Consider the following 57,671-nt stretch of genomic DNA (forward strand, 5'->3'; position numbering starts at 1 on the left):
GTCAGCAGCAAGGAGTCTTTGCCCAGCACCGGCTCGCGGTAACGAAACTCGCTCGCATAATCCACCTCGACCCGCACCCGGGCAAGGCGCTCGATCATAAACTTGGCGACGAGACCAGCGTGCCATGCCGTGCCACAAGCGGTGATGTAAATGCGCTCAACGCGCCGCAGATCGGCGTCACCGAGGCGGAGATCCTCTAAATCAACGCGGCCAGCCTCGTGATCGATCCGCCCACGCAACACATCCACCAGCGCACGCGGCTGCTCGTGGATCTCTTTCTCCATAAAATGCTTATAGTCGCCACGGGCGGCGGCAATGGGATCCCAGGGAACCGTCACGGTCGGACGGGTCACCTGGCTCCCATCTAACCGACTAAGCGCAATGCCCTCGCGACTGACCACGGCCAGGTCGCGATCTTCAAGAAAGATCAGGTCACGGGTATAGTCAAGAATCGCCGGGACATCAGAAGCCACAAAATGCTCACCCTGGGCCGAACCGAGCACAACCCCGCCAGCATTGCCCAGACGCGCAGCAACAAAACGATCCGGCTCGTGCTTGCAGAAGGCCACGACGGCATTGCCACCACGCAGTTCAAGCATCGTCTGGCGGAGGGCCGGGGCAAGCGAGCCTTCGCGTTGATAGTGATACGCGAGCAGATGGGCAATGACCTCGGTATCGGTCTGCGACTGGAAATGTACGCCCTGTTCGAGTAAGCGCGACTTGAGTTCGAGATAATTTTCGACGATGCCATTCTGGATGACAACAATTGAGCCACTGGCATCACGATGGGGATGGGCATTCGTCTCGGTTACACCGCCGTGGGTGGCCCAGCGCGTATGGCCCAAGCCAATGGTACCGACGGCTGGCTCGTGGGCGACACGGGCAACCAAATTGCTGAGCTTGCCCACACTGCGACGCAATTGCAGCCCGGCTTCGGCATCATAAATCGCGATGCCTGCCGAGTCATACCCTCTATATTCAAGCCGCTGCAAGCCACCAATGATAACTTCTGTTGCCGAACGTGAACCGATGTAGCCGACAATACCACACATACGTCGTTCTCCTCGCATCTCGCTTGTGCTGGCGCAAATAGGCAACGGCGCTGGCCGTATTTGCAGCAGCACAAGCGGTTTTTTAGGGCAACGGCCCTACAGCCGAACAAGCAGACCAAGGCCCACAAAGACCAGGATTGTCACGACCACAATGACCACCGCCGCAAGGCGTGAGCCACGACGACCCTGCGCAGAAGGCACCGGAGCCCCTGCAAGGGCATAGTTGCCTAGCATAACACTGATCAGCCCAAAGGCGACCAGCGCCAGGAACGGGATCTTGATAAAAGAGAGTGGCCCGGTCAAAAGAGGGGTCAAGTAATCAATACCACATGGAACAAGACCGGCACAAGCCGTTGGCGGAATAATCTGGATCACTTGCAGGTAATGGTAGAGCGACAAGACGATGCCTGACAGCGAGAACGGCAACCCATACCAGGCAAGCCCCCGATCATCACGCAGGATGCCCACCAGCAAGACAACCGCAAGGGGATACATCAAAATGCGTTGATACCAGCAGAGTTCACAAGGTATCCAGCGTAACACTTCACTGAAATAGAGGCTGCCGCACGTCGCAATCATTGCACTTAGCAGGGCAATATGACGGGTTGCTGCCGTAAGCGCTTCTAACAAACTGCCCTGTTCATCCGCTGATTCACGTGATGTCGCGGCAGCATCCTGTGCCACTTGCGCCATATTGACTCCCTTCTTGCTTCTGATACCCTGTATTAGAGCAAACTTTCCGTTTATACTTAATTAAGAGCGGACATGATTGACCTAGCTATAAGGATTGTATCATGTCTCACGTAAAACCTGGTTACAATACCCTGGACGCCATGATGACACCATTAACACCTTCACTCGAAGATGGATGGTCTGAAGAAAAGACAGATGAAGGCCAGTGGGATGATGCACAGGCCCGTTTTCTAGCCGCTGCGGGCGTTGTCTTGACCTCATCGCTCGACTACGAGCAAGTGCTGAGCCGGATCGCCCATCTTGCCGTCCCCTTGCTTGCCGACTGGTGCGCGGTCGCGCTCGCCGAACCATCCTCGGTTCCTCGACGCCTCGCCCTCGTCTGCGCCAGCCCAGATCAGCAGACGCTCGCCGATACCATCAGTTGTTATCAATTGCCTGCCAATGCCCCCTGGCTCTTTCCCCGTGTCATTTCGACCGGGCAACCCGAACTGATTGAGGACTTTGGCACCCATTTTTTTAGCCAGCATACATTTGATGCTGACTATCTTGAATTGATCCGACAACTCAAGCCGTGCGCCTCATTCACCGTTCCACTCAATGTCCGTGGTCAAACCAGGGGAGCAATCACGTTTACGATGGCCGAGTCGCGACGGAAGTTCACCCCCGCGCTCCAGGCTCTGGCAACGGAATTGACCCGACGTGCTGCGGTCGTTGTCGACAACGCGATCCTCTATCGTGATACCCAGCGACGCCTCGCCGAATTGGGAACGATCCAGCGCGTGGCCCAGGCGATTACCACGTCTGTCCGACTTGATCAGATCTGTGAAACGGTCGTCAACCAGATTAGCCAGGTCTTTGGCTATACCTTTGTCAGCATCTATTTGCGTGAAGGTGAGGAGTTGCACCTGCAGACATGGATCGGGTACGAGCATGTCCTCCCGGTGATCCATCTCAACGAGGGCGTGATCGGACGCACCGTCCGCCATGGCAAGGCCTATTTTGTGCGTGATGCTTCGACCGATCCGGATTTTTTGCATGCCGTACCCGGGATAACCCAGGGTATCTTTGTCCCGATTCGTTATGGACATCAGCCGGTCGCAGGCATTATTAGCATCGAATCATCAGGGGAACCGGCGCTCTCGGATGATGACCTCAAGTTACTCACCATGCTGGCCGATCAGATCAGTGTCGCCCTCGTGAATGCCCGCCTCTTTGCCCGCGTTGAGGATGCCGCCCTGCGCTTTCGCTCACTGGTCGAGACGGCTGGCAGCGTCATTGTCTGTCTTGACCCCGTGTTACGGGTGACCGAGTTTAATCGCGAGGCTGAACGGGTCTTTGGGATGGCCCGTGAAGCGGCGCTCGGACGCGATTATTTGCGGACGTTTGTCGCCCCTGGTGATCGTGTCGCGTTTGCCGAACTTGCGCGTACCACCACCACCGGCACGCAGCCGTTCTCGCTTGAAACAACGATCGCTCTGGCCGATGATAGTGAGCGCACCTTCTTCTGGTCGCTGACCTGGCGGCAAAATGTGCTGGGCAAGCCGATTGAGTTGCTGGTGGTTGGGCAAGATATTACCGCCCGTCGGCACGCCGAAGAAGCTCGCCTCGCGGTCGAACGCAAGATGTTTGAGGCCCAACGCCTCGAGAGCCTCGGCGTGATGGCCGGCGGCATTGCCCATGATTTCAACAACCTGCTCGCGGCGATCCTTGGCAATGCGAGTCTGCTGCTCCTCGATCTCCCTCAAGAGAGCGAGATCTACCAGAGTGCCCGCGAGATTGAACTCGTGAGCCGTCGTGCGGCCGATCTGGTTGGTCAAATGCTGGCCTATGCTGGACGCGGGCATTTCGATGTGCAACCACTTGATCTCAATGCGCTTGTCGCTGAGATGATCGGTCTCCTGCGCATTTCAGTCAACAAGAATGCGGTCTTGCACCAGGAACTGACCCCCGATCTGCCCCTTATCGCGGCCGATGTCGCGCAGATCCGCCAGGTGGTGATGAATCTGATTGTCAATGCCGCCGAATCCCTCGCCGAGATCCGCGGCACGGTGACAATTAGTACCTTCCTGCGGGAATTGACGTTGGTCGATCTTGCAACATTGCATACGTCCCCAGAGGTAACCCCGGGGACGTATGTTTGTCTGATGGTCACCGATACAGGGATTGGCATGGAAGCAGCGACATTATCACGCATTTTTGATCCGTTTTTTACAACGAAGTTTGCTGGGCGAGGCCTCGGCTTAGCTGCGGTGATGGGCATTGTGCGCGGGCACCGGGGTGCGTTGACGGTGAAGAGCACGCCAGGCAAGGGGAGTAGCTTTACCGTCCTGCTGCCTGTCGATCAGGCGGGGACGACCTTCCTCAAGACGCTCTCTAGACCATCAGGGCCAAACAAGCCGCCAACACCACCGCCTGATCGCCCGCTGATTCTGGTGATTGACGATGAACGTGATGTGCGCAGCATCGTGATCCGGATTCTCGAGCGGGGTGGCTATCGGACGCTCAGCGCCAACGATGGGATCCAGGGGCTCGCGATTTGCGATCACTTGCCTCAACCGCTGGGCGCTGTCCTGCTCGATCTCACCATGCCCCAGATGAGTGGGAAAGAGGTCTTTTACCAGTTACGTCAGCGCTGGCCCACGTTACCAGTGGTGTTAATGAGTGGCTACACCACCGAAGAGATGACCAGCCATTTTCACGATGATAGCCCGATCGCTTTTCTCCAAAAACCCTTCACCGCTGAACGGCTGTTGAACCTGCTGCATCAGGTGCTACAACCGACGGAATAATGGGAAGGATCAGATGTGAGCGATCATGGTATACTTGAAAGGTTCAATTGTGTGCATCTATAAGTCTCTGGAGGAGCCGTATGTCCGTTCCGTTTTTGAACGAGGCCGAAGCGCTGCATGATGAACTGGTTGCTATTCGACGCGACCTGCATATGCATCCCGAGTTGGGCTTTCAAGAATTTCGTACTGCCAAGATCGTCGCCGCAAAGCTTGATGAACTGGGCTACGAAGTCCAGACAGGCGTTGGTCAGACGGGGGTTGTTGGCATCCTGCAGGGCGATCTGCCAGGCGAACGCACCGTGCTCCTACGTTTTGATATGGACGCCTTGCCCATCGATGAGGCGAATGATGTACCCTATCGTTCGCAAACACCGGGCGTGATGCACGCATGCGGTCACGACGCCCACGTCGCTGTTGGCATTGGGGTCGCCACGCTCTTTGCCCGCCACCGCGACCAGTTGCCGGGCACGATCAAGCTGATGTTCCAGCCCGCCGAAGAAGGCCTGGGCGGCGCCGTAGCGATGATTGACGACGGGTTGCTCGAAAGTCCAGTACCCGATATCGCCCTTGGCCTGCATGTTTCGTCAGGCCATCCGCTTGGCACTGCGGTCGTCCGCGACGGTGCGTTGATGGCTGCCTCTGATCCCTTACGGATCATTGTCCACGGCAAAGGCGGTCACGGAGCCCAACCGCATCAGACGGTTGACGCGGTGCTCGTCGGGGCCCAGATCGTGGTCGCCCTCCAGACGATTGTCGCCCGCAATCTCAACCCCGAAGAGACGGGGGTCGTGACCATCGGGGCCTTTCAAGCCGGCGAGGCCGGCAATGTCATCGCCGAAAGCGCCGAATTGCGCGGAACGATCCGGAGCTTCAACCCCGCGATCCGCGAATTGCTGCACCGCCGTGTCCGCGAGGTCGCCGAAGGCATTGCGCAGACGCTGGGGGCGACCGCTGACGTGCAAATCCGCTTTGGGGTCGATGCCACCGTCAATGCGCCTGCGCCAACCGCAGTCACCTATCAATCAGCCGCCGCTGTGCTCGGCGAAGAGAAGATCAATACGACCTTCCGCACCACCGGGGGCGAAGATTTCTCAGCCGTCCTGGCAAAAGTTCCGGGCTGCTACTTTTTCCTGGGGTCGAGCAGCAACGAAGCAACTTCTTTCCCCCATCACAATCCTCGCTTTGATGTTGATGAAGCCTGCCTTCCTCAAGGCGTGGCGATTCTCTGCGACACAGCGTTGCGTTGCCTCAACGGCGAAGGGTAAAAGGTGGCCTGCGGCCCCCGAGAAGCTTGCTTGCGCTGAAAAAAAGCCAGGATAGCTGGCTTTTTTCCAGCGCAAGCAACCGTGGTTGGCGGCAACGCCCTGAAGAAAGGAAGACTATTTTGGCAAAAATTGGCCTCTCTGCTGCCCTTGAGCAGTTTCACCCAACTGAGTTGATCGAGCATTGCAAACTCGCCGAGAATTATGGGTTCGAAGGGGTGATGGCGGCTGATCATTTTCAACCCTGGGTGCCGGCCCAGGGCCATAATGCCTATGCCTATAGTTGGATGGGAGCCCTTGGCATGGTCACCAAGGGCGACTTTGGCCCCGGTGTGACCTGCCCGAGTTTTCGTACCCACCCGGCGGTCATTGCCAATGCCGCCGCGACCCTCGCCGCGATGTTCCCCGGTCGCTTCTGGCTTGGCCTCGGAAGTGGCGAGTTGCTCAACGAAAATGTTGTTGGCGGTGAGTGGCCCGAGCCGCTGATCCGCTTTGAGATGCTGCAAGAAGCAACCGAGTTGATGCAAAAATTGCTGAGCGGCAAGTCGATCCGTTATCGCGGGCGCTATTTCCAGATGAATAAGGTGCAGCTCTGGACGCTGCCTGAACAACCGGTGCCAATCTATGTCGCCGCGACTGGCCCTCAGACACTCAAGTGGGCCGGCAAGACCTGTGATGGCCTGATTACGCCTGGGGCTAGCCACGATAAGCTACGTGGCATTATCGAGAATTTTGACGCAGGCGCGAAAGAGGCAGGGAAAGACCCCACCAAGATGCCCAAGCTCTTGCAACTGCACGTCTCGTGGGCCGAGACCGACGAAGAGGCGATGCAATCAGCGATGGTTGAATGGCCGAATGGTGGTATGAATTTCCCCAAACAGGATGTCCGTAGTCCGGAAGATTTTGCGGCTATGGCTCGTCTCGTGCGCCCTGAAAACTTCAAAGGACGGGTGCTCATCTCGTCCAACCTTGACGAGCATCGTGCCCACCTGCAAGGTTTGCTCGATCTCGGCTTTGATAAGATCTATGTCCACAACGTCGGACGCAACCAGGAGGCCTGGATTCGCGCCTTCGGCGAGGATGTCTTGCCAAAACTGACGTAGAGGGTCGGCAAACGACAGGAAGGTTTCCTTGTGGGGCAAGCCAGCGACGCTGGTTTGCCCCACAAACGATAAGACCTGCCAGCGTCGCTGGCTGGGCAAGAGAAAAACTATGCAACGGATGTTGATTGCCAACCGCGGTGAAATTGCTGTGCGCATTCTGCGGGCCTGTCGTGAGTTGGGCATTAGTCCGGTGGCGGTCTATTCAGAGGCTGATGCGAGCGCAATGCATGTGCGCCTTGCCGATGCCGCCGTCTGCCTTGGACCACCTGCCGCGACCCAGAGCTATCTGCGTGGCGAGGCAATCCTTGCGGCGGCCCACGCAACCGGGGCCGAGGCGATCCATCCCGGCTATGGCTTTCTTGCCGAGAATGCGGCGTTTGCCCGAATGTGCCGCGAGGCGGGCATGATCTTTGTTGGCCCGCCTCCCGAGGCGATCGAGGCGATGGGGGGCAAGATTGGGGCCCGTCACCTCGCCACGGCCGCTGGTGTGCCGGTCGTTCCAGGCTACGATGGGCCAGATCAGTCTGATGAACGCTTGATGATCGAAGCCGCACGCATTGGCACGCCGCTGCTCATCAAGGCGAGTGCCGGTGGCGGCGGCAAGGGCATGCGCGTCGTCACTGATCTCGCCGGCTTCACCGACGCGCTCGCCGGCGCTCGCCGCGAGGCGCGCGCGGCTTTTGGCGATGATGCCGTGCTGCTCGAACGCCTCATCGTGCGCCCACGCCACATCGAGATCCAGGTGCTCGCCGATGCCTATGGCACGGTGCTGCACCTCGGCGAGCGCGAATGCTCGATCCAGCGCCGCCATCAGAAGATCCTTGAAGAAGCCCCGTCGCCTGCTCTGAGTCCTGCCCTGCGCGCAACGATGGGCGAGGCAGCAGTGCGCGTCGCACGGGCCGCCGGGTATGTCAATGCCGGCACCGTCGAGTTCGTGCTTGATCCCGAGGGCCATTTCTATTTTCTCGAGATGAATACGCGCTTGCAGGTTGAACACCCTGTGACTGAACTGGTGACCGGGCTCGATCTGGTGCGTTGGCAGATTGCTATCGCCAAGGGCGAACCGCTCACCCTGACCCAGAGCGACATCGCGATGCGCGGCCACGCGATCGAGGTGCGCCTTTATGCCGAAGATCCGGTCTCGTATTTGCCCGCCATTGGACAACTGGCGCTCTTTGCGCCACCAACTGGCCCGGGCATCCGCGTCGACGCCGGCTTGAGCAGCGGCGATGAGGTGACGGTGCATTACGACCCGATGATCGCCAAGTTGATCGTCGCGGGCGAAGACCGCACCGCAGCCGTCGAGCGCCTCCGTGCGGCCCTGGAGGCAACGGTTGTGCTCGGTCTGACGACCAATCTAGCGTTGCTCCGTGCCCTCGCTGCGCACCCCGCCTATCGGGCAGGCGCAACCCACACCGGCTTTCTGAGCGATTATCCTCTGGATCTCGAACAGCCTGCCGAGGCGCCGTTGGAAGTAATCCTGGCCGGGGCAATCCTTGCACAGCATCCTTCGCAGCCCACCTCGGCAACGCCGCTCCGCCACGATCCTTTTGCGCTGCACTGGCGCATGGGCAATACCGGTGTGCCGGTGCGCTTTCGCAGCGGCGACCACGACCTGGTTGCGTATACGCAGCACCGTGGCAATGACTGGACAATCGATGTCCAAGGAACAAGCCACCCGGTACGCCGCGTGATGCAGGGCGCAACGGAATGCGCACTCGAATTCGGAGGGCGACTCGAGCGCTTTCTGTTTGCGCACGACCGCAGTGGCGACCTCTTGATCGGCTGGCGCGGCAACGGCTACCGGCTCACCCAACCTGCGCCCCTCAGTGCTGACAGCGCGACGCGACCGGGGGGAGGCCACGATGCGGCCGGACTCACCGCACCAATGCCCGGTACGCTGATCAAACTGCTCGTCAGCGAAGGCGAAGCGATCGAAGAGGGGCAACCCCTGATGATCCTCGAAGCGATGAAAATGGAACACACGGTGGTCGCCCCCTATAGCGGGGTCGTGCGCCGCCTGCCCTTTGCGCAAGGGGCGAGCGTCACTGGCGGGGTCAACTTGATCGAGCTTGAGGCTGAAGAGGGAGCATTGGCGATCTTTCCCAATAGCCGATAGGAAATAGATCTTGACAAGCAAAGTTACCCGCTTATTACCCTGCTGTGACCCCATTACGAACGCGAGCAACGTATACTCATCGTCAAGTAGATAGAGCACTAACAGCGCCGTTAGCTCCCCGAGGCAGGGGCGTGGGCCTCTGCCTCATCCAGGCACAACCTCCCCACTCCCCTTCAGCGCCTCACCACGAACCCAACCCCGCACACCAGAGTGGAGAGACGACCATGAACACAGCAGCACTCCCCGAGGATCTTGTCCGTCGTGCGCGATCCGCCGACCCCGAAGCTCTGTCAACCATTTACGAACGCTTTGCCCCCGGGATCTATCGCTATGTTTACTATCGCATTGGTGACGCCGAAGTCGCCCGCGACATCCAGTCCGATGTCTTTTTACGCATGCTCGAAAGCATCGAGCGCTACGAAGACCGGGGGTGGTCAATCGGATCATGGCTCTACAGCATTGCGCACGCCCGCACCGTTGACACCCTGCGGCGCAACAAACGGCGCAGGCAAACCCCACTCAGCGAATGGTGCGCGATCAGCGAAGGCCCCGAGACAAAGCTTACCGACCGGATCAATGAAGCAGCCCTCCAAGAAGCACTCGTTCACCTCAGCGAAGCCCAGCGCCAGGTCATCTTACTCCGCCATAGCTACGGCCTCTCGCTCGAAGAGACCGCCAACCAGCTAGGGCGGAGCATTGGCGCGGTCAAATCATTGCAACACCGAGCCCACGAACGCCTGGCCCGCCTCGTCCGCACCAGCCTTGGTGACGATGAGGCCGCCGAAGGCTGATCGAAAAGCGGGTGGGACGAAGGCTGGCAGCCTTTGCCCCACCCGCTCATCCCTCGACCCATTCACGCAGCGCTGGGCCGGTTTCAAAGAAGATCGACGGTAACACGTTGAAGCGCTGGCTGAACCAGGGGAGCAGTGCATGCAAGGCCTGGTGACGCAACGGCGCAAGCAAAGCCAGGCCTGTCGCCAGGCTGGCGAGGCCAAGCCGACCATGGCGATGCCCAAGCAAAACGAGGGCAACCCCGGTCGCCCCAACGAGCCCCGCAGCGCCGGCAAGTACGCGTTTGCGTTCGTGACGGATCAGGCCCACAGCCGCCACGGCCAGGCGAGCCTGCAGCGCTACGCGCCGGGGATGGGTACAAAGATCGGCAAGCAAACGCTCGACTTCCTCAAGCTCCAACGCTGGAAAATCACGCCGCTGCCCCCAGGTTGCCTGGTGCATCGCGATCTGCTCCATCAGTTGCGCAACTTCCTTGCGCAGATCGCTACGCGAACGCGGCTCTACCACCTGAGCCTGTTGCAACAAAGCAAACATGAATGCGCGGATCGCATAGGCCAGCGCCAGCACATCGGCGAGATAACGGGCGCTGTCAACGACAAACTGAACCTCCGTTGCCTCAGCCGCACATTCTGCCAGGCGTTCCGCATACATCCTTGCTTGCGCCACGGCTTGCGCACTCGCCTCGATCACCGTCTGCGGCGAAGCCACAGCGCCCGCTAAATAAGCCCAGATCGGCAGTGAGGCCGTCGGACGCATCCACCAGACCCAGAGCAACGGCGAAAGATAGATGCCGCCAAGCCGGTTGACCGCCTGTGGCAAGTGGCTCATATACCAGCCCTGTTCAAGTAATTGCGCCGAGTCGCGGTAGAGATCCGCAGCGACCTCGGCAAAAGCAGGGCTACTTACCAAGCCAAGACGGGTCTGGAGCCAGTCACGGACAAAGGTTTCGCTCGCAAGCGTGGGTTGAGCGGCAAGCGCCACCGTGACCGCGCTATTCAATTCCGTCCAGAGGTTCCAACCGCTCTGGCCCAACGAAGCCTGTCCTCCACCCCAACCGCCAGTGCTATTCCAGGCCCAGAAGCCAGCACACTGGGGATCATCAGCCGCACGCGCCAGGGCCTCGCGGTGCAAGGCGACAATTGAACTCGGCACCAGGCCAAAGAGTTCATACTCACGGCGATGTTGAAATTCGATCAATTGGCGTGGACCGGGCAAGCCCAATGTCGGGTTGGTCGGCAGCAGGCGAAAGAAGTCGGCGGGCCCATGCTTGATCGAAACAAGCAGATTGGGTGAAGTAAGGCCCCCAAACGTCGCCGCATAACGGGCAGGCGAACAGATCAGATCACCCAACTCGCCAATGCCGACACTCCAGGTACGGATGATCAACTGCTTGCCGTGGGCTTCACACACGGGCAACAACTGCTCGGTCAGCGTACGCAGAGCCGCCGACGTCGTATAGAGCATATGGCCGGTATAGGTATCGCCCTGATTGTGCGCCCCACCCGCTTCGCCCATGCGAACCACAAGCCCGCTCACCTGCGGGAGAGCCGCAAAAAGCTCGGCGAGCGCACGCTGATTAAGCGCCACGAGACGTGCATTGCCAGCGTCCAGGACACCAACCGCATGCCGCAACTCCGGCGTGCTCCACTGCATATCGGTGGTCACAAAAAAGTGCATGTCAAGGGCTGCTGCGTGTTCGGCAAGTGAGGCAAAGGCGCGGCGATAGGCAAGCGCACGCCGTCGCACCGGGCTATCAGCAGCATACACTGGTTCACCAGGGCCATCAAACGCAACCAGATGAGCCAGATTATCCACCACAACCCCATTGTAGCCCTGTGCGTGCAAGCCATCGAGGTGCGCAAGCGCCCGTGCGACCCCCTGATCGAGTTGATGCAGGTCAACATACGGGGCCGTCGGCAGATCAAGCTGATCGTAGGGGAACGACGACCAGTTGCGAAACGGTTTCTCAGGATCAAAAAAAGGCCCACTCAGATCGGCCAAACGGTACGAAAGCATGTTCAGGTTACCTGCGGTAGATTAACAAACGATGATGCAATGTTAACATTGCATTAAGTCATTATACCGCAGCTAACCCTTGATAATCAGGAGGTCAGCGACGCAGATAGAGCTGAAGCAAAATCGTTGGGGTTGCGCCCCAGACCCCAGTTTTTGGTTCGTTTTGGCGGCTTCGCCGCCAAAACGAACCAAAAAATCGTATGGAGCGGCGAAGCCGCTCCATACCCCACCGCCAGAGGCGAACTTTCTAGAAATTCCACCAGACCCAGTGGTACGATTGAACCGGGAATGGGCGCGGCGGCATCGGCTGCCCAGGACGCGGCAGTTTGTCATTGTTTGGATTAGCACTTGCGCTACGAGCATAAATGTAGGCCGGTTTGCCTGCATTCATCTGGAACGCGGTATTGACCCAGGCTTGCGCAATCGTCTGCTGGGCCCACGGGAAGTCAATGCCAAAGAAACTTGGCATGCGCATGTTGTCAACAAACCGCCCGCCAAAAGCAATATCGCTCATATTGCTGTTGAAGCCAAGCAGCATATGGGCCCCCCGGAAAGCATTGAACCAGCGACGAATCGGTTCGTTGCCGGCACTGTAGCCCTGCACCCGCAAGGTCTGGCACGAGGCAAACCCGACCCAGCGCAGGTTCTGGTACCGCGCATTCGATCCGTCAAACCAGGTGCTATCCTTGCTCGACGCCATACTCAGGCCGCCAGCCCCACCATGCCCGGCATAGTAGACAAAAGCGGCCCGGTCAACGCCAAAGGTGCAATCGATCCCATTGCCAATGCCACAATCACGCCAGTCACGTTCCCAGGCGCTGCCATTGCTCCAGAAGAAGCGCGAGGCGTAGCCGTAACTCGTCATGCCATTGCGGAACCCATTGACATCAGGGATCACGCCTGGCAGATCCGAACCACCCGGTCCATAAGGCGGGTAATCCCAATTACCCTCAACCCCAAAGGTATAGCCAACCTGGGCAAGACTGGCCGCAGGGGCAACCGAACTGGTCGCCGCACCACCGCGAACAACCAGCGGCAGATAAACCGCAGGAATCACCTCAGGGGCGACAAAGACCGTTGCTTCACGGACGATGCCGAGACTATCCGTCACCCTCAAGATGACCGTTGAACCTGCCGGCAGGCCATCACGCCCCTGCACCGGCAACTGGTCGGTCAAGAGTGTCACCTCACCAGCGGCCTCACGTACGGCGGGATCGCTCAGCGGCTCATTATCATCAAGGAACCACTGGTACGTATACGGGGCCGCCCCATCAGCAATCGTGCCGCGGAAGGTCACTGCTGTACCAGGGCGAAAACGGCTATCGTTGGCTGGTTCCGTGATCTGCACCGTTGCGCCAAGGCCCTGTGCGCCACCTTCAATCAGGGGCACAGTAATATTCCGCAGGACAATCGTTTCCCCATCAACCGTCACCTCGATCGCCCCAAAGTCGAGCACCGGCTCCATGATCTCCTGCTCAACCGCTGCGTCGCGCACAAAATAGAGCAGGGCTGGATCAGGGATAGTCACATTGGTCGCATCGGGATAGGTCGCCCTGACCAGTTGCTCAACCTCATCACGCACCGCACGGGGATCACGGATCGGGAAGGTGCGTTCAAGCATCTGCGGTTGTCGTCCAAAGAAGGGCATCGCCACTGCGGCGAGGCCAGGGCTATTGGGATCAAGCCAGTTGCCCTGAGCATCAACGTCAGTTGTGCTAAAGAGCAGGGAGAGATGCCCACCCGGGCCACCAATCGGCAAAAACTGGGGTGACTGACGATCAATTGCATACGGAATACCCATCGGGATTTCGATCACAGCTCCTATCGTTTCGGTGATCGGTTCATCCTGTTGCAACGCATTTGCGGGCAACGTCGCCGCCTCGATCGTCTTGATCGTGCCAAACGGCGTATTCTCATTAAGATCACAAAACTGGGGATTGGTAATCGTCTGGACATTCTGCGGGATCTGCCGATCAATCAGCAATTGCCCATCGCCAGCCATAAAGCCGCCATTCAACAGGAATTGACAGGCTCGCCCCTGGAGCTGCCCAGGATCAAGTTTGCCCACCGGCGTTTCGCGCCCTACCTCTTCAAGATTAAAGGCATAAAAACCACCCGTGGCCCCATACTGCGTCAGCAACGAGAGCGTTTGCGTATTCGGAACCGTATAACGAGGGTTGCTCAGATAGGTCTCAGCAGCAACTGGTTGACGAGCATAGATGTTGCCAAAGCGCTGGGCCAGTTGACTCGTCTGATCTTCGTTGACGGCAAGTGCGGTTAGTCGAAAAACGGGCACTTGCTGTGGGATCTGCAGCGTAAAGCCATTCGACGTCACAAACCCAGGTGGAGCCGAACGTACAATCAGTGCTCCATTCCCTCCGATCACCAGGATCAGGCTAAGCATGAGCACCAAGCCGAGGAACAGATGGCGAACCGAACGTGCATGCATAAAACTACCCCTTTGGCAAAACGATCGTGAAAGCCCCACTACCTTCCAGCAGAGCATGACCAGCAAGGGCGAAACAACGCCGGTCTCAATGCAAGACCAACCCTGTTTCGCCCCTGATAGGATGTTCACGATCTGTGCGTATACTACCGCATCATGCGCATATAGGCATCAACTTCGTGACCAAGTTCTTCGCCAACAACCACCTGATTGCCTCCGGCATGGCGCGCACAGTAAAGCGCCAGTTCAGCCGCGCTGAGCGCTTCGTCAAGCCGTGTCCCAGGTGCAATGATGGTGGCAATGCCAACCGAAACCGTGAGCTTGACCGTTGCCGTGGCACTCGGGCACAGGATACGCGAAGCGATCGCCCGCCGGATAGCCTCGGCCCGTTCAGTGACATCTGTGCGGTCTTCCCCACTTATCACCAGCAGAAAGAGCCCGTCACCATAATGGCAGACGAGGTCATCAGGATGGACACGAGCGGTCAACGAGCGACTCACCGCCTGGGTTACCTGCGCACTCGTCGTGGCTTCATCAGCCTCGGCAACAACAGGATAGCCATCCACACCGATCAGCACCAAGCTAATCGGATACGCCGATGGCTCAAAGAGCTTGATACCCAGCAATCTGGTCAACGCCTGGGGCCTAGCCAGGCCGGTCACGGGATCATGCATACTCTCGTCGTACGAAGACAGACGGCGCTGCAGATGTGCGAGACCTTCCACAGCATATTCGACCAGGGTCGCACAGAGCCGCCGCCGGGCTTCAAGCAAGGGATCAAGCAAGAGTGGCGCCGACATGGGAACGTTGATCCGCACATGCAGCATACCGTAAGCCTGTTGCTGCACAATCAAAGGCATACAGAGTGAGAATGGGGTCGTCGGCAAGACCAGGGTACCATCATCAGGAAACGCGCTCCACCGAGCCACTGGCTCAAGCGGCCCCGGTATGGTCTGACGCATATAGAGGGTGCCATCATCACCAGGAAAAAGGCGTTGCACACTCTCCGCGATGACTGCGTAGGCTTGCTGCACCGATGTACACTGCGCGAGACTGGCGGTCATCTGCGCATAGATGGCCTGCTCACGAATAGGCTGACCTGAACCGGTGCTGGCATAATCCTCAGGTCGCAGCACATTGCTTTTTCCCATGAGCCTTCTCCAATCCAGGTACAGCCAAGAAGCGTGCCATTGCATTGTATGAAGTGAACTCTGAGCAGGGAGCAGGGAAAGAAAGGGGGAGCGTACTCCAGACATCTTCAGTGTACGCAAACCGGCAAGCCGCGTCTATCCGTAGGCATACGGGATGCAACCGTGCGATTTTGGCAAAAGACCTGGCGAGAAGTACGGAGACTAGTTTTTGCGCTAAAAAAAGCCAGCGACGCTGGCTTTTTTCAAGCGCAAAAAACAGCGCTTCTTTAAAATAAACGCTGCTGACGGGGGGCGTCACCAGCCAGGGGCGGCTGCTGACCACGCAACGCCCAGGTCAGCAACTCGGCGAACCCAAGCGCGTCGGCCCACTGGTGAAGATACGCGTAATCGAGCACGTCATCCTGTACCCGCAGGATGGCCTGCACATCGCGCCACTGGCGATCAGATGGGGCAAGGCTGTACCATTCTAGCTTCGCCAGCACGGTATCTTCGGCACTCGCCACCCGTAACGCTCCGCCCGGCTCACCGGGCATGATGATCACCTTTGCCCGCTGAAACTGGGCCACCTCGAACGGACGCCCCGAAAAGAGGTACACGTCAAGCTGGAAGCCCGTCGTCTTGTCGTAGGCACAAAAGCTCGCCCGCTGCTGTCCATCAGCCCGTGCTTCAGGAAGACGGAGGAGCGCATCGGTAATATCACTGAAGAGAAAAGTAAAATCCTCGCGCAGCCCTTCGACGAACGCACGCACGTTCTGTGGCGACAGGTTCACGACCACGTCGATGTCACGCGTCGTGCGGTACTCGCCGTGGACAACGGCGGCCACCGAGCCAACGACGACATAGGGGATGGCCTGGGCATCAAGCAGCGCTCCGAGACGCAACGCCAACGCAAGCGGATCAACAGGTGTCGGCATAAGCGGAGTTCCTTCAAGGACGGCAGCACCATGAGGCTGTCGTTCCGGCGGAAGCCGTTGGAGCGCCAGCGCATAGGCCCACGCTTGCATCGTTGCCTCAGGCATCCGCAACTGGATACCGGCCAGCGCCAGGCGATCAGCCATCTGATTCATCGCTCGGGCGAGTTCCAGTTTGCGCACAGGCGTCAGCGTGCGGAGCGTGGCGATAACCCCCGCTTCAAGATGGGCGGGGGTGTCGGCTGCAAGCGGCTGGGGCAGCAGAGCGCCACGCGATGCCTCCAAGAGCAGGGGTTTAACAGGAAATGGTATATCCAACGACCCTCCCCCGCCTACACATCCAGATCCACCACCTCCGACGCATGTGTCTGGATAAACTTGCGCCGTGGGGGCACCAGGTCACCCATCAGCATCGTGAAGGTCTCGTCGGCGCGCTGGGCATCTTCGATGGTTACCTGGAGAATCACGCGGTTCTCGGGGTTCATCGTTGTCTCCCAGAGTTGCTCGGCATTCATTTCGCCGAGACCTTTGTAGCGCTGAATGCCAACGCGCTGCCGCGTTTCTTCGGGAAGCTTGGCTAAATACGCATCGCGCTCGCTATCTGAGTAGGTATAGACCTGCTCTTTGCCATGTTTGATCCGATAGAGTGGCGGCTGCGCAATATAGAGATGCCCACTGCTGATCAACTGGCGCATATGCCGAAAGAAGAACGTGAGCAACAGCGTGCGGATATGGCTCCCGTCCACATCGGCATCGGTCATCAGCAGAATGCGATGATAGCGCAATTTGTCGGCGTTGAACTGTTCACCGATAGGGGTACCAATCGCCGTAATCAAGGCCCGTACTTCGGTATTCGAGAGCATCTTGTCGAGGCGGCTCCGCTCAACATTGAGGATCTTGCCACGAAGCGGCAGAATCGCCTGGAAGCGCCGGTCGCGCCCCTGTTTGGCCGTGCCACCTGCGCTGTCACCCTCAACAATATAGAGCTCGCTGCGCGCTGGATTGGTATCGGAACAATCGGCCAATTTGCCTGGCAGAGCAAACCCCTCCATCGCACTCTTGCGTGAAGTCTCTTTCACTTTCTGCACCGCCAGCCGCGTCCGCGCTGCGCTCAACACTTTTTCAATAATCCGCCGGGACTCGCCAGGATTCTCATCAAGCCAGGCCGCCAATTGGTCACCAAGCACCGTGGCAACCGCACCGGCTGCTTCGGGGCTGACCAGTTTTTCTTTGGTCTGCGAGCTAAAGAGGGGATCTTTCAGCTTGACACTAATCACTGCGGTCAGGCCCTCACGCACATCCTCACCCGTCAGATTCGACTCATTCTCTTTCAGAATGCTCTTGGCGCGGGCATAGGTATTGATCACACGGGTCAGGGCCGTCCGAAAACCCGAGAGATGGGCCCCACCGTCGGTATTATTGATATTATTCGCAAAGGCATACACCGAGTCAGTATCATACGAGTCGGTATACTGCATGGCCACTTCGACGGCCACATCATTGACCGTATTCTCGGCATAGAAGGGCTGCTTATGCAACAGCGTTCGATCTTTGTTCAAGTGGCGCACATAACTAACAATGCCACCCTCAAAATAGAAATGCACCTCTTGATCGCTACGTTCATCAGTAAAGGCAAAATGCAGACCCTTGGTCAGATAGGCCATTTCACGAAAACGCTGCGACAGCGCCTTAAAGTTATACTCAATACCGTCTTTGAAAATAGTCACATCAGGCATAAAATGGATCGATGTTCCCGTACCCTCAGCCAGGCCCACGGCCTTCACGTCCCCCTGGGGTTTGCCAGTGCGATACTCTTGCACCCAGAGCTTGCCATGGCGACGCACTTCGGCACGCATCCATTCAGAAAGTGCATTGACCACCGAAAGACCGACGCCGTGCAGTCCCGACGAGACTTTATAGCCCCCATCGCCAAACTTGCCCCCGGCATGCAACTCAGTTGCGGCGAGTTGCAACGCCGAAACCTTGTGCTTGGGGTGAATATCAACGGGAATGCCGCGGCCATTATCAGTCACTTGAACAGATAAATCTTTATGGATCGTGATGGTAATGCGATCAGCGTGACCAGCAAGTGCTTCGTCAACCGAATTGTCTACCACTTCTTTGATCATATGGTGCAGGCCATTAATGTCGGTTGGCCCAATATACATCCCCGGGCGTTTCCGCACCGCATCAAGCCCCTCGAGCACCGTGATCTGGCTCGCATCATACCCCTGAGGTTCAGTGGAAGAAGTCTGCTCGTCATTCATACAACGCTCTATCCCTCTATGCTAGCGCGCAAGATGCGCACGATAAAACTCCATCCGAGCAGCCGTCAGGCCACTCCCAATATACGCACTGCCAAGCAGCGCCACCGGCAAACCGACCGGCATCGCGGCAAGTTGCCGCCAGATAAGCCCCAGACCATTGACAATCAATATGTTGAGCAAGAGCAGCATTAGGGTTTCAGCCAGATTGTGACGGACAACATTGATGCTTGCGACAATCGCCTGCAACGGGCCGACACGACTCAACAGGATCGCTTCGGGCGCAAAGCAGGTATAGATATACGCCCAAAAGAGCACAATGTACCAGGCTAACAGAATCGCCAGCGCCGTCCCCGGCAAGGCCACAATCACAATGATCGAGAGCGCCAGAAAGGGCAGGGCCAGCAATAACCCAATCCCGGCCAGAACCAACCAGTAACCCACCAGCGCAAGCGCCACGGCAAAGGCCCGCTGTAGCGAACCCACGAGCGGCAGATATGCCCCACTGACGGCTTCACTCAACAGGGTTAAAAAATAACTACTGAACACCAGCGCCAGCAGATTGACTGCCCCAATCGTCAGCAGCATGCGCGGCCAGTTCACCTGGTGATCGAGGCCCATAAGCGGCACAACCGGCCCCTCCGTTGGCGCAAGCATCGGGACAAAATTGAGCCAGGCAAGCGCTAAACGCAGATCGGTCATCAGTACCGCCTGCGCAAGACGCACCCCTTCTACCTCTTGCCCGATCAGTTCTCCGACCATCGCCAGATCGGCTTGCACGCCTGTCGCCAGCGGCATCAGGGCAATCGGTGCCCCAAGCCAGAGGTATCCACCCATCAGGGCCGGGATCAGCATTACCCAGAGCCTGCGATGGAGCGCACGGTAGCCTGCACTGATGATGTCAGTCAGAGACAGGTTTTTAGGCGTTGCAATGCTCAATCCGGCCTCCTCGTTGATATTCTATTATACCATACTCAGGCCGATCTGAAAAGAAGAAAGCGCATGTTTGTGCGCTTTGTTACCGTTGCACACGGCTCCTGAGGGTCTGGAAGAAAAAACCGGCCGCTTCGATGCGGAAGGTCAGGCAAAACACGAAATAGCTCAGGATCCCACCCGTTCCTGCCACCAGAATCTGGACAACAAGCGGGAGGCTCGCGGTAAGCAGCGCGAGGGCCACGACCACAGCGGCCATGAGGCCGCTGGCTCCAAGGCCTTTCAGTGTGGCCTCACCAAGGCGCAAGCCTCGCAGCGGTACGCTTCGGGTCAGCAAGACCCATGTAATCACGGCATGCCCGATCCATTGCGCCGAGTTGGCCAGTACCAACCCGAGAAAACCAAGATCCGTGAACCAGATCAGGGGCAAGGCGACTAGCAAATAGACCCCGATGGCTGCACCCTGGATCAGGTTGGGGGTCAGCGTATTTTTGCGGGCATAGAAGGCAAAAATCAAAACTTGATCAAGCGCCGCAGCCGGCAAACCCGGCAGATAGAAACGCAAGGCTATTGCCGTTGCCGCCGTGTCAGCCGCCGAAAACCGCCCCCGTTCATAGGTCAGAGCCACCAGCGGCTCGGCAAGCACGAGCAGACCCGCCGTCGCTGGCAAGATCAACAACAGCACCACCTTGAGCCCCATCGCCAGGGTCGTCTGAAAACTCGCCTCATCCTGGGCCTCACTCTGCCGCGCCAGCGTCGGCAAGACGGCCAGCGCCACCGCCGAAGCAACAAGGCCCAGCGGAAACTGGATCAACGTCGTCGCATACCGCATCGTGCCCAGCGCTGCTTCATAGCCCGAGGCGAGCCAGCGGTCAATCACGGTGCCCAGCACCGAAAACCCGATGCCCAGGGCCACCGGCGCATAGAGGCGCAAGATCCGGCGCAGCGCCGGATGATCCAACCCGCTGCCCAGGCGTAACCGGGCCCCGCGCAAGCCTGGGATCTGCAACACCACCTGCCCAACGGCACCAAGCAACGCCCCAAACGCCAGGCTGTTGATGCCAAAGCGATCATGCAGCAGCACAATGCCTGCGACCATGCCTACATTGAACGTCACCATCACAAAGGCAGGCAAAAGAAACCGCTGCTGAGCATGCAGCACCGCCGTCGCCAGGCCCGACAACCCCATCAGCAAGACAGCCGGCATCAACAGGCGCACCAGTGGCGTCGCCAGCACCCGCAACTCGGTCTGCTCGGGGCGTGTCAGCAGAGCCACCACCAGCGGGGCCTGCCAAACAGCCAGGGCCGTCAGCGCCGTCAAAGCAGCCAGGGCAACCGTAAAGACCCCCGAGACCACCCGCCAGAACTCGTCGTGGTCGCCTTCGGCATACGACGAAAAGACGGGCACCAGTGCGGCACTCACCGCCCCCGCAATCAAGAGATCGTAGATCGTGCTCGGCACCGTCCAGGCCACCTGGAAGGCGTCAACCTCGACCCCGCGGGCAAAATAGAAGGCAATCGTGCTATCACGCAGAAAGCCAACCACGCGGCTCGCGATATTGCCAAGCGCAATCAGCACCGCCGCGATTGCCACACCACGCAGCGCACCGCCCGGCTCAGTACCCCGCACAGAGGGCGCATCAGCCACTAATTGCCACCAGCCGTTGAGACAACCTCACCAGTAAACTCACGGACGACCCGTCGCAAGGCAACTGGTTCAGCCGCAAACGTTGCCGGATCATTCAGTTCAACGATCATGCGCGAATCAATCGCATAGCGATGCAAATCTTCAATGCTGATCTCGCCAGCAAAATTGGCCAGCGCTAGAATCTGCCGCCGACTCAGATCGGTCTGCACATAGCCCCGCATGATCTGGGTGTAGTTATCGACTCCGATGATCCGATCGAGCATCCCCCGCTGGCTCAGGCGCTCAAAAATGGCAATGAGCACCTGTTGTTGGCGTTGATTACGGCCAAAATCACTGTCGGCATGGCGCGTACGAGCATAAGTCAGGGCACGTTCACCATCTAACCACTGCAGACCGGCCTCGAAACGAACTTCGATCGTGCCATAATCCTCAGTGGGAAACCTCGGATCAAAGAGCGCCTCGGGGACATCCACTTCGATGCCACCAATGTAATCAATCAAGCTCCGAAAGCTCTCAAAATTGAGCATCACATAGTTATCAACCTCAACATTGAGCAAACGGCCTACGGTTGCTTTGGCCATCGCCGCCCCGCCGCCGGAGCCCAATTGCAACTCGCCGACCGTATAAGCCGCATTGATCCGCCCCGATGTACCGGTCGGATACGTCACCCAGAGATCACGGGGCAACGAGAGCATACTGACCCGCCCATTATCGCGGTCAATCCGTACCAAAATGATCGCATCAGTACGGGTTGGATCAACATCACCAGGGCGAGCATCAGTCCCAAGCAATAAAATATTAAGGGTTGATTGGGTTAGCGTAGGCGCTGGTTGCACGACGACTGGCTGTGGCGATCCACCACGATGCGTCATCCGCGCTGATTGTTTCGAGAGGAGATCCGCTGTTGACCATTCGTTGTATTGAAATGATGATCCTCCCTGGACATCAACAGGGGCAGAGGTCGCGATCATCGAGTCGATATCAGCAATTGCCTGACGCCATTGAAAGCCGAGACGTAGCAACAGGGCTACCACAAGCAGGCCACTGACGGCTGCGGCGCTATAAACAAGGCGCCTTCGCGAAAACGGCATATCTACGCATCTCCTGGATAAAGGCAATTCGTTGTTTTGTTACCCTGTCCATTATAGGCCATCCAGTGACAACATTGCAACGTAAGGTATTGGCTATAAACCCACATCACCCGTCGTTACTGGATAAAGTTCCCCGCTCGCCTGACGCACCAGCAACGTTCCATCAGGCTCAACTTGCTCGGCCAGGCCGCTCACCAACCCAGCAGCGGTCTCGATACGAACCTGCTGACCCAGGGTCACCAGGCGCGACCGCCAGGCCCCAAAGAGGGCGTCACGCTCACCTGCCGCAAGCCGCTGATACCACGCATCGATCCGTTGCATCAGTGCAATCAGCAGCGCCATCCGATCAACCTCCGCCCCAGCAACCGCCAGACTCGTCGCGGGATACCGGGTCTGCTCGGCGGGCGGGGCCGACGTCAAGTTGACCCCACAGCCAATGATCGCCCACGCCAGGTGATCCACGGTGCTGTTGACTTCCAACAACAATCCTGCCACCTTGGCGAGGGTGAGCGCAGGCGGTGCCCCCACGGGCAGCAAAAGATCGTTCGGCCACTTGAGCACCGGTTGCAGCGGGGTGACGGTCTCGATGGCTTCACAGAGCGCGACCGCCGCCATCCAGACCAGATAAACCGCTTCGGCAGGTTTCAACCAGGTCGGCTGCAGCACCAGCGATAAAAGCAAGGCTGAACCCGGCGGAGCCATCCATGGGCGCCCCATCCGTCCACGCCCACTACGTTGCTCGTCGGCGACCAGTAGAACGGGGAACTGCTCAGGCGGCAATGTTTTCAGCAGCGGTCGCGCCAGATCCATGGTCGAGCCAACACTGCCATAGGTATAGACCGTACACGGCAACGATAACGAGCGTAGTGCATCGGCGAGGATCGCGACATCAAGACCTGGTGTCATATGCAATGCTTATTTCTGGATAAAGTTTTCCCGATCAAGCTGCTGATCGGCAAACGAGAGGGGATCATCAATTGGTTCAAGATGGGTAAAAAAGGTCGTACCGGGCAAGGCTTCACACACATCACGCTCGATCTCTTCAATTAGCCGATGCCCATGCATGACGGTCCACCAGCCAGGCACCAGCACATGCACCGAAACAAAACGGCGCGAAGCGGCCTGCCGCGTCCGCAAGGCATGGAACTGAACCCCATCGCGCGCCGCGTAGGCATCGAGGATCGCCATCACCTGCGAGCGTTCCGTCAGAGGCACCGCCGTATCAAGCAAGCCCAGCGCCGAGCGTTGCAGCAAGTTGAACCCGGACCAGATGATATTGGCGGCCACAATGATCGCGATCATCGGATCGAGACGATGCCAACCGGTCAGCGCCACGGCACCAACCCCCACAACGACACCCACTGACGTCCAGACATCTGTCATCAAGTGGTGCCCATCGGCCTCGAGGGTAATCGAGTTATGCTGCTTACCGGCCTGCATCAGAATACGAGCGACCCCCAGATTGATCAGCGACGCAACGATCGCAATCACCAGACCAAGCCCGACGCCTTCAATTGGCTGCGGGTCGAACAAGCGGCGGACGGCGGTATACATAATCGTTACCGCCGCCAACAGAATCAACCCGCCTTCAACGCCACTCGAAAAGTATTCGGCCTTGTCGTGACCATACGCATGATCCTCGTCAGGCGGACGCGCCGCAATCGTCAGAACAACCAGCGCCACCACAGCAGCAACAAGGTTCGTCACCGACTCAAGTGCATCCGAGAGCAAGCCGACCGAGCCCGTGATTAGATAGGCCCCCGCTTTCAAGCCAATCACAATCACCGAGGCGCTGATCGACAGCCATGCATACCGAACCAGTGATGCCCGTGCGTGTGCTCTCATGATTAGGTCACCATCACTTCTTGCTCGCAGCCCAAACACACGCCCTCAAGCCAGGCGCTCGATCCCGAGGGCCACGGCCTCGCCGCCACCCAAACAGAGCGCAGCCATCCCCCGTTGGCCACCGCGCTCGCGCAACGCATAGATCAACGTCACGAGCACACGGGCGCCGCTGGCCCCGATCGGGTGCCCAAGCGCAATCGCACCCCCGTTGACATTCACCCGGTCAGGGTCAAGCCCGGCAACGCGAATATTCGCAATCACCTGGGCCGCAAATGCCTCGTTGATTTCGAAGAGATCATAGTCATCAACGATCCGCCCGGCCCGCGCCATCACCTTCTCAAGCGCAAAAGGCGGTGCCGTAAAGACCTCGAGGGGAGGCACTGCCGCCTGCGCCATCTGGTCGAGACGCGCCAGTGGCGTCAGGCCAAGTTGAGCCGCCCGTGTCGCCCCCATCACCACGACGGCCGCCGCTCCATCGGTAATGCCAGGCGCATTGCCGGCGGTCACACTGCCCTGTTCAGCAAAGGCCGGGCGCAACTTGCCCAATGACGCGAGATTCGTATCACGCCGTGGATTCTCGTCATGCTCGATGGTCAGCATCGTCCCCTTGGGGCCGGGCACCGTCACGGGCGCAATCTCGGCGGCAAAACGACCGGCATCGATCGCCGCAACCGCCCGCTCGTGCGACTGCAACGCAAACGTATCCTGCTGCGTGCGCGTCACCCGTTGCGTCCGCGCAATCCATTCAGCCGCCCCCCCCATATGCTGATGCTCAAACGCACACCAGAGACCATCATGCACCATCACATCAAGCAACTCGCCGTTGCCCAGACGATAGCCATGACGCGCATTAGGCAACGCATACGGTGCCCCGCTCATATGCTCCATCCCACCGGCCACAATCACCTCGGCTTCACCCGCACGGATCATCGCGGCGGCAAGCATCACCGCTTTCAGACTACTGCCACACACTTTATTGATCGTCAAGCCCCCAACTGTATGGGGCAACCCGCCCTTGATCGCCGCCTGGCGTGCCGGAGCCTGACCAAGCGCCGTGCTCACCACATTGCCCATAATGCATTCATCCACCAGCGCAGGGTCAAGGCCCGCCCGGCTCACCGCAGCACGAATCGCCGCAGCACCAAGATCGACCGCCGACACCCCTGCATACGCACCATTGAATTTCCCAATCGGGGTCCGCGCAGCCCCCACAATGACAACATCGTCCATATGCGCTCCTCAACCTTCACCACAGCTACGTTAAGAGTTCATTATACTGGATACGCCCAACCCTCGCTGCCAGTGCGCCCCAAACCCTAGTGTTTGGTTCATTTTCGCGGCTTCGCCGCGAAAATGAACCAAACAAAATCAAGCATCTATGCTATAGTAGAATGTTGTTATCAATCCATTGCTGGCAACGGCACATGAGACCAATGGTGCCAGCATGGCTTACAAGGAGGTAGCCATGTTCGTCGGGGAACGCATGAGTCATCCGGTCATTAGTGTGACACCTGAAACTACGATCCACGATGCGCTGCACTTGATGCGCACCGAACACATCCGCCGCGCACCGGTGATTCGCCATGGAAGCTTGGTTGGCATCGTTTCGATGAAGGATCTGCTCAATGCATCGCCCTCACAGGCAACAACCCTGAGCGTGTGGGAACTCAATTATCTGTTGAGCAAATTGACGGTCGAGTCCTATATGAACCGCCATGTCATGACCGTTACCGAAGATACGCCGATCGAAGAAGCATCGCGCATCATGGCTGATCAGCGCATCGGTGGCCTGCCGGTGGTGCGCAATAATGATGTCGTCGGGATGATCACCGAGACCGATCTCTTCAAGATTTTGCTTGAACTGATGGGGGCCCGCGACGCAGGCGTACGCTGTGCCGTCCATATGGTTGATGAGCCCGGTCAACTGGCCAAGCTTACCCAGGCACTTGCCAGCGCTGGCGGCAATATTCTTGCCCTCGGCACCTTCGCCGGTGATACCTCAGCCAATAGTACCGTTACGTTCAAGGTTGACGGCCTTACCCCAGATCAGGTGCGTGCGCTCATTACGCCGCTCGTCGAGCAGGTCGTTGATATTCGCATCACCCACCCCTGAGACCTTGCGCTAGGCTTGCCCAGGGCTTTTGCAACAGCGCTGCCTAGGATGCCAGCGAAGCTGGCATCCTAGGCAGCGATCCTACTCCTTCGTTTGCACCGCACGCCAGATCTTTTCCGAACGCAACGGCATATCAAGATGACGAATGCCCAGATGGGCCAGGGCGTCAATGACGGCGTTGGTGATCGCCGGGGTCGAGCCGATGGTGGCCGCTTCGCCAATGCCTTTGACGCCCAGCGGGTTGAGCGGCGTCGGCGTTTCGGTTTTGTCCAGCGTAAAGGCCGGGAAGATGTCGGCCCGTGGAAGGGCATAGTCCATCAGGGAACCAGTCAGGAGTTGTCCATTGGCGTCATAGACAACCTCTTCCAGCAGCGCCTGGGCAATGCCCTGCGCTAAGCCGCCATGCACTTGGCCGGCCACAATGATCGGGCTGATGCGCGGGCCACAGTCATCCACCGAGTAGTAGTTGCGCAGGTGAACATTGCCCGTCGCCAGGTCAACTTCGACGACCGCTACATGGGCTCCAAAGGGATAGATTAATTCGGGGGGCCGAAAATAGTCGGTCGCCTCTAGGCCAGGATCAACATCCGGCGGAAGTTTATTGCTGTACGCACGTTGGGCAAGGTCGACCAGAGTCACGCTATTGCTCGGGACACCTCGCTCTTGATAACGCCCCTCGACCAGTTCAAGCTCTTCGGGGGTCACTTCGAGGATGTAGGCGGCCAACCGCATCGCTTTCGTCCGAATGACCTCGGCTGCGCGCATCAAAGCCCCGCCCCCAACGGCCAGCGAGCGCGAACCCATCGTGCCAATGCCCATCGGGGTTGTCGCCGTATCGCCGTGACGCACGACGATCTGAGCAAAATCGGCCCCGATCTGGTCAGCCACAATCTGCGCAAAGGTCGTCCCGGTGCCCTGGCCGTGCGGCGAAATGCCGGTCGTCACCGTCACCGCGCCGCTCGGCTCCACTTTAATCTGCGCACTCTCGTAGGGGCCAAAGCCACACATTTCGACATAGCAGGCAAGACCAATGCCAAGCGCAACGGGATCATCCGCCTGGCGACGAGCTGCCTGTTCACGCCGCAACTGCTCGTAACCCGCCAGTTCCAGCGCTTTGCTGAGCGCCCGGTCATACTCGCCAGTATCGTAGGTCAAACCAGTCGGGGTTTTGTAGGGAAAGGCATCGGGTGGGATGAAGTTCCGGCGACGCACCTCCACTGGATCAAGCCCAAGTTCAGCGGCAATGCAGTCCATCAAGCGCTCGATATAATAGGCCGCCTCGGGCCGCCCTGCACCACGGTAGGCCGCAACCGGGGTGGTGTTGGTATAGACCGAGATCGCTTCGAGATCCACTGCCGGGATCTTATACACCCCAACGCCCATCGCCGTGGTAAGATCGGGCAGGCCCGGAGCCAGCGGGTAGGCACCCAGGTCAGCGATGATCTGCATACGCAGCGCCGTCACCGTCCCATCCGCTTCAACCGCCGCCTCAAGCTCGGCCACTTGGCCGCGCCCGTGGGTCGTCGCCTGCATGTGCTCCATCCGCTCTTCCACCCAGCGCACCGGGGCCTTGAGCCGCTGCGCCAAGGCGGCACACAAGGCCTCTTCCGGGTAGAGGCCGATCTTGACCCCAAACCCTCCGCCAACATCAGGCGCAATCACCCGAATGTGGCTGGTACTCATGCGCAAGACTTTGGCCAGTTCACTGCGGATCTGATGCGGCGTCTGGGTGCTTGTATAGACGGTCAAGCCACCAGTCATGTGATCCGGCACCGCAACGACGGCCCGCCCCTCGAGTGGAAAGCCGCACAGGCGTTGATTGACCATGCGCTGACGAACAAGGCGCTGAGCATTGGCAAAGGCGCTGACCACATCACCGCGTTGACGGCGACGGCGATGATCAAGGTTATCGGGCAACCCGGTAAAAATGACTGGCGCATCTGGCTCCAGCGCCCGTAATGGATCAGCTACGACCGGCAAGGGGTCATAGTCAACCACGACCGCATAGGCGGCATCAACCGCCTCGGCATACGACGCAGCGATAACCGCCGCGACCGCCTCGCCAACATAACGCACGCGCTCGACGGCCAGGGTATAGCGCGTCCTACCCGTATAACTCACCTCACCATGCTCACCTTCGCCCGAAGTCGCCAGAGGCAACGGCTGACATTGAGCGAGCAGATCGTTCCCCGTTACAATCGTCACCACACCCGGCATTGCCAGCGCCTCGCCGAGATCAAAGCCGCAAACCGACGCGTGCGCATAGGGGCTCCGTACCACCGCTACATAGAGCATCCCAGGCAGGTTGAGATCACCAACATACGTTCCTGCACCCTGAATCAAACGCGGATCCTCGTTGCGTTTGACCTCGGCACCCATCATTTTGGCATAGGCCATTGATCTAAACTTTCTGGGTTGAGCAAAGGTTGCTCTATCCATAGTACCACACGCTTCGCGCCGATGATAATTACAAACTCCTACATGAGTGGCCTGGCAACACGTATGGTATGCGCCTGATGCTATACTGCTGCCAGGCACTGAACCAAGGTCTATGTTCCACGCAACAAAGCGTGCCCGCAGAGAACAGCCAGACAGCACCACTATGGAATGGTTTCTCAACTTCTATAGCTTCACGATCCTGCTTGCCATTGGCATCCTGGCAAGCATTCTCTTCTACATTGTCCGTCATTGTGACATGATGCTCGCCCGGAGTCACCTCTGGATGATCGTCCCGGCCCTGGGCTGGATGATCTTCTGGTTCTTTGAGTTGTGGGTGCGTGATCTCGCGCTCAAAGCGCTGATGAATCAGATCCGCTTCTCATTTGTGGCCTTTGTTGCCTTCGGAGCCGTTGTCTTTGTCCTTGCGTATACCGGACACCATAATCTGGTCCGTCCAGCCGTCCTGGTTCCCCTCGCAACTATTCCGCTGATCACCGTGATCCTCACCTGGACCAATCCCCTGCACCAGTTACTCTGGCAAGAATATCCCGTGATGAGCGTTGGCATGTGGCTTATCCCGCTCCGGGTCTATGGTGACTGGTTCGGTGTCCACATGCTCTATAGCTATCTCCTGCTTGCTGTGGTCTATCTCATGTTAACCCACGCCATGCTGAGCTATCAAAATGCCTACCGTGGGCAGGGATGGCTCTTGATGCTCGTCTTCCTCGGCCTCCATATCACTGATCTCTTCACCTTTATCCATCCCTTTAGCCAGTTTCACGTGACGATGGCACCCTTTGGGTATGTCTTTGCCGGTGCGATCCTGGCCTGGATCTTGTCACAGTACCATCGTTTTACGCTGACTCCTGTGGCCCAAGAGACCTTGATCCAGCGGCTCCCCGACGGCGTACTGGTGCTTGATCGCACATCTCAACTGGTACAGGCGAACCCTTCCGCCCTCCGCATGCTAGGCAAACCGCTGAAACAGATGATCGGGTCATCACTCGACGTCATCCTGCCTTCCCTCAAGCTCAATGTGACCATGGATGGTGAGCATGACGTCGATAATATCGAGTTGATCCACGAGGTTGAAGGCCAGAAACGCCATTACGAAGTTCAGATTACGAACGTCGCGCACCAGAATGATCCGTTTAACGGGCTGATCCTGGTCTTGCGGGATATTACCGAGCGACGCCAGGCTGAACGTACCCTGCGCAAGTTTCAACGAGCCGTCGAACAGAGTCCTGCTTCGGTCGTGATTACCGATACCAGCGGGGCTATCGAGTATGTCAATCCCAAGTTTACCCGTGTAACCGGCTATACCTTTGAAGAAGCGCGGGGTCAGAGTCCCCGGATTTTGAAAACTCCGTACACCCCTACCGAGACCCATGTCGATCTCTGGCAAACACTGCTGGCTGGGCGCGCATGGGAGGGCGAATTTTGCAATCACCGCAAGGATGGCTCACTCTACTGGGAATCGGCCTCCATTTCACCGATCTTTGACAGCCACGGCAACATTACCAATTTTGTCGCCGTCAAGCTCGAGAGCACTGAACGCAAACAAGCGGAGGAGGCGCTCAGAGAGGCGCGAGACGCCGCCGAAACGGCGAATCGCGCCAAGAGTCTGCTGCTTGCCAATATGAGTCACGAGCTACGCACGCCACTGAATGCAATTCTCGGCTTTACCAAGCTGTTGCAGCAAGCCCCCAATCTCAGCCCCGACCAGCAACACGATCTGGCGATTGTCCATCGGAGTGGCGAGCACTTGCTGGCTTTGATCAACGATGTGCTCGATCTGTCGAAGATCGAAGCAGGGCGGATGCAGATCCATCAGAGTGAGGTGCATCTTTCACATATGCTCGAGGAACTGCACGATATGTTTGCCCTCCGCGCACGCCAGAAAGGGCTTGACTTCGCCTTTGAATACAGCGCAGACCTCCCAAAAATGGTGCGGCTTGACGAAATCAAGCTCCGCCAGATCTTGATCAACCTGCTCTCGAATGCGATCAAGTTTACGCAGCACGGCTCGGTCACGCTCCAGATCCACAGCAGTCCGTTCAAGCCAGGGGCACCACAAGAAACGATACGCACGCTGCATAAAAGCACCGAAGAGACATGCTGCGTGCTCACCTTCGCCATCGAAGACACCGGGCCAGGGCTGAGCCCAGAGGAACTCATCAGCATCTTTGCCCCTTTTGTGCAAGCCAAGGCTGGGCACAAGGCCCAAGAGGGTTCAGGGCTGGGGCTTGCCATCAGCCGACATTATGCCCAATTGATGGGTGGGGATCTTACCGTGACCAGTACGGTTGGGCAAGGGGCCATCTTTACCTGTTCAATCACGGCTGAGCAGTGCAGTGCGCTTGCGATACCCCAGCAATCAGCCAACCAGCGCGTCATTGGCCTGCATCCGGGGCAGCCAGACTATCGAATCCTCATCGTTGATAACCAGAACACCAATCGGCGTCTGCTCGTCCGCATGCTGGCCCCTCTTGGCTTTCAGGTGAGTGAAGCCGAGAGCGGCTACGCTGCCTTACGCATCTGGCAGGCATGGAACCCCCATGTCATCTTCCTCACGATGAACTTGCCAGACATTGATGGTTTCGCCATCACACGCCAGATCAAGACCTTGCCAGGAACCAACACCACGATTGTTGGGTTCACAAGCAGCATCAGCGAAGAGGATCAGCACGCTCTACTGGCTGCTGGCTGCGATGAGGTGATCAAGATCCCGTTGCACGAGCATACGATCCTGAGGCTGCTCCAGAAACATACAGGCGTAAAGTATCAGACCATCAAGAGCGAGCCGGGCACAACCCCACTGGGCAACCGAGCGCTCTGGGTTGATCATAGCCTGCTTACACCGACGCAAAGCATCCCGCGAACGCTCTTGCATCAACTGCGCGACGCCATCGTGATGGGCGACCTGAGCGCGATCAATGCCCTCGCCACCCAGATCAAACCCTTCGAAGCTTCGATTGCCCAGCAGATCGAAGCGATGGCTTATGAATTCGCCTATGACGAATTGATCAGCTTGCTTGACGCCCTTACGCCAACAGACTACTAAAGCCGGCTACCCTCCCCAACCCTTGCTGATCAGCACCTCTTCGCCGGGTTTACGTTGGGGAATGCGGTAGAGCCAGCGCACAATCTGGTCAGCGGCAATAAACATAATGATGAGCGCCTGAATAATGCGAATCACATCAATGGAGATCCCGGCGCGCACCTGCATCAAGCGTGCCCCAGTGAGCAAAGCCCCCCAGAGCAACCCGGAAAAGAGAATGCCAATCGGATTCGAGCGCGCCAGCAGCGCCACAGCAATCGCATCAAAGCCGACACCCGAAATAAAATCGGTGCTCACGGCATAGCGCACACCCATCACCTCGCCAGCCCCCGCCAGACCAGCCAGACTGCCCGACAGTACCATAGCAAGCACAATCGTTTTGGGAACACTGATGCCGGCATACTTCGCCGCATTCGGATTGGTGCCCGAGGTGCGCAACTCAAAGCCAATCGTGGTGCGATTCAAGAACCAGGCCACCACAAAGACGAGAATGACCGCCATCAGAATGCCAGCGTGCAACGCCGTCGTCTCACCGAGGCGGATATTGGGGAGACGCATCGACTCGGCAATAAACGGGGTACGCGAACTACTAGTATCAAGCGGATCGCCAAGTAACAGCGGCTGCCGACTCCGGATCAGCCAGTCGGTAAGCCGCAGAGCGATATAGTTGAGCATGATCGTATTGATCACCTCGTGCGCCCCTGTCCGCGCCTTGAGAATACCGGCAATGGCCGCCCATGCAGCCCCACCCACAGCACCCGCCACAATGCCCATTGGAATGTGCAAAATCGGTGGCAACTGGAGCATTGTTCCAATCACCACGGCACACATCGCCCCGGCATAGAGTTGGCCTTCAGCCCCGATATTAAAGAGACCCGCCTTGAAGGCAAGGGCGACCGCCAGACCACAGATAATATAAGGGGTGCTGCGGATCACCGTATTCGCTAGTGCCCGTGGCGAACCAAACGCACCCTGCCAGAGCCCGATATACGCAGCGAGCCAGTCGCCTCCGGTCATACCGATAATCACGGCCCCGACGACCAAGGCCGTCATCACAGCCAGAATTGGCACAAATAACGGCGAATAGCGTGCCCAGAAAGCGCGGAAACCCGCCGGTTGCGCAGGTTCAGGAGTACGTCCCTCGACAGCCATGCGAAACTCCGCTCATCTACTGTTGCAAGACCATAGCCTCTTTGAGGCTCACCCCGGCCATCAAGAGGCCCAGTTGCTCACGGGAGAGATCACCATTGTTGACAATCGCGACGATCCGCCCGTGATACATCACCGCGATGCGATCCGAGAGCGCCAGGATCTCATCAAGTTCAGCCGACACCACCAGCACGGCCACGCCCTCATCACGTTTATGCACAATCTGATTGTGAATAAACTCAATCGAGCCAACGTCAATGCCACGCGTCGGCTGAGCCGCAATCAAGAGCTTGAGCGTACGCGAGAACTCACGCGCCACAATGAATTTCTGCTGATTGCCGCCACTCAACGAACTCGCCGCAACATGCACCCCTGGGGTACGCACATCAAAGCGCGTCACCAGATCTTGTGCATGATCGGTCACCTCCTGCTCATTGCGGACAATGCCACGGGCAAAAGGCTCACGATAGTAATATTCGAGCACCCCATTATCCGTCAAAGGATAACTGACAATAATGCCATCACGCTGCCGATCCTCGGGAATATGGGCCACCCCGAGTTCACTGATCGTCCGCGAACTTGCCAGCGTCACATCCTGACCGGCAATGCGAATCAATCCAGCAACAGCCGAACGCAGCCCATTCAGGGCCTGCACCAACTCGGTCTGCCCATTGCCCTGCACCCCGGCAATGCCAAGGATCTCGCCAGCCTGAACCTCAAAGCTCACATCATTGACCGCCATCAACTGACGATCATCGCGTACCTGCAGGTTCCGTACCTCAAGTACCGCGGCACCAGGACGCGCAGCTTCTTTGTCAACCTGCAACAAGACGGTGCGCCCGACCATCAACGAAGCAAGACTCGCCTCACTGGCCTCGGCGGGCGTCGTCTCACCAACAACCCGTCCACCGCGCAACACCATAATGCGATCGGCAACCTCAAGCACTTCACGCAATTTATGCGTAATAAAGATGAGCGACTTGCCTTGCGCCGTCAGCGTACGCATCACGCGTACCAGATCATCGGCCTCTTGCGGCGTCAGCACCGCCGTCGGCTCATCGAGAATCAAAATATCGGCATTCCGATAGAGCGCCTTGATAATCTCGACGCGCTGCTGGGCCCCAACATCAAGATCGGCAATCAGCGCCTCGGGCTCAACGGGCAAGCCATACTGTTGCGAAATTTCACGAATGCGCTGCCCGGCCTGGCGTCGATCAAGCAGACCACGGCGCATGACCTCATTCCCAAGAATAACATTCTCGGTCACCGTCATCACCGGCACGAGCTGAAAGTGCTGATGCACCATACCAATGCCACGCTCAATCGACTCGTGAGGACTACTCACGCGTAACGGGGTACCATTGACAAAAATCTCACCCTCATCTTGACTATAGAGGCCATAGAGGATATTCATCAGGGTGGATTTGCCCGCGCCATTTTCGCCAAGCAGCGCAAGTACCTCGCCCTGCAAAAGCTTGAGCGAGACATTATCATTCGCAACCACACCAGGAAAACGCTTGGTAATCCCGCGCGCCTCCAGTACCACCGGGCGATCCTCGCCATTCTGGGTCACAGCGCACCTCTTGGGGGGGCAAAAGCCATGTAGTTTTCGTATTGTAACATAAATCACTGTATCTCTATCGGTACGCCCCTTGCGCAGAGCAGGTGCTTACGGCTACAATAAGGGCGGTGCATATGCCCATCCCTCCGTGCAACGCTGTGCGCGGGAAGGGAAGAGACCGTACGGCCATCGGAGGCCGCGCCTAGGATCATAACGCCCATGGCCGAGCTACGGCAAAACATTGCAACCCGCGAATGGGTCATTATTGCCAGCGAGCGGGCACGCCGTCCCAATGCCTACGCCGAAGCAAGCAATCGCGTCCGCACCCACGAGCGCCACGAACACGACCCGGCATGTCCTTTCTGTGTCGGCAATGAAGAACTGGATCTTGAGGTCTGTCGCGACCCCGAGGATGGCCCGTGGACAACGCGTGTTGTACGCAATAAGTACCCCGCCCTGGCCCACGACGGCTCGCTCGCCAGGGTGTTCAATGGCGTGGAACGCCGCATCACGGGCATTGGCTATCACGAGGTTCTGGTTGAGCATCGCCTGCATAATGCGACGCTCGCCTTGATGACCGACGAAGAAGTGCGCGATGTGTTGCTGATGTATCGCCGCCGGGGGCAGCAAATTGGCAGCGATACGCGCATCGAGCAGATCGTCTTTTTCAAAAACCACGGCGAACGAGCCGGGGCGTCGTTACCCCATACCCACAGCCAGATTATCGGCCTCCCCATTGTGCCTGGCAATATCCGACACCGCATCGAAGAAGCCCGTCGCTTCTTTGATGATACCGGCCAGTGCGTCTTTTGTACGATGCTCAATGATGAATTGACCAGTGGCGAACGCATTGTTGCGATCAATGATCATTATGTCGCTTTTGTGCTCTATGCTTCCTCTTCGCCCTTCCATATCTGGATCCTGCCCCGCTATCATCGTGCGAGCTTTCTCAACGCCTCCGACGAAGAGATGATGCATCTGGCCCCACTCCTCCGTGATGTGCTCTTCCGCCTCTATAGCCATCTGAATGACCCCGATTACAACATGATCATTCGCACAACGCCAACCAAAGAGCCAGAAAATGGTTACTTTCACTGGTATATTGCCATCATCCCTCGCCTCAGTCGCAGTGCCGGCTTTGAACTAGGCAGCGGGGTCTGGATCAATCCCGCCCTCCCTGAACAGTGCGCCGCCTTCCTCCGCGAAGAACCACAACCATAAGCTAGTTTGTTGCTCGTCAAACAGCCAGCCTTGCTGGCTGTTTGACGAGCAACGAGTTGGGTGACAAGGCGATAGCCGTGGCCTTGCACGTTTGACAGTAACTCCATACCTGTGGTATCCTTAGCACCGTTCGATAGAACAATATCTGAGGATTGAAAATACCCTTATGGTTGCCAGATCAGTGCTCGTACTCCTTATTAGCGGTCTTGTACTCCTCCTTAGCGGGTGGAGCAAACGTGTTTAGGGGGTTGAGCCTGCGGGCGTGGTAGAGTGAGCGAGACTGAACCTCCTGGATGCGACCAGGGGGTTTTTTAATGTCACCAGTCTATTGTCGCACTGCCTTGCAGCAGGTCGTACGTAGACGTAACGTCAGGAGGAACGGCTCATGTCCGAACAAATGACCGGTGCCCAGATCATGTGTGAGGCACTCATCCGCGAGGGGGTCGAGGTGATGTTTGGCATCCCTGGTGGGGCCATCATGCCATTCTATTTTGCGATGTGGGAGTATCGTGATCGGTTGCGCCACGTGCTCTGTCGGCACGAGCAGGGCGCAGGCCACGCCGCCGAAGGGTATGCACGTTCGACCGGGCGCATCGGTGTCTGTATCGGTACCAGTGGCCCCGGCGTGACTAATCTGGTCACACCCATCGCCGATGCGATGATGGATAGCACACCCCTGCTGGCGATCTGTGGGCAGGTTGGCAGCCACGTGCTGGGCAAGGATGCCTTCCAGGAGACCGATATTACTGGCATTACGATGCCTATTACCAAGCACAATTATCTGGTCAAGGATGCGAATGAGTTGCCCTATGTCTTCAAAGAGGCCATCCATATCGCTACCACTGGTCGCCCCGGCCCGGTCTTGATTGATATTACCAAGGATGCGATGCAAAAGAGCATCGTGCCCAACTGGGATATCAAGCTCAATTTGCCCGGCTACAAGCCTACCTATCAACCCAATCGCAAACAGATCCGCGAAGCCCTCAAGCTGCTCCTCCAGGCCAAAAAACCTTTGATTATCGCCGGTAATGGCGTGATTATGTCGGGGGCCGCCGATGAACTGCGCCACTTCGCCGAGAAGTTGCGCATTCCGGTGATTACGACGCTCCACGGCATTGGCTCGTTCCCCGAAGAGCATCCCCTCAGCATTGGTATGCCCGGGATGCACGGGTGGGTGCATGTCAATCGGGCTATCCAGACCTGCGATGTGCTCTTTAATATTGGTGGACGTTTTGATGACCGCGTGACCGGCAAGGCAAGTACCTTTGCGCCCAATGCCAAAGTGATCCACGTTGATATCGATCCCTCCGAAATTGGCAAGAATGTCAAGGTGACGGTGCCCATCGTCGGTGATGCCCGCGCAACGTTGCTCGCCCTGCTTGAAGAGATGCCCGCCCGCGAAGAACTGGCTGACCTGCATAGCGCGGCCTCGGATTGGATGGAACATATCCGCGAGATGCAAGACAAGCATCAGGGCAAGCAGCAGTATGTCAATCGGGCCGATACCCTCCATATGACCCTGCCCCCCCATGATGTCTACGAAAAAATCAATCAGACGCTCGCCCTGCGGGGTAACTATCGTGTGGTGAGCGATGTCGGTCAGCATCAGATGTGGGCGGCGCAGTTGCTCGATTGGAACGCCGGGCCGCGTACCCATATCACCTCGGGCGGGGCCGCAACCATGGGCTTCTCGGTGCCCGCTTCGCTGGGCGTCGCAATTGCCCATCCCGACGAGACGATCTGGGTGATCTGTGGCGATGGTGGCTTCCAGATGACCAATCAAGAGATGGCGACGATCCATCAGGAAGGGATCAAGAATATCAAGGTCGCCATCATTAACAATGGCTACCTTGGGATGGTGCGTCAGTGGCAAGAGCTCTTCGAGAATAAGCGCTATAGTGGGACGCCCCTCAGTGGCCCCGATTTCGCAAAACTCGCCGAGGCCTATCACTGGAAGGGCCTCACCGTTGAGCATAGCGATCAGGTGCAGGCCGCTATTGATGAAGCCTATGCCACCGATGGCCCGGTCTTGATCGATTTCCGCGTCGAACGCGAAGTCAATGTCTTCCCGATGGTGCCGCAAAATTCCTCCATCGGCGATATGATCACCGTCGATCCATAGGCATCATAATGATCCCCCAGGATGCGCACAAGACCTGAGGCCTCGTGCGCATCCTGGGCAAGTGGGGCCGTTGGTTCCACACGCCCTGTTCGCCAGCACAACAGCGTAGGGCCACAGGCCCACAAATAAAGGTAGAGGGCACGATGAAAAAACATACCATTGTCGCGCTTGTCCAGGATCGTCCCGGTGTGCTCACTCGTGTGGCCGGGTTGATCCGCCGTCGCGGCTATAATATCGAGAGTCTCGCCGTCGGTCATAGCGAACAACCCGAGATCAGCCGCCTCACGCTGGTGATTGAGTCGGATCACGTCGAGCAGGTGGTCAAACAACTCTATCGCTTGATCGAGGTGATCAAGGTGAGTGACGTCACCGATGATCCCATCGTTGAACGTGAGATGGTGGTGCTCAAATTGCACGCCCCGTCGTCGGTGCGCCACGAGATCGTTTCGATGTCGGGCGTCTTCGAGGCCAAAATCGTCGATGTTGGGGCCAGTACGATGATTGTTGAGATGACCGGTACGCCGAGCAAGGTCGAGAATTTTATCGAAGTGGTGCGCGGCTATGGTATCAAAGAGATGATGCGCACCGGGCGCATCGCAATGGTACGCGGCGCACGCGGGCATAACGCCAGCGAGTATGTCGAGAATGCCAATGGCAGCGGGGTAGTGCCAACCCTCAATTGAGTCGTCAAACATCGGCGGTTGAAGCCAAAACTTCAACCGCCGATGTCTCGTTGCGGCACAACGCGCTGTGCCCGTACCAAAAGACGGCGATCCATCAGAAAAGATCGACGGAGTGCGCGTACCAACACGGGTCTTCAGGGCATTCGCCCTGCAATATGTGAGATGGGCAGGGCAAGCGCCCTGTACCAGAAGCCTGGCAGACCTCGTCTGCCTCTTATTTGGAGAAGATCAGCATCATGGCGGAGCTCTTTTACGACAAGCAGGCCGATCTCGAACGTCTGAAAAACAAGCCGATTGCCATTATTGGTTTCGGGAGCCAGGGTCACGCGCATGCCCGTAATTTGACCGATAGCGGGCTTGATGTACGGGTTGGCCTCTATCCTGGGTCAAAGAGTTGGAGCAAGGTGGAAGAGGTCGGCCTCAAGCCGATGAGTGTGGCTGATGCCGCCCGCGAAGCCCAGATGATTATGATACTCACCCCTGATATCGGGCAGGCCGATATCTATCGTGAGCATATTGCCCCTTCGATGGAGCCTGGCAAAACGCTGATGTTTGCCCACGGTTTCAATATCCGGTTTGGGCAGATTATCCCCCCGGCTGGCATTGATGTGAGCATGGTCGCCCCCAAAGCCCCCGGCCACCGCGTCCGCGAGGTCTATACCCAGGGCGGCGGCGTTCCGGCGCTTGTCGCGGTGCAGCAAGATGCAACCGGCGGAGCCATGGCCGATGCCCTCGCGTATGCCAAAGGCCTCGGCTGTACCCGCGCCGGTGTGCTGACGACAACCTTCGCCGAAGAGACCGAGACTGATCTCTTTGGTGAACAGGTCGTGCTCTGTGGTGGTGTGTCGTCACTCGTCAAGATGGCCTTCGAGACTCTGGTCGAGTCAGGCTATCAGCCCGAGGTGGCCTATTTCGAGTGTATGCACGAACTCAAGCTAATCGTCGATCTCTTCTATCAGGGTGGCCTCAACTATATGCGCTACTCGGTCTCAGATACCGCCGAGTGGGGCGACTATACCGCCGGGCCCAGGCTGATTACCGACGAGACCCGCCAGTCGATGCGCCAGATCCTGGCCGATATCCAGTCGGGGGCCTTTGCCGAAGATTGGATTGATGAGAATGTTCAGGGCCGCCCGCGCTTCAATGCACGCCGCCAGGCCGATATTGAACATCCCATCGAGCGCATTGGGCTGGAATTGCGCCGCATGATGCCGTTTGTCAATCCACGTGAAGTCAAACCCGGTACCGGCGGCGCGTAGGCGCGGCAAGCTAGCCTGGGAGTGAGGGCGTCCCGCCCGCGCTCCCAGGAATGTCGGAAAACTTACGTGACAGACTACTCAGTAGTGTGTAACGTAAATTTTCTGGTGTCGTCAGCCGACCACGAATGGGGCCACGAAGAAACGAATACCGCACCGCAACGCCCATATTCGCTTATTCGCGATCAGTATTCGTGGTCGGCGGCGCTGGCAAAAACCTTTTGTTACAGACTAATAAGTACAGATCAAGCTAAAGAGAGGTGATATGGGAGACAGCCACGTACGAATCTTCGATACGACGCTGCGTGATGGCGAGCAGGCCCCCGGTTGTACGATGACGTTGGAGGAGAAGCTCGAAGTTGCCCGCCAGCTTGCGCGGATGAAGGTGGATATTATCGAGGCTGGCTTTCCCGCCGCTTCGCCAGGCGACTGGGCGGCAGTTCACGAGATCGCCCGTGAGGTTGGTACGGCCGATGGCCCCGTGATTGCGGCCCTCGCCCGTGCGGATCGCAACGATATCGAGAAAGCCTGGACGGCCATCCAGCCCGCAGTCAAGAAGCGTATCCACACGTTTATGTCTACCTCAGACATTCACCTCGAGCATCAATTCCGCAAGACTCGCGCCGAGTGTCTTGAGGTGATCCGCGACATGGTTACCTATGCCCGCTCGCTCTGTGAGGATGTCGAGTTCTCGCCAATGGACGCCGGGCGAAGCGATCCGACCTTTTTGCGTGAGGCCGTGACGGTCGCTGTCCAGTCCGGTGCCACTACCCTCAATATTCCCGATACCGTGGGCTATCTGACGCCCGATGAGTATGGCGCGATGATCCGCGATCTCCACGAGAATGTGCCAGGCATCGAGCAGTGTATCCTCTCGACCCATTGCCACGATGATCTCGGGGTTGCCGTCGCCAATTCGCTCGCCGGGGTACGCAATGGCGCACGCCAGGTGGAGTGTACGATCAATGGCATCGGCGAGCGGGCCGGCAATGCGTCGCTCGAAGAGGTGGTGATGGCGATCCATACCCGTGGCCAATTTTATGCGGTGCATACCCAGATCAATACCCACGAGATCGCCCGCGCCTCGCGCCTCGTCTCAAGCTTTATCGGGGTGCCTGTGCCCCCCAATAAGGCGATCGTTGGCGCAAATGCGTTTGCCCACGAGTCGGGTATCCATCAGGATGGCGTGCTCAAGAATCGGCTCACCTACGAGATTATGAGCGCCGAAACGGTCGGGCTCGATGGCAATGAACTGGTGCTTGGCAAGCACTCGGGACGCCATGCGTTCCGGAAGCATGTTGAGGCGATGGGCTACAAGCTGAGCACCGAAGAGTTTCAACAGGTCTTCACGCGCTTTAAGGATCTCTGTGACCGTAAAAAGCGCGTTGATGACCGTGATATCGAGGCGCTGATTGCCGGTGAGATGCAGCATACGCCCGATATTTATACGCTCGACCATGTCCAGTATGGCTCGGGCAGCGGGATGATCCCGACCGCCACGGTGCGTCTGATCGGCCCCAATGGTCAGGTGCGCGTTGATAGCGACCAGGGCACTGGCCCCGTTGATGCGATCTACAAAGCGATCAACCGCATTATTCAACGCCCCAATGAATTGATGGAATTCTCGATCAACGCGATCACCGAGGGGCTCGATGCCGTCGCCGAAGTGACGGTGCGCATCCGCGAACAGGGCCATGCCGGGCTGAATATGGCCGCCAGCACCAGTACCGCCGCGAGCCTCACTGGCCGTCGTGCGGCCCAGCAGATCTTTAGTGGCTATGGGGTGCATACCGATACGATCATGGCCGCAGCCTATGCGTATATGGCCGCCCTCAATAAGATGCTTGCCGCACGCCAGGAACGCATCAAGGCCGAAGCCGTCGCGTACGCCGCTGGCTATAGCACCGACTCTGATGCTGGTCTGCCGGTCGATCTCTTTGGGGGATGATGCTGTTTCAGACCAATACGGCCAGCGAGGCTGGCCGTATTGGTCTGAAGAAGCGAAATAACCTATGAATTTGATTGCTTACCTTGGCCCACCGGGCACCTTCTCGGAAGAGGCCGCGCTCGCGTATGCAGCCACCCGGCCTGAATTGGGCTTGCTGTCGCTGACCAGTATCCCCGCCGTCGTTACGGCGATTGAGACCGGGGCCGCCCTGGTTGGTGTGCTGCCTATCGAGAATCTGCTCGAAGGGAGTGTCACCTATACCCTCGATCTCTTGATCCACGAGACGAGTTTACAGATCGTGGGTGAGATCGTTATTCCGATCCGTCAATATCTCGTTGCCCGCCCTGGGATGAGTCTCGACGAGATCGAGGTGCTCTATGCCCATCCCCAGAGTCTTGGGCAGTGTCGGCGTTTTGTCGAGCGCTGTTTGCCAGGGGTTGCGACAGTGGCGTCACTGTCGAATAGTGCCGCTCCCGCCGAGGCCGTTGCCGATAAACGCAAGGCCGCAGCCATTAGTACCCTGAGGGCCGCAGAGTTGACTGGTACGCACATCCTTGCCCGCGATATTGCCGATAACCTCGGCAATGTCACGCGCTTTATTGTCCTGGCAACCGCCGATGCGCCTCCAACCGGTGACGATAAGACGAGTTTCTGCTTTGGCTTTACGGAAGATCGTGCCGGAACACTGGCCGGTGCGCTGCTCGAGCTCGCCGAAGCGAACATCAATATGACCAAGCTCGAGTCACGTCCGTCCAAGGCCGTCCTTGGGCAGTATATCTTTCTGGTTGATGTCAATGGGCATCGCGAAGACGCCCACGTGAAACGGACCCTTGAACGCATTAGTGCCAAAACCGGTATGATCAAGGTGTTTGGTAGTTACCCGCGCTGGAAGGCGTAAGCGCTCCCCTGGCCCAACCGAGATTGGAGGCAAAGCCATGCAGATCATGCTCTATGATACGACGCTTCGTGATGGGACACAACGCGAAGGTATGTCGCTTTCATGCGAAGATAAGCTCAAAATCGCCCGCATTCTTGATGATCTTGGCATTCATTATATTGAAGGTGGCTGGCCTGGCTCGAATCCAAAAGATGCCGAGTTTTTTCAGCGGGTGAAAAGCCTCGGTCTGACCCATGCACGCGTGGCCGCTTTCGGTGCAACTCGGCACGCTGGCAATCGCTGCGAAGATGATGCGAATGTGCGTGCCCTCGTTGCAGCCGAGACACCGGTCGTGACGCTGGTTGGCAAGAGTTCGATCCTCCACGTGGAACAGGTGCTCGAGACGACCCGTGAAGAGAATCTGGCGATGATTGCTGATACGGTCGCCTATTTCAAGCAGCGCGACAAAGAAGTTGTGTATGATGCCGAACACTTTTTTGATGGCTACAAGCTTGATCCCAACTATACGTTGGCAACCCTTGCCGCTGCTGCCCGCGCCGGAGCCAATTGCCTGGTGCTCTGCGATACCAATGGCGGGGCGCTGCCGCACGAGGTCGCCGCGATCACGCGAGCGGTGCGCGCCTCTTTCCATGCTCAGGGCTTGCCCGAACCTGACCTCGGGATCCATACGCACAATGATGGGGCCCTGGCCGTCGCGAATGCGCTCGCCGCTGTGCAAGAGGGGGTTCGTCAAGTGCAAGGGACGATCAACGGCTATGGCGAGCGCTGCGGCAATATGGATCTGATCCCTGTGATCGCGAATTTGCAACTGAAACTTGGGTATGCGTGCGTCAACCCGGCGCAACTGCAAAAACTCAGCGACGTTGCGCATAGCGTTGCCGCGATCGCCAATCTCAACCCCGATCCCCACGCAGCCTACGTGGGCCGCAGTGCCTTTGCCCACAAGGGCGGCATTCACGTCGCCGCCATCGAAAAGGTTGCGTCAAGCTATCAGCACATTGATCCCACCCTGGTCGGCAATACCAAACGGGTGGTGGTGAGCGAACTCGCGGGTCGCGGCAACATCCGCGTACGCGCCGAGGAACTGGGCCTGACCCTGCAAGGCGTCGAAGGCAATGTGGTTCAGCGCATCAAAGAGCTCGAACACCGCGGGTTTCAGTTTGAAGCCGCTGAAGGCAGTTTCGAGATGCTGATCCGGCGTAGCGCGGTTGATTATGCGCCTCCCTTTGACCTGCTCGACTTTACGGTTATTGTGGAAAAACGGGGCAACCACCAGATTACCTCGCAGGCGACGGTCAAGGTGCGCGTTGGCGATCAGGTGATGCACACCGCTGCCGAAGGCGACGGGCCAGTCAATGCACTCGACGGAGCCATCCGCAAAGCGCTGTTGCCCCACTATCCCGAACTTGCCGAGGTGCGCCTAGTTGACTACAAAGTACGCATTATTGACGAGCATCGCGGCACCGCTGCAACGCCCCGCGTGCTGATCGAGAGTGCCAGCGGCGACGAACGCTGGTCTACCATCGGGGCCTCGCACAATATCATTGAAGCAAGCTATCAGGCCCTGTGGGACAGTCTCGAATTACCGTTGCTGAGGTCACGCGAGCGCCAGAACAGAGAGTCTTCATAAGGTATGTTTCAAACGAGCTTGACAGTTCGCAGTGAAGGTAGCACCGGCTTCCAGCCGGTGGGTCTTCCTGACCGGCTGGAAGCCGGTGCTACCAAACGGTCAAGCTGGAAGGCCCGATTCTGAAACATGCCTAAGTCACAGAACGTGCCCGTTTTCGACGCAGCGGTAACTACCTAGAAAGCAAATCAATGCCAAAGACCCTCTTTGACCATGTATGGGATGCCCATATTGTTCGCCCTGAGACACCGGACACACCAGCGGTGCTCTATATTGATCTCCACCTAATCCACGAGGTCACCTCGCCCCAGGCCTTTACCGAGTTGCGCCAACGCGGGTTACGTGTGCGTCGGCCTGATCGCACCCTGGCAACCATGGATCACAGCACGCCAACCACGCCCCGCAATGCCCTGGGCATCATCCCGGTGATCGATCCCCAGGCGATTGCCCAACTTGATCAGTTGCGTAAAAATTGTGCCGACTTTGGCATTCCGCTCTTCGAGCTAGGCAGCGCCAACCAGGGCATTGTCCACGTGATTGGTCCCGAGCAGGGTCTGACCCAACCTGGCATGACGATTGTCTGTGGCGATAGCCACACCAGCACCCACGGCGCTTTTGGGGCGCTCGCGTTTGGCATCGGTACGTCAGAGGTAGGCCATGTGCTCGCAAGCCAGTGTCTGCTCCAGTCGCGGCCCAAAACCTGTGCCGTCCGGATTGAGGGGCAGTTGCATCCCGGGGTGACGGCCAAGGATATTATTCTCGCCCTGATTGCCAAATATGGGGTAGGCGGCGGCACCGGCCACGTCTTTGAATATATGGGCGAAGCGATGCGCGCGCTTTCGATGGAAGAGCGGATGACGATCTGCAACATGAGCATCGAAGGTGGCGCACGCGCCGGCATGGTGGCCCCCGACGAGACAACGTTTGCGTATATCGCCGGGCGCCCGTATGCGCCCAAAGGCGCTGACTTCGACGCCGCCGTGGCCCGCTGGCGCACGTTGCCAAGCGACCCCGAGGCCGTCTTTGACAAAGAGATGTTCCTCGATGCCACGAGTCTTGCCCCGATGATCACCTATGGCACCAACCCCGGGATGGGCATCCCGATTGATGCACCGGTGCCCACCCCCGAGCAGATGCCCGATGCCGGTAGCCGCCAGGAACTCGACGCGGCCTTGAGTTATATGAAGCTTGAGCCTGGCAAGCCCCTGCTCGGCCACCCGATTGATGTGGTCTTCATTGGCTCGTGTACCAACTCGCGGATCAACGATTTGCGCCAGGTCGCCCACCATCTGCGCGGGCGCAAAGTTGCCGACGGGATCCGCGTGATGGTCGTTCCAGGCAGCCAGCAGGTCAAACGCCAAGCTGAAGAAGAGGGTCTCGATACGATCTTCAAAGCGGCAGGGGCCGAATGGCGCGAAGCCGGCTGCTCAGCATGCCTCGGCATGAATGCCGACCAGGTGCCCCCAGGCAAATACGCCGTCTCGACGAGCAATCGCAACTTTGTCGGGCGGCAAGGGCCAGGCGCGCGCACCCTCCTTGCCAGCCCGCTCACCGCCGTCGCTTCAGCCCTGACCGGGGTTGTCACCGACCCACGCACGCTGCTTGACCAGGAATAAGGCCTACGGCCCACACAAATCGCTGGGATGCTGTTCATCTGTTGCCAGCTTCGCTGGCAACAGATGAACAGCATCCCAACAGATGGAAGGGCGACAGCCCTAATGTTCGTGTACATAGGGCCTGCGGCCCCCAAACACCTCGCATGCTGGCGCAAACGGCCAGTTTCGCTGGCCGTTTGCGCCAGCAGACAAACGGGTTTGTAGGGCGGCAGCCCTAACATTCATGCGCATGGGACCTGTGGTCCCATGCGCCAAGAAAGCGAGACTACACCTCAATGGAACCGATCACAACCTTTGCCGGCAAGGCGGTTGCCTTGCCGATTGATAATGTCGATACCGATCAGGTCATCCCAGCCAAATATTTGAAGGTAACTGACAAGAGTGGGCTGGCCGAAGGGCTCTTTACGGTCTGGCGCTATCTGCCAGATGGCACGCCCAACCCCGATTTTGCCCTGAATCGCCCCGAGGCAGCAGGCGCAACTGTGCTTGTCGCCGGGCGCAATTTTGGCTGTGGGAGCTCGCGCGAGCATGCACCGTGGGCACTGGCGGGCTACGGCTTCAAGGCGATTATCTCACCCTATTTTGCCGACATCTTTCGTGGCAATGCCTTGAAAATTGGCCTGTTGCCAGTGACCGTTGATGAAGAGACCTACCACGAACTCTTGAGTCATATCGAAGAAGACCCCGAAACCTCGGTGACCATTGACCTCGCGGCCCAGCAGGTCATCTTGCCAGGGGGGCGCGCCGTCTCCTTCCCCATCGACAACTTTGCCCGTCATTGTCTGCTCAACGGGATCGATCAACTCGGCTTCCTGATGCAACAGGACGAGGACATCTGCAGTTACGAAGCTGCGAGCCCGATCACCCTGAATACCCACCTATGACTTGATGGCGATTGCATCTTCTTGCCGTGGCCGTCAACGGCTCGGCTCCTGGGGAGTGAAGGCCACCTGCGTGGCCTGATCGAGCCGGCGAAGGCCGGCTTCACCCATCATAGCCGAGGCGTTTACGCCGACGGGAGGGGCGGATGTGGGCCATCCGCAGGCCTGGTAGCACGCACCAACGCAAGATGCAATCGCCCTGGCTGCGCAGCAAAAACCCATTGCCAACATGGACGCAATGTGTTATAAGGGAATCAAACCTTCTACGGAGCAGCATCCATGTACATGGAAGAAACGATCACGACCCCGGAGTCACCGCAACCCACGCCTCCACCGCCTGCCTGGGGTTGGCGGAGTGTGGGCCTGGCTGCCCTGGTGAGCATCGGGGCTTTGATCATCTTGAGTTTGATGGTTCAGGTCCTTACGAGCGGACTGGGCCTCGAGGTCGGAAGTGGCATTGTTTCCCCCGTCCTCTATCTGGTCATGGTGGGCTTTTATCTCAGCCTGATCGGAGGGGTCTACCTCTTTGCAGCACGCCACGCTGGCTGGGAAGCCCTCGGTGTCCGTTCGGCAAGCCGACGTGATTATCTGCTGGTTATTCCCTTCTATCTTGCGGCACTTTTTTTGCTTATTTTGATCAATTTTGTTATCGTTTTTTTGATTGGAGATTTTGAAAACCCCCAGATCGAAGCGATCAGTGGCGGACGAGCGCTGACGAGCGGAGAACTGGTCATGCTCTTGTTGCTTGTCGCAGGGCTCGTGCCTTTCGCCGAGGAACTCTTCTTTCGCGGGATGATCTACCCGTTGATGCGCTATCGTGTACCTATCATCGGTGCGATTGCGCTGAACGCCGCTGCCTTCGCCGTTGTCCACGTCATACCAGTCATCTTTCCAGCGCTGTTTGTCTTAGGTCTGTTGCTCGCCTATCTACGCGAACGCAGTGGCTCGATCTGGCCCAGTGTGCTCTTGCATATGATGCAAAACGGGCTGGCGATCCTGGCGATCAATGCAGCCCTGGCGGGCACCTAAAGACAAGCCACGTCAACCTTGATCAAGCCCTCGGAGGTGAACGGTAATGAGGAGTGTATGAAGATCTACAAAGCCCGCGCTCCGATGCGGATAGGCTTTTTTGGCGGAGGAACTGACGTAAGCCCGTATGCTGAAGAGCATGGCGGCAAGGTCTTGAATTGTACAATCAACTTATATGTGCGTTGTATGCTCAACCCCAGTACACAACCGGGCCTTACCATCCGATCCCTTGATCTGCAAGAAGTGAGTCGCATGGTAAGCGGGCGCGTCTGGGATGGCAAACTGGCGCTGCCGCAGGCCGTGCTCGACGCAATGCCCCATTTGCAACCCTCGCTCGAAGCAACCCAACCAGGCTACAAAATTACGATGTTCAGCGATGCACCACCGGGCAGTGGGCTGGGCTCCTCGTCGGCCCTCGTCGTGAGCATGCTCAAACTGCTCTACAATGTTGCCAACGAGAGCTTTGATGCCCATGAACTCGCTGAACTCGCCTATCGCATCGAACGGGTGGATCTGGGCATCCCTGGGGGACGCCAGGATCAGTATGCGGCGGTCTTTGGTGGCATGTGCGTGTACCACTTTGGCAAAGGCCGCGTGATTGTCGAGCCAGTGGTCACCGACCCGACCGCCCTGCTCGAACTCGAAAGTTGCCTCATTATCGGCTATATCGGTGATCGTCAACTCCTCCGTCATCATTTGATGGAAGACCAGGTGCAACGCCTCGTCAGTGGCGATACGCTACGTTACCACGACGAGACCAAAGCGTTTGTTGACGAAGCCACCAGGCTGCTCCGCGAGTTGCGCATTGCCGATTTTGGCCGCTTGCTGCACGATGCCTGGGAAGTCAAAAAAGCCTTCTCACCCCACATTGCCCCGCCCATCGTTGACGAGGTCTATGCGCTAGCTCGACGCCATGGTGCCTGGGGCGGCAAAATTACCGGGGCTGGCGGGGGCGGCTTTATGGTCTTTGCGTGTCCCTTTGACCGTCGGCTCGAACTCGAACGCGTGCTGAGAGAAGCGGGGGTTCAGATGCGCCCCTTCTCCTTTGTAACCCACGGGGTACAGGCATGGACCGTGCAAGAGCATGTGTAGCAAGCGCCGGTCTGAATCTATGCTACAATGGGCTAGATCCTATCACATGGAGGCTCTGGGCAAGTTATGAGTGACGTACCAATCGAGACCGCCACAGCGGAAACCGATCTCTACGGGTTGAGTGCCGTACGCGAATTATTGAGCATGATTGACAAGAGCGACGTCACCGAGATTCTTATCGAACGTGGCGAAATCAAGCTGCATATCAAACGTGGCACGGTCATTACGACAGCACAGCCAATGACGATGGCACCAATGATTCAGCCGTCCTATATGCCTGGACCGATCCCGGCCATGCCAATGCCGTCGGCATTTACACCAGAAGAGCCGCAGCCCACCGAAATGCCCGCCGGGCACACCATCACGGCTCCGATGGTCGGCACGTTCTATGCATCCCCTTCACCCAAAGATGCGGCCTTCGTCCAGGAAGGCGATGAATTGCGGGCCGGCGATCCCATCGGGATCATTGAAGCGATGAAGATGATGAATGAGATCGAAAGCGATATTGCCGGACGAGTTGCCCGCATTCTGGTCAAGAATGGGCAACCTGTCGAGTATGGGCAGGCGCTGATGATCATCGAGCCACTGTAACGTCGTTGCAGGAAACCATGCATCAGGCGCTTTCAGTCTCGGCGGTGACGACATACCTCCGCGAGTTGTTAGAGTCACATCCGCTCCTGGGCGATCTCTGGGTGCAGGGTGAGATCGCCGAGTTCAAGCGCCATGCAGCCTCAGGCCATTGTTATTTTAGCCTCAAAGACGAGGGTGGCCTGGTGCGCGCTGTGATGTGGCGCAGCAATGCCGTGCGCCTGAGTCAGTTGCCCCGCATGGGCGATCTTGTCTTGGCTCACGGCTATCTTTCGCTCTATGCACCTCGTGGCGATCTGCAACTCTATGTCGACACCTTGGTGCCCGCCGGGGTCGGCTTGCTCTATGCCCGCTTCGAAGCCTTGCGCGCCCGCCTCGAGACCGAAGGACTCTTTGCCGTTGAACGTAAACGGCCTCTGCCAATGTTGCCACGACGGATCGGGTTGGTAACCGCACCCGGTGGCGCTGCACTGCAAGATATGCTCACCATCCTCGCTCGCCGTTGCCCCCTCAGCGAGGTGCTAGTGGTGCCATGCCTCGTCCAGGGTGAACGTGCCCCCGCAAGCATTGTGGCCGCCCTCACCACTGTCTATGCAGCCGGGGTCGATCTCGTTATCCTTGCTCGCGGCGGTGGCTCGCTCGAAGATCTCTGGGCTTTTAATGATGAGGCGGTTGCGCGCGCAGTCTTTGCCAGTCCGGTGCCGCTGATCACCGGAGTTGGGCACGAGACCGATACGACGATGGTTGATTATGTGGCCGACCTGCGGGCACCCACCCCCTCGGCGGCCGCAGAACTGGCGGTTCCCGAACGCGACGATCTTTCGGCGCTGGTATGGCAAAGCCGGATGCGCCTCGATCAGAGTGTTGACGCCCTGCTCAACCGCATGCAGGCTGACCTGGCAAACGCACATTCGACAATTGAACGCCATACGCCCCTCCGACGCCTGGCCCGTGATCGCCAACAGGTTGATGACCTGGGACGACGCCTTGATCGAGCCGTTGACCGGACAACCGCGATGCGCCAACTTGCCCTGCAAGGCCTGGTGGCCCGCCTTGCCACGCTGAGTCCACAGGCGACCCTGCAACGGGGCTATGCCGTGGTACGCCACGCAACGACAGGGCACGTGCTCGGTTCGACCACAGGCATTCAGGCTGGGACACCACTGCAGATTGATCTCCGCGATGGCACGCTCGCAGCGGTCACGCTCCCCTTAGCAGAAGAGGAATCCGAATGAGCAACACATCTGATGTCGAGACGTACGAAGCGCTCTATGGGCAACTACAAGCGGTCGTGAACCGTCTTGAACAGGGCGATCTGCCGCTCGCCGAAGCCTTGATGCTCTATGAACAGGGGACACGCCTCGCTGACGCTTGCCAGAAACTCCTCGATCACGCCGAATTGCGTGTACAGGAACTCCGTAGCAACGAAGTCTATCCTGATCTTGACCTGGAGGCATAAGGCCAGATCCGGAGCAGAAGCGCATGCAGGTGGTCGAAAGTTATCATCGTTATAGCCGTCTGACGACATCAGCCCTTAGCTGGTTCTCAGCCGGTCTCATTGTGATGAGTCTCGGCTGGCTTGGGCTGACAATTCTGCACGGTGTGTGGATCTTGAACGGGATCACGCCCGAGATGCTGCGATCATGGCCGCTGCTGGGGTTCACTGGGTCATGGTCTGGTCAAGCGGCCAGCGTGACCGCCCTTTTTCCTACGCTGCTGCCCCCACTGGGCGCCAGTGCCAGCACCATGTTTGTCACGTTGCTCGTGCGCAATGCGTTTCCGGCTATCCGCACCAGCAGTGTTGGCATGCTGGTGGAATTTGCCGGAACATGGTTGCCCCTGAAATGGGAAGATCTGCGGGTGCTCAGAGTGACACCCTATGCCCAGGGGACGAAGTTTCTCGTCCTCGTTGAGGTCTTTCCCCGCCGCTTAACACCATGGCACCGCATCTATAGCGCTCTCTACGGCTATGGATCTGAGCGTGGTTTCTATATCGCTTCGGGCATTGATCGTTTTGACCCCTTGCTCAAGACCATCCTGAGCCAGAGTGAACGTACAGCTCGCGCTATCGAGGGAGCAAAGGTAATCCAGACCCGCGAGTACGATCATTCGACTTTTTTTCGGTTGTTCCTGCATCCTCGTTCCTTCTGGCAAAATGAGCATGGTCTGCATACCAGGCCGCCTCATGCCACCAACGGGCCTGTCACCGCAAGCTATGCGGAACGCGTGCGCATCATCGTCGGGGGCGTCATTCTCCTGTTCAGTGCGGCCTTGCTCTTCACTTATCTCGATGCCTGGGTTCGCTTCGTCGCCCTCACCATCCCCGAGGTGCGTCAGGTTATCCCCTTCAAGTGGCTCCAGGATAACACACCCTATGCGGCACTCTTTGCCGCCTATCCCGACCAAGGGGTTCCGTTCACCGGCCTGGTCGAATTTCCCGATCTGCCGACACCAGGATGGCTGTTGATTGCTGCTCATCTGCGCCTGGCTGTGGGGTTACCCTTGCTGATCTGGCTGCGTAGCCTTGTGCCAACCGTTGAGTCACGCAGTGAGGGTCTCGGCGTCCGCCTTGCGCTAGGCCGACGCTGGCGTGTCATTCCCTGGACAGACATGATCGCGGTGAAGGCGACCGAGTTGTCTGAAGCGAGCCAGATTGTCCTGTTGCAAGCACGAGGACTGCCCCAGGCGAATCGGCTGACTAGTCTGCTCTACGACGGCACACGAGCTCCGGGGATCGTGATTCAATCCACGATGATCTCTTTTCAGCCCTTCATGGAACACGCTTTGCGTCGCATCACGCGCCTTGAAGAGCTAGATCGCCCCCCTATCTTGCAACAAGAGGCCCATTCGCTGCTCTTCTGGCTCGCGCTGCAACGCGAGAACATCCTGGAAAAACTGGTGCTTGAGGTACGCGATGATCCGGCTACCCTGCAACTTGATCGACGCTCGTTGCTGAGTGGCCTTCAGCCAATGCTGATGCTTGCCCTGCTGCCGGTCGTGCTGATGCTAAGCTATAGTCTCTTGCAGGATGCCCCTCCTCACTGGTTTTTGCTCGGCGCAATGGCAGGGTTCTGGCTTGTCGGGGTGCTCGAGTGGCCGCTGATCAGCGTTGTGTCGATGCTGATCGATCAACGGACAGGAGGTGGTCAGGAGGGAAGCCGAGCGTTTGTGCTCTACCCTGTTAGCCAACTCCCCCGCCTCTTACCTCTGCTGATAGGCGTTATCGCCCTGACCAGTGGCTTGCCGCTTGTCGCTGTGCTCGCATGGCTTGCCGCGATCGTCTGGTCCTATTTTTTGACGTCAGTGCTCTTTGAGCAACTCTATGCATGGCGAGGAGCCGAGGTTATCCTCGGTGGGTTGATGCCCGTGGTATGGCAATTACTGATGATGGTCGGCTATCTGGTGATCATGCGGTAATGGCAATAGCGTTTGATGCGCATGCTATATAATGAGAAGGCTCGTTTGTACAAGGAGGTAGAAAATGCATCTGCAACGAATTGAGGTCAGTACGGTTGATGCGCCAAAAGCGATAGGTCCGTATTCACAGGGAATAATCGCAGGGAACATGGTTTTTGTATCAGGGCAATTGCCCATTAATCCGATCACCGGGGAAATGGTTGAGGGTGATATTGGGGCAATGACGCGGCAGATCTTTGACAATTTGTCGGCCATCCTGCATGCCGCAGAGACAAGCCTTGAGCGTGCGGTCAAAGTTACGGTTTTTTTGGCTGATATGAACGACTTCCAGGCGATGAATGAAGCGTATGCCGAGTTCTTTCCTCTCCATCCACCGGCTCGTTCGACTATTCAGGTCGCCCGGCTCCCACGTGATGCACGGGTCGAAATCGAACTTATTGCCGCAATTTAGGCCTTGGTCACGTATCTTTCTAGCTCACTGTGCGGTACAACAAGGAACGCTTGCAACGACCCACAGTGAGCTTTGTCATGCAACTTTCACAACGCATTCTTCACGCTACCTTGATGATCGTCGGGTTGCTCGGTGTGCTTGCCGCCATTGCCTGGCAGCAGCGCCCTGACGGGTATCTGCACCTTTCCTTGCTGACCGTGAACGGCGATGCCGCCTTGCTTCGCACCCCAGCGGGGCGTTTTGTCCTTATTGATGGGGGAACCGAAGGCGATCAACTCTTGCTCTTGCTGGGACGCTTGATGCCCTTCTGGCAACGCGATCTGCAGGCTGTCATTCTGACCGGAACCGATTCCAGGCGCGTGCCTGGTCAGGTTGCCGCCTTGAGCCACTATGCCATTGGCTATGCCCTCGCCCCACCAGGGCTTGAGGGTACGGGGTATGCTGGTGAGTGGCAAAGGCAGCTTGGTGCCCAGGCAACGCCGGTGGCAAAGTTGCGGCCAGGCCAGCGCTTTGCGCTTGACGACGTTGTCTTTGTGGTTATTGACGCACAGGAAGGCAAAGAAGGTGGGGTTGTTCTGCTCGTGACCTATGGGACGACTCGCGTGCTCTTTCATACTGGCGGACGTGATGGCGATCAAGCGGCATTACGTGCCGCAAAAGATCCCGTTGATCTTTTGATCTATCCGTGGGCACGCGAATTGCAGACCAGTGCGGTGCAGCAGCTACGACCACGGGCGATCGCCTTTAGCAGTGCCTATAGCACCGAAGACCCGGTCTTGTTGAGCTATGCCGAGCGCCGCCGCTTCAGCCCCCAGGTACAGCACCCACGGGCCGACGGACGCATCGAGTGGATGAGTGATGGCCGCACGGCACGCATTGTGCTCCACCCTGATTGATCTACTATGAGTTTGCTCTGGCTCACTATTGCCCTGCTTGGCATTCTTGCGCTGGCTGGACTAGCCGTCATGCTCTGGCGTCGCTGGTATCGTGACGATCCCGAAAATGCGGTGCGCCGGGTCTTCAAGAATAGTGCCGTTACCTTCGGCTTGCGCCTTGGGGTACGCGCACTTGATATGATCGTGCTCTTTCTCCTGGCGGGCAGCTTGAATGTGGCCCGTTTTGGCGACTACACCTTTGCCGCGCTGCTGGTGAGTCAATACCTCGCCATTCTGACCGAATTTGGCCTGGGTGTGCTCTTGACCCGTGAAGTCGCCCGCGATCCGGGGGCAGCCAGACGACTCTTTGGCGTCACACTGGCCCTGCGGCTCTTGTTGATCGGGTTCATCGCCTTGCCCATCGGGATCATGGTCGTGGGCAGCTTTGCCTTGCTGGGGCAGCCGCTCTCGAGCGAAGGCACGGCGGTGATCTTCGTGTTGATGCTGACCCTTGTCCCGGGGGCCTATTCCGGGGCCGTGACCGCGCTCTACCATGCCAACGAACGCATGGAAGTCCCCGCCTTAATGGAATTAATCACGGCGGCGTTGAGCTTTCTGGGGCGCATTGCCGTCATTGTGCTTGGTCTGGGCATTCTGGGACTCGCGTGGAGTGCCGTGATCGTGTCGAGCATCACGGCAGGTTGCTTTTTCGTCCTCCAGCGGCGTGACTTCTTCCGCCCCGAACTCACCTGGAATCGCCAGGCCATGGGGGTGACGCTCGGGCCAGCCTTGCCCTTGATGCTCAACAACCTGCTGGGGGCCGTCTTCTTTCGTTTTGACGTTTTCATCGTACGTGCCTTCAGTGGCGGGCAAGCCGAAGCGCTGGTTGGGCAATACAACCTGACCTACACCATCATGGGCATTGCCATGATCCTGCCGCCCGCGATCACCTTCGCCGTCTTTCCGCTACTATCGCGGCGTTCAGGCGATGATCGCGCCGGGTTTGCCTCGGCGCTGCGACGCACCTTGCAACTGCTGTTGATCCTGGCCTTTCCCTTGGCAATGGGGATCACCCTGCTCGCCTATGATCTCGTCCGCTTCTTTACCCGCTCACAATTTGGTGACTATCAATATGCAGTCATCGCCCTCGCAATTCTCGCCTGGTTTCTCCCGCTCTCCTTTGCGAATGGACTATTGCAATACGCTCTGATTGCCCTCGACCGCCAGAGGGCCATTACTCGTGCCTTTATCATTGGGGCCATCTTCAATCTGGGGGCCAACATGGTCGCGATCCCTGTTGCCACCATCTGGTTCGGCCAGCCTGCCTGGGCCCTCTATGCCGCCGCCGGTATCACCATTCTTTCTGAAGTGGTGCTCTATCTTATCTTCAAACCCCTGCTCATCAGCGAAGGATGCCCGCCCGAAGTCCTACGGTTGAGTTGGCGGCCCGGGCTGGCCTGCCTTATCATGGGGCTTGGCATGGCAAGCCTGCAACGACTGATTGGTGACTGGCCGGGCAGCATCGTAGCCGCCCTGAGCGCCCCCATCGTCTATGGCATAGCCCTCTGGGCGGCAGGGGGCATTGGGGCCGATGAGCGCGCCCTCGTGCTACGCATCCTTGGTAAAGTATGATACTATGAAGGACAAGCTACGATTGCTCTATAATAGGCATACAACAAGGTGGAAACCCTCTGGCTTGGGTACAATGGACTCGTGTTGCCCTTCCACGAGATCGTTGCAGTGCTGCACTATCAGCCTGCGCTTGATGGGCGTATTCGACAGGCATATGGACAGGTACCGCAGGGCGTGATGGCCGTCGTCGTGACCCATCACGGGGGCTACCTGCCAACCCGCTGGCCCGCTGAACAACTGCGTCGGCGGTGGGCCACATGGCGTAGTTCAACGGTCAAGAGATAAGATTAGTCTGCTTATGATCAGTTATGAGATCGCAGCCTCGGCAATTACCACAGCTTCACCCGAACAGATCTTTGCGGTGCTTGATGATTTTGGTCACTGGCCTGCGTGGATGCCCTCGTTTGAGAATGTACGCGTCGATCTACCAGAAGGGGACACGCCAGGGCCAGGCTATCGCTTTCGGTTAAGTGGACGGGTGGTGCATGCAGATATGCAGGTGGTTGAATTTACCCCGCTGATCCGGGCAACACGTTTTCGGATCAGCTTTCCGCCTTTGACCGGGTTCAACCGCTGTCGCATTGTGCCGCTTGAGGATGGACAGTATCGGATCGAACGCGTCGACTCGATTGATTTGCACGGGTTGATTGCAAGCCTGCTCGATACGACGCAGCGTCGACGCTTCGAGCGGCTCGCTGATGAGTTCCTAGAGGCGCTCAAACAGCGGGTGGAAGGAACGCTCCATGTCAAGCCCTGAGGAGCCACTGGTCAGCCTGGCGGCACTGCTCGAGCGGGCCGGCTTACGAACACCCACCCTGCTGATGCTTGAGGTTTTTGGCCCGATTGATGTGCTGAGCAGTAACCTGGTACGCTTTGGGATGCCGTTTGTGCGCGGGACAAGGATCGAAGCGGTCGCGACAGCGCTCGGTGAACCTGATGGGTGGGGAGAACTGCGCCAACTGCTTGCCCGCGATGATTGACAAAGGCTTTGCGCTGGGTTACACTCATAGCGACGAAACCCTTTTGCATTGTAAAGAATTGCCAGGGAACGTCTGGCTGGAGTAAACCCATGGCCCTTGCCCCTGAAGCAATCTTGTTGCTCGTCGCCCTGCTGGTGGTCGTGGCAATGACCTGGCTCCATCACGCACGGGCAGTGAATGGCCGACTTCCACCGCGACGCCCGCTGCCAGCCCTTGATCCGGTGCACACTGCGCTCGGGCGTGGTGCCGAGACGGGACGGGCCGTGCATCTTTCCCCAGGGGCAAGTGTGCTCGGGGCAGCCGATGGGAGCCGCGCACGTACCGCCGAGTTGCTCGCCGGGTTGCTGGTGGTTCAGCGCATTAGCAGTGAGGCCGCCCTCAAAGGTGCCCCCATCCTGGTGACATCGGGTGATGTGATTGCCCATAGTGCCATGCGTGGTAGTGTGCGCCAGGCTTATCAGATGGCCGGACAAGCCCGTGCCTATGACGCATCGTCGGTGCAACTGCTCGCGCATAATGACAAGTTTGCTTATGCAACCGGTGTCGCAACTGTCTATGCCCGTGAACCGCTTGAACTCAGCGTGCTCGTCGGTGGCTTTCAACAAGAGTTTTTGCTAGCTGGTGAAGAGGGGGCACAACGCCATCTGCCCCAGGTGGTCGGAACAACCGGTGCGTCGGCTCTGCCCCTCATGCTGTTGACAACGCCTTCTACGTTGATTGGAGAAGAGGTTTTTGCCGCTGAAGCCTATCTGGATACCGAAGGTTCCGCCCAGGCACGTCTGCTAACCCAGGATGGTCTGCGTACCGTGACCATCGTGGTGTTGATCGGTGGGTTGCTCTATAGCTTGCTCCAACCTGTGCTGAATTTGCCTCCGCTACCATCACCCTGAAGCAGATACTATGTCATTGCTGCGCGA

At 58.1% G+C, this 57,671-nt stretch carries 46 protein-coding genes (2 of these 46 cut by a window edge); 30 read left to right on the top strand and 16 right to left on the bottom strand.

The genetic code is table 11. The features are described 5' to 3' along the window. Both glmS and EKD05_RS09595 read right to left on the bottom strand, forming a co-directional pair. A protein-coding gene (glmS, locus tag EKD05_RS09590) for a glutamine--fructose-6-phosphate transaminase (isomerizing) (protein ID WP_129672214.1) crosses the window boundary here: on the bottom strand, positions 1-1,052 show its 5' portion. Its footprint begins 799 nt before the window's first position; the window shows 1,052 of its 1,851 coding nt (coding positions 1-1,052); its start codon is at positions 1,050-1,052; its stop codon lies off the left edge, out of view. Between the two features lie 96 nt (positions 1,053-1,148). Beyond that, entirely contained in the window at positions 1,149-1,745 is a 597-nt protein-coding gene (locus EKD05_RS09595; protein WP_129672215.1) for a disulfide bond formation protein B, read from the bottom strand. Between the two features lie 101 nt (positions 1,746-1,846). Here EKD05_RS09595 and EKD05_RS09600 point away from each other — a divergent pair, with 101 nt between their 5' ends. The 5 genes from EKD05_RS09600 to EKD05_RS09620 all read left to right on the top strand — a co-directional run bounded on the left by EKD05_RS09600 (position 1,847) and on the right by EKD05_RS09620 (position 9,809). Then, positions 1,847-4,534 carry a GAF domain-containing protein gene (locus EKD05_RS09600; protein WP_129672216.1) on the top strand — a complete coding sequence of 896 codons (2,688 nt, stop codon included), beginning with the start codon at positions 1,847-1,849 and terminating at the stop codon, positions 4,532-4,534. A gap of 80 nt (positions 4,535-4,614) precedes the next feature. Then, positions 4,615-5,799 carry a M20 family metallopeptidase gene (locus EKD05_RS09605; protein WP_129672217.1) on the top strand — a complete coding sequence of 395 codons (1,185 nt, stop codon included), beginning with the start codon at positions 4,615-4,617 and terminating at the stop codon, positions 5,797-5,799. Between the two features lie 119 nt (positions 5,800-5,918). Beyond that, a complete protein-coding gene (locus EKD05_RS09610) occupies positions 5,919-6,899 on the top strand; it encodes a TIGR03557 family F420-dependent LLM class oxidoreductase (protein WP_129672218.1) in 981 nt (326 codons plus the stop codon). A 109-nt stretch (positions 6,900-7,008) separates the two neighbouring features. Next, positions 7,009-9,018 (top strand): acetyl-CoA carboxylase biotin carboxylase subunit, encoded by a 2,010-nt coding sequence (locus EKD05_RS09615; RefSeq protein WP_129672219.1) that lies wholly within the window; start codon positions 7,009-7,011, stop codon positions 9,016-9,018. A gap of 224 nt (positions 9,019-9,242) precedes the next feature. Then, positions 9,243-9,809, top strand: coding sequence for an RNA polymerase sigma factor (locus EKD05_RS09620; protein WP_129672220.1), 567 nt, complete (start codon positions 9,243-9,245; stop codon positions 9,807-9,809). Positions 9,810-9,855: 46 nt separating this feature from the next. Here the strand turns inward: EKD05_RS09620 and EKD05_RS09625 are convergent, their stop codons facing one another. From EKD05_RS09625 to EKD05_RS09675, 11 genes are all read right to left on the bottom strand, one after another. Beyond that, positions 9,856-11,826 (bottom strand): hypothetical protein, encoded by a 1,971-nt coding sequence (locus EKD05_RS09625; RefSeq protein ID WP_129672221.1) that lies wholly within the window; start codon positions 11,824-11,826, stop codon positions 9,856-9,858. Positions 11,827-12,073: 247 nt separating this feature from the next. After that, on the bottom strand, positions 12,074-14,275 hold the full coding sequence (locus EKD05_RS09630) for a DUF6345 domain-containing protein (protein WP_129672222.1): 2,202 nt from the start codon (positions 14,273-14,275) through the stop codon (positions 12,074-12,076). Positions 14,276-14,418: 143 nt separating this feature from the next. Further along, the gene (locus EKD05_RS09635; protein ID WP_165360666.1) at positions 14,419-15,423 is read right to left on the bottom strand and encodes a GGDEF domain-containing protein; all 1,005 of its coding nucleotides are present in this window, start codon (positions 15,421-15,423) and stop codon (positions 14,419-14,421) included. Positions 15,424-15,689: 266 nt separating this feature from the next. Then, positions 15,690-16,652 (bottom strand): DUF6036 family nucleotidyltransferase, encoded by a 963-nt coding sequence (locus EKD05_RS09640; RefSeq protein WP_129672224.1) that lies wholly within the window; start codon positions 16,650-16,652, stop codon positions 15,690-15,692. 14 nt (positions 16,653-16,666) lie between these two features. Next, a complete protein-coding gene (gene gyrB, locus EKD05_RS09645; RefSeq protein ID WP_129672225.1) occupies positions 16,667-18,601 on the bottom strand; it encodes a DNA topoisomerase (ATP-hydrolyzing) subunit B in 1,935 nt (644 codons plus the stop codon). 21 nt (positions 18,602-18,622) lie between these two features. Then, positions 18,623-19,537: a hypothetical protein gene (locus tag EKD05_RS09650; protein ID WP_129672226.1), complete on the bottom strand. Its 915-nt coding sequence runs from the start codon at positions 19,535-19,537 to the stop codon at positions 18,623-18,625. A gap of 79 nt (positions 19,538-19,616) precedes the next feature. Then, positions 19,617-21,161 carry a murein biosynthesis integral membrane protein MurJ gene (murJ, locus tag EKD05_RS09655; RefSeq protein WP_240695712.1) on the bottom strand — a complete coding sequence of 515 codons (1,545 nt, stop codon included), beginning with the start codon at positions 21,159-21,161 and terminating at the stop codon, positions 19,617-19,619. Between the two features lie 17 nt (positions 21,162-21,178). Next, positions 21,179-22,270 (bottom strand): LCP family protein, encoded by a 1,092-nt coding sequence (locus EKD05_RS09660; RefSeq protein ID WP_129672227.1) that lies wholly within the window; start codon positions 22,268-22,270, stop codon positions 21,179-21,181. Between the two features lie 93 nt (positions 22,271-22,363). Then, the gene (locus EKD05_RS09665; protein ID WP_129672228.1) at positions 22,364-23,176 is read right to left on the bottom strand and encodes a biotin--[acetyl-CoA-carboxylase] ligase; all 813 of its coding nucleotides are present in this window, start codon (positions 23,174-23,176) and stop codon (positions 22,364-22,366) included. A 9-nt stretch (positions 23,177-23,185) separates the two neighbouring features. Continuing rightward, positions 23,186-24,115, bottom strand: coding sequence for a cation diffusion facilitator family transporter (locus EKD05_RS09670; protein WP_129672229.1), 930 nt, complete (start codon positions 24,113-24,115; stop codon positions 23,186-23,188). A gap of 45 nt (positions 24,116-24,160) precedes the next feature. Beyond that, positions 24,161-25,345, bottom strand: a complete 1,185-nt coding sequence (locus tag EKD05_RS09675) for an acetyl-CoA C-acetyltransferase (protein ID WP_129672230.1) — start codon at positions 25,343-25,345, stop codon at positions 24,161-24,163. A gap of 235 nt (positions 25,346-25,580) precedes the next feature. On the opposite strand from EKD05_RS09675, the gene EKD05_RS09680 reads away from it, so the two are divergent. Further along, complete coding sequence (locus EKD05_RS09680) at positions 25,581-26,228, top strand: CBS and ACT domain-containing protein (RefSeq protein WP_129672231.1); 648 nt, start codon at positions 25,581-25,583, stop codon at positions 26,226-26,228. A gap of 81 nt (positions 26,229-26,309) precedes the next feature. Here the strand turns inward: EKD05_RS09680 and EKD05_RS09685 are convergent, their stop codons facing one another. Beyond that, positions 26,310-28,625 carry a xanthine dehydrogenase family protein molybdopterin-binding subunit gene (locus EKD05_RS09685; protein WP_129672232.1) on the bottom strand — a complete coding sequence of 772 codons (2,316 nt, stop codon included), beginning with the start codon at positions 28,623-28,625 and terminating at the stop codon, positions 26,310-26,312. A gap of 205 nt (positions 28,626-28,830) precedes the next feature. Here EKD05_RS09685 and EKD05_RS09690 point away from each other — a divergent pair, with 205 nt between their 5' ends. Then, the gene (locus EKD05_RS09690; RefSeq protein WP_165360667.1) at positions 28,831-31,731 is read left to right on the top strand and encodes a PAS domain S-box protein; all 2,901 of its coding nucleotides are present in this window, start codon (positions 28,831-28,833) and stop codon (positions 31,729-31,731) included. A gap of 6 nt (positions 31,732-31,737) precedes the next feature. Here EKD05_RS09690 and EKD05_RS09695 read toward each other — a convergent pair whose 3' ends face one another. Both EKD05_RS09695 and EKD05_RS09700 read right to left on the bottom strand, forming a co-directional pair. Next, positions 31,738-32,880: an ABC transporter permease gene (locus EKD05_RS09695; RefSeq protein WP_129672234.1), complete on the bottom strand. Its 1,143-nt coding sequence runs from the start codon at positions 32,878-32,880 to the stop codon at positions 31,738-31,740. Between the two features lie 16 nt (positions 32,881-32,896). Continuing rightward, on the bottom strand, positions 32,897-34,450 hold the full coding sequence (locus EKD05_RS09700) for an ABC transporter ATP-binding protein (RefSeq protein WP_129672235.1): 1,554 nt from the start codon (positions 34,448-34,450) through the stop codon (positions 32,897-32,899). A 207-nt stretch (positions 34,451-34,657) separates the two neighbouring features. On the opposite strand from EKD05_RS09700, the gene EKD05_RS09705 reads away from it, so the two are divergent. The 23 genes from EKD05_RS09705 to EKD05_RS09815 form a co-directional block, all read left to right on the top strand. Continuing rightward, positions 34,658-35,659, top strand: coding sequence for a DUF4931 domain-containing protein (locus tag EKD05_RS09705; protein ID WP_129672236.1), 1,002 nt, complete (start codon positions 34,658-34,660; stop codon positions 35,657-35,659). A gap of 385 nt (positions 35,660-36,044) precedes the next feature. After that, complete coding sequence (ilvB, locus tag EKD05_RS09710) at positions 36,045-37,781, top strand: biosynthetic-type acetolactate synthase large subunit (protein WP_129672237.1); 1,737 nt, start codon at positions 36,045-36,047, stop codon at positions 37,779-37,781. Between the two features lie 143 nt (positions 37,782-37,924). Further along, a complete protein-coding gene (ilvN, locus tag EKD05_RS09715) occupies positions 37,925-38,464 on the top strand; it encodes an acetolactate synthase small subunit (RefSeq protein WP_129672238.1) in 540 nt (179 codons plus the stop codon). 236 nt (positions 38,465-38,700) lie between these two features. Beyond that, entirely contained in the window at positions 38,701-39,723 is a 1,023-nt protein-coding gene (gene ilvC, locus EKD05_RS09720) for a ketol-acid reductoisomerase (protein WP_129672239.1), read from the top strand. Between the two features lie 262 nt (positions 39,724-39,985). After that, positions 39,986-41,668 carry a 2-isopropylmalate synthase gene (locus EKD05_RS09725; RefSeq protein WP_129672240.1) on the top strand — a complete coding sequence of 561 codons (1,683 nt, stop codon included), beginning with the start codon at positions 39,986-39,988 and terminating at the stop codon, positions 41,666-41,668. 64 nt (positions 41,669-41,732) lie between these two features. Next, positions 41,733-42,566, top strand: coding sequence for a prephenate dehydratase (pheA, locus tag EKD05_RS09730; RefSeq protein WP_129672241.1), 834 nt, complete (start codon positions 41,733-41,735; stop codon positions 42,564-42,566). A gap of 37 nt (positions 42,567-42,603) precedes the next feature. Further along, positions 42,604-44,196 (top strand): citramalate synthase, encoded by a 1,593-nt coding sequence (gene cimA / locus EKD05_RS09735; RefSeq protein ID WP_129672242.1) that lies wholly within the window; start codon positions 42,604-42,606, stop codon positions 44,194-44,196. A gap of 188 nt (positions 44,197-44,384) precedes the next feature. Then, positions 44,385-45,809, top strand: a complete 1,425-nt coding sequence (leuC, locus tag EKD05_RS09740) for a 3-isopropylmalate dehydratase large subunit (RefSeq protein ID WP_129672243.1) — start codon at positions 44,385-44,387, stop codon at positions 45,807-45,809. A 275-nt stretch (positions 45,810-46,084) separates the two neighbouring features. Beyond that, positions 46,085-46,693 (top strand): 3-isopropylmalate dehydratase small subunit, encoded by a 609-nt coding sequence (gene leuD, locus EKD05_RS09745; protein ID WP_129672244.1) that lies wholly within the window; start codon positions 46,085-46,087, stop codon positions 46,691-46,693. Between the two features lie 276 nt (positions 46,694-46,969). After that, the gene (locus EKD05_RS09750; protein WP_129672245.1) at positions 46,970-47,719 is read left to right on the top strand and encodes a CPBP family intramembrane glutamic endopeptidase; all 750 of its coding nucleotides are present in this window, start codon (positions 46,970-46,972) and stop codon (positions 47,717-47,719) included. Between the two features lie 57 nt (positions 47,720-47,776). Continuing rightward, a complete protein-coding gene (locus EKD05_RS09755) occupies positions 47,777-48,811 on the top strand; it encodes a GHMP kinase (RefSeq protein ID WP_129672246.1) in 1,035 nt (344 codons plus the stop codon). A gap of 66 nt (positions 48,812-48,877) precedes the next feature. Continuing rightward, positions 48,878-49,402 carry an acetyl-CoA carboxylase biotin carboxyl carrier protein gene (gene accB / locus EKD05_RS09760; protein ID WP_129672247.1) on the top strand — a complete coding sequence of 175 codons (525 nt, stop codon included), beginning with the start codon at positions 48,878-48,880 and terminating at the stop codon, positions 49,400-49,402. A gap of 17 nt (positions 49,403-49,419) precedes the next feature. Further along, the gene (gene xseA, locus EKD05_RS09765; protein WP_129672248.1) at positions 49,420-50,634 is read left to right on the top strand and encodes an exodeoxyribonuclease VII large subunit; all 1,215 of its coding nucleotides are present in this window, start codon (positions 49,420-49,422) and stop codon (positions 50,632-50,634) included. Next, positions 50,631-50,858, top strand: coding sequence for an exodeoxyribonuclease VII small subunit (gene xseB, locus EKD05_RS09770; protein ID WP_129672249.1), 228 nt, complete (start codon positions 50,631-50,633; stop codon positions 50,856-50,858). Before xseA ends, xseB begins: the two co-directional genes overlap by 4 nt. A gap of 23 nt (positions 50,859-50,881) precedes the next feature. Next, positions 50,882-52,816, top strand: a complete 1,935-nt coding sequence (locus EKD05_RS09775; protein ID WP_129672250.1) for a hypothetical protein — start codon at positions 50,882-50,884, stop codon at positions 52,814-52,816. A gap of 64 nt (positions 52,817-52,880) precedes the next feature. Beyond that, a complete protein-coding gene (locus EKD05_RS09780) occupies positions 52,881-53,267 on the top strand; it encodes a RidA family protein (protein WP_129672251.1) in 387 nt (128 codons plus the stop codon). Positions 53,268-53,344: 77 nt separating this feature from the next. Continuing rightward, on the top strand, positions 53,345-54,163 hold the full coding sequence (locus EKD05_RS09785; protein ID WP_129672252.1) for a hypothetical protein: 819 nt from the start codon (positions 53,345-53,347) through the stop codon (positions 54,161-54,163). A gap of 6 nt (positions 54,164-54,169) precedes the next feature. Further along, a complete protein-coding gene (locus tag EKD05_RS09790) occupies positions 54,170-55,774 on the top strand; it encodes an oligosaccharide flippase family protein (protein WP_129672253.1) in 1,605 nt (534 codons plus the stop codon). 48 nt (positions 55,775-55,822) lie between these two features. Next, on the top strand, positions 55,823-56,059 hold the full coding sequence (locus tag EKD05_RS09795) for a hypothetical protein (RefSeq protein ID WP_129672254.1): 237 nt from the start codon (positions 55,823-55,825) through the stop codon (positions 56,057-56,059). Positions 56,060-56,072: 13 nt separating this feature from the next. Further along, entirely contained in the window at positions 56,073-56,531 is a 459-nt protein-coding gene (locus EKD05_RS09800; protein ID WP_129672255.1) for an SRPBCC family protein, read from the top strand. After that, positions 56,518-56,754 (top strand): hypothetical protein, encoded by a 237-nt coding sequence (locus EKD05_RS09805; RefSeq protein ID WP_129672256.1) that lies wholly within the window; start codon positions 56,518-56,520, stop codon positions 56,752-56,754. The genes EKD05_RS09800 and EKD05_RS09805 overlap by 14 nt, the downstream gene beginning before the upstream one ends. An 89-nt stretch (positions 56,755-56,843) precedes the next feature. Next, the gene (locus tag EKD05_RS09810; RefSeq protein WP_129672257.1) at positions 56,844-57,644 is read left to right on the top strand and encodes a DUF6754 domain-containing protein; all 801 of its coding nucleotides are present in this window, start codon (positions 56,844-56,846) and stop codon (positions 57,642-57,644) included. Positions 57,645-57,654: 10 nt separating this feature from the next. Further along, on the top strand, positions 57,655-57,671 hold the start of the coding sequence (locus EKD05_RS09815; protein WP_129672258.1) for a hypothetical protein. The gene runs 649 nt beyond the window's last position; only the first 17 of its 666 coding nucleotides appear in the window; the start codon lies at positions 57,655-57,657; its stop codon lies beyond the right edge, outside the window.

Source organism: Candidatus Chloroploca sp. Khr17, assembly GCF_004138165.1.
GTDB lineage: Bacteria > Chloroflexota > Chloroflexia > Chloroflexales > Chloroflexaceae > Chloroploca.

Bases quoted from the DNA above. Each gene is read 5' to 3' on its own strand.
- EKD05_RS09595 (WP_129672215.1), bottom strand. From the start codon at position 1,745: ATGGCGCAAGTGGCACAGGATGCTGCCGCGACATCACGTGAATCAGCG.
- EKD05_RS09600 (WP_129672216.1), top strand. From the start codon at position 1,847: ATGTCTCACGTAAAACCTGGTTACAATACCCTGGACGCCATGATGACA.
- EKD05_RS09605 (WP_129672217.1), top strand. From the start codon at position 4,615: ATGTCCGTTCCGTTTTTGAACGAGGCCGAAGCGCTGCATGATGAACTG.
- EKD05_RS09615 (WP_129672219.1), top strand. From the start codon at position 7,009: ATGCAACGGATGTTGATTGCCAACCGCGGTGAAATTGCTGTGCGCATT.
- EKD05_RS09620 (WP_129672220.1), top strand. From the start codon at position 9,243: ATGAACACAGCAGCACTCCCCGAGGATCTTGTCCGTCGTGCGCGATCC.
- EKD05_RS09625 (WP_129672221.1), bottom strand. From the start codon at position 11,826: ATGCTTTCGTACCGTTTGGCCGATCTGAGTGGGCCTTTTTTTGATCCT.
- EKD05_RS09630 (WP_129672222.1), bottom strand. From the start codon at position 14,275: ATGCATGCACGTTCGGTTCGCCATCTGTTCCTCGGCTTGGTGCTCATG.
- EKD05_RS09635 (WP_165360666.1), bottom strand. From the start codon at position 15,423: ATGGGAAAAAGCAATGTGCTGCGACCTGAGGATTATGCCAGCACCGGT.
- gyrB (WP_129672225.1), bottom strand. From the start codon at position 18,601: ATGAATGACGAGCAGACTTCTTCCACTGAACCTCAGGGGTATGATGCG.
- EKD05_RS09660 (WP_129672227.1), bottom strand. From the start codon at position 22,270: ATGCCGTTTTCGCGAAGGCGCCTTGTTTATAGCGCCGCAGCCGTCAGT.
- EKD05_RS09665 (WP_129672228.1), bottom strand. From the start codon at position 23,176: ATGACACCAGGTCTTGATGTCGCGATCCTCGCCGATGCACTACGCTCG.
- EKD05_RS09670 (WP_129672229.1), bottom strand. From the start codon at position 24,115: ATGAGAGCACACGCACGGGCATCACTGGTTCGGTATGCATGGCTGTCG.
- EKD05_RS09675 (WP_129672230.1), bottom strand. From the start codon at position 25,345: ATGGACGATGTTGTCATTGTGGGGGCTGCGCGGACCCCGATTGGGAAA.
- EKD05_RS09680 (WP_129672231.1), top strand. From the start codon at position 25,581: ATGTTCGTCGGGGAACGCATGAGTCATCCGGTCATTAGTGTGACACCT.
- EKD05_RS09685 (WP_129672232.1), bottom strand. From the start codon at position 28,625: ATGGCCTATGCCAAAATGATGGGTGCCGAGGTCAAACGCAACGAGGAT.
- EKD05_RS09690 (WP_165360667.1), top strand. From the start codon at position 28,831: ATGGAATGGTTTCTCAACTTCTATAGCTTCACGATCCTGCTTGCCATT.
- EKD05_RS09695 (WP_129672234.1), bottom strand. From the start codon at position 32,880: ATGGCTGTCGAGGGACGTACTCCTGAACCTGCGCAACCGGCGGGTTTC.
- EKD05_RS09705 (WP_129672236.1), top strand. From the start codon at position 34,658: ATGGCCGAGCTACGGCAAAACATTGCAACCCGCGAATGGGTCATTATT.
- ilvB (WP_129672237.1), top strand. From the start codon at position 36,045: ATGTCCGAACAAATGACCGGTGCCCAGATCATGTGTGAGGCACTCATC.
- ilvN (WP_129672238.1), top strand. From the start codon at position 37,925: ATGAAAAAACATACCATTGTCGCGCTTGTCCAGGATCGTCCCGGTGTG.
- ilvC (WP_129672239.1), top strand. From the start codon at position 38,701: ATGGCGGAGCTCTTTTACGACAAGCAGGCCGATCTCGAACGTCTGAAA.
- EKD05_RS09725 (WP_129672240.1), top strand. From the start codon at position 39,986: ATGGGAGACAGCCACGTACGAATCTTCGATACGACGCTGCGTGATGGC.
- pheA (WP_129672241.1), top strand. From the start codon at position 41,733: ATGAATTTGATTGCTTACCTTGGCCCACCGGGCACCTTCTCGGAAGAG.
- cimA (WP_129672242.1), top strand. From the start codon at position 42,604: ATGCAGATCATGCTCTATGATACGACGCTTCGTGATGGGACACAACGC.
- leuC (WP_129672243.1), top strand. From the start codon at position 44,385: ATGCCAAAGACCCTCTTTGACCATGTATGGGATGCCCATATTGTTCGC.
- leuD (WP_129672244.1), top strand. From the start codon at position 46,085: ATGGAACCGATCACAACCTTTGCCGGCAAGGCGGTTGCCTTGCCGATT.
- EKD05_RS09750 (WP_129672245.1), top strand. From the start codon at position 46,970: ATGTACATGGAAGAAACGATCACGACCCCGGAGTCACCGCAACCCACG.
- EKD05_RS09755 (WP_129672246.1), top strand. From the start codon at position 47,777: ATGAAGATCTACAAAGCCCGCGCTCCGATGCGGATAGGCTTTTTTGGC.
- accB (WP_129672247.1), top strand. From the start codon at position 48,878: ATGAGTGACGTACCAATCGAGACCGCCACAGCGGAAACCGATCTCTAC.
- xseA (WP_129672248.1), top strand. From the start codon at position 49,420: ATGCATCAGGCGCTTTCAGTCTCGGCGGTGACGACATACCTCCGCGAG.
- xseB (WP_129672249.1), top strand. From the start codon at position 50,631: ATGAGCAACACATCTGATGTCGAGACGTACGAAGCGCTCTATGGGCAA.
- EKD05_RS09775 (WP_129672250.1), top strand. From the start codon at position 50,882: ATGCAGGTGGTCGAAAGTTATCATCGTTATAGCCGTCTGACGACATCA.
- EKD05_RS09780 (WP_129672251.1), top strand. From the start codon at position 52,881: ATGCATCTGCAACGAATTGAGGTCAGTACGGTTGATGCGCCAAAAGCG.
- EKD05_RS09785 (WP_129672252.1), top strand. From the start codon at position 53,345: ATGCAACTTTCACAACGCATTCTTCACGCTACCTTGATGATCGTCGGG.
- EKD05_RS09790 (WP_129672253.1), top strand. From the start codon at position 54,170: ATGAGTTTGCTCTGGCTCACTATTGCCCTGCTTGGCATTCTTGCGCTG.
- EKD05_RS09800 (WP_129672255.1), top strand. From the start codon at position 56,073: ATGATCAGTTATGAGATCGCAGCCTCGGCAATTACCACAGCTTCACCC.
- EKD05_RS09805 (WP_129672256.1), top strand. From the start codon at position 56,518: ATGTCAAGCCCTGAGGAGCCACTGGTCAGCCTGGCGGCACTGCTCGAG.
- EKD05_RS09810 (WP_129672257.1), top strand. From the start codon at position 56,844: ATGGCCCTTGCCCCTGAAGCAATCTTGTTGCTCGTCGCCCTGCTGGTG.